Raw genomic sequence first — 57,671 nt, forward strand, 5'->3', positions numbered from 1 at the left:
CGTGTCGAACACGTGTTCGATAGTGCCCCGCCCTACCGACACGAGGCGTCACCACAATCCCGGCACCAACCGGAAGCGCACCCGCCTGACGTAGTTCTCGTATCCGGACAGTTCGTCGGTCAACATCTTCTCCTCGTCGGTGATCCTGACGCCCAGTACGAAGAACGCGGGAACCAGCAGCGCGAGGCCCCAATATGAATCCAGCGCCAGCGGAGTGCCGACCATCATGACGAGGGCGCCGAAGTACATCGGGTGACGCACCAGCCCGTAGAGGCCGGTGGAGACCAGTGGCTGGTCGGCCTCGACGGTGATGGTGGCCGCGGCATAGCCGTTCTGGATGACGACGAACTGGGCGACGAGCAGGCCGACGCCGACGAGGACCACGCCGAGCACCACCATGGTCGGCGGCACCGACGACCAGCCGAAGCGGTGATCCAGCGCGCTGACGACCAACTGCGCCACCACCGCGCCGATGGTGGCGACCATGACGACGCGTTGGATCGGACGGGTTTCGGCGGTGGGTCCGCCCCTCATGCGGCGACGCAGCGCGGCCGGATGCTTCACCGCGAGATAAAGACTGGGCAGCAACGTAGTTGCGACGAACACCGCGAGGTACACCCAGGCCTGCCGGTAGTGCAGTGTCCCCGCAGGCAGGAACAGGGCAAGGCCGAAGAACGCCGCGCTGAGGACGAACATCGCGACGAACTGCGAGACGATCTTCATGCCGTCAGGTCCCTGCGTCGAAAGGCGATGGCCCCCAAAGTGATCAAGGCGGCATCGATGCCCATGAGCCAGCACAGTGGCGTCGCGCTGAAGGTGCCTGCGCCGACGTGCGGAACGTGGGCGAACGGCTCGAGGTCGAGCATCCACTGCGGTGAATTCGACAGCGAGCCAAGCAAATACACCGCGATGAACGCCGTCAAGACCCCCCAGGCGGCCGGCGTGAACCGGGGGAGCAGGCCGAACAATGCGACCGTGATCGCCACCAGGAGCCAGACTGCGGGCAGCTGCACGGCCGCGGTACCGAGAACGGTGGGAAGCTTGCCGGCCACGTCACCTGCGGAGGCGCCGTAGGTCAGCCCGGCCACCAGTGCAGCGAGCATCATCGCCACCCCGGTTCCCGCGATCGCGAACACCAGATGACTTGCCAACCAACGAGTCCGGCTCACCGATCCCGCCAGCAGCGTCTCGGCGCGCTGGCTGGACTCCTCCTGATGCAACCGCAACGTCAACGAGATCGCGAACGCCGACGTGACCATGCCCAGCATCCCGAATCCGACGGCGATGAAGGCCTGCTCGATCTGATCGCTGCCGCCGAGACGCGCCACGACGTCGCGGGCCGACTGGCTGCCACCGATCTCGTCTCCGACGCCGTCGACCACGCTTCCAATCAGCAGGCCGTAGAGGCACAGTCCGACGGTCCACAGCGTCGTCGACGCCCGGTTGAGCCGCCATGCCAACGACGTGACCCCGCGGAGGTCCCATCCGGCCCTTGGCGCGCCGGGGCGCTCGGCGATGAGGCCCGCTCCGACGTCGCGTCTCGCCAGCAGTCGATAGGCGACCACGATCAGCACGGCGGTGACGGCGACGTGCAGCGGCAGTATCCACACCCTGTCCCCTGCGTACGGGCGCACCTGCAGTGACCATCCCAAAGGTGATAGCCACGAAAGGAATTCGGCTCGCGACCCCGCGTCGCCGACGGCTCGCAGGGTGAACGCCGTCGCCAGAACGCCAAAGGCCGCACCCCGGGCGAACCGTGCGCTTGGCGACAGCTGTGCCGTGACGGCTGCCACGGCGGTGAACACCAGGCCCGTCGCCGCGAGCGCCAGGCCGAAGGCCACCGACCCCGCCGCGGGCACGTTCACCGGGAGGAGGCCGGCGGTGCCGACGATCCCGGTGACGATCGAGCCGCCCCCCGCCACCAGTAGCGCGGCGGTCAGGCCGGCGTAGCGTCCGACGGCCGTCGAGTCGACGAGTTCGGTTCGGCCGGACTCCTCCTCGGCGCGGGTGTGCCGGACGACGGTCAGGATCACCGCCACGGCGATCAGCACGTGGAACATCCCGGCCTTCCAGATGCCGGTGGCGCCAAGGCTGTCGCCGTAGACGTTTCCGTACAGCGCGCGCTGAGCCGGGCTGGCCATGATGGACGCGGCCAGTGACGCACGATCTGCCGCCGTCGGATAGACGGCCTCGACGCCGCCGACGTACACCGTGCCGAGCGGAATCGACAGCAGCAGAACCCACGCGGGCAGGGCGATGCGGTCGCGCCGAAGGTAGAGGCGAAGCAGCCCAACGGTTCCCGAGAAGTTGGAGCCACGTGACGGCGCCTGATGGGCAGGGTGGCGGGGGCGCTCCAGGACCGTCATGCCGTCACCCGCTCGGGTTCGCCGACGTCGTAGTGGCGCAGGAACAGGTCCTCCAACGTCGGTGGTTGGCTGACCAAACTGCGCACTCCGGCATTGCCGAGCATCTTGATGACCTCACCGAGGCTGGCGCCGTCCACCTGAGCGCTGATGGTGTGGCCGTCCATCGCGACGTCCTCGACGCCGGGGATGCGGCCGATGTCGCCTGGGTCGCCGATCATCTCGGCCTTGATCGACGTCCGGGACAGGTGTCGCATCGACTCCAGCGTGCCGCTCTCGACGGTTCGGCCGGCGCGAATGATGGTGACTCGCTGGCAGAGTGCTTCGGTCTCGGCAAGGATGTGACTGGACAGCAACACCGTGGCGCCGCGCTCGCGGGCCTCGGCAACACACTGCTGAAAGACGTTCTCCATCAACGGGTCCAGACCGCTGCTTGGCTCGTCGAGTAGGAGCAGTCTGGCGTTCGACGCGAACGCGGAGACGAGTGACACCTTCTGCCGGTTGCCCTTCGAGTACGTGCGAGCCTTCTTCGACGGGTCGAGGCCAAAGCGTTCGACCAATTCGGTTCGCCTGCGCTCGTCGATGCCGCCACGCATCCGGGCCAGCAGATCGATCGTCTCACCACCGGTCAGCGAGGGCCACAGGGTCACGTCGCCTGGTACGTAGGCGATCTGACGATGGAGCGCGACCGCGTCCGTCCACGGATCCCCGCCGAGCAGACGCGCGGTGCCGGAGTCGGCGCGTGCCAGCCCGAGTAGGACCCGAATGGTCGTCGACTTGCCTGCGCCGTTGGGGCCGAGGAACCCGTGCACCTCGCCTTCGGAGACCTCGAGGTCGAGCCCGTCGAGTGCGCGCACCGCGCCGAAGTTCTTGGTCAGGCCACGGACCTGGATGGCGATGTCATTTCCGGTTGTCATCGATTACTCCTTCTCCGTCGACGCGACGAAGGCGTCGTACATCGTGGAATCGGTCATCAGGCCGTGGGTGTAGACCTCCATGGCGGGCAGCACCATGTCCTGGGCGTAGTCGTGCAGCACGGCGCGCATGTCGCCGGGGTTGTCGTGCATCTGCAGGTAGAGGAGGAAGCTGCCGCCGCCGGCCATGGCGAGGAACTTGGCCCGCGCCTTGGGGTCACGACTCGCCTTGACGGTGCCGGCGCGCACGCCTTCGTCCATGTATTGCTCGACGTTGTCGATCATGTTGCGCCACAGCATCTTTGCCAGTTCTCCGCCGGACTGCATGCTGCGGACCAGGTAGGCCATCAGGGGGGCGAAGGATTCGATGTCCGCCAACTGGGCCAGCCACGACGCGGGGTCGGTCGACTGAATGGTCTCGCTCTTGGAGGCGCGGACCGACTCGGCGACGAAGTCGTCGCACGCCTTGCGCAGGCCGTCCTTGGAGCCGAAGTGGTGGATCACCAGGGCCGCGCTGACCCCGGCGGCCTTGGCGATGACCCGCAGGCCCACGTTGAAGCCGTGCTCCCCGAACTGCTCGATCGCCGCATCGCGGATGCGGGCGGTGGCCGTCAGATCGTCGACTGAACGCATGTTTAGTACGCTAAACGTGCGTTCAGTCGAGTGTCAAGGGGGTAGCGGAGAGGGGGCGAAAAAAGGAAGGGCTAGTCGCGCGCGGCGGCGAGCAGGCCGTCCCCGAGTGGCACGAGAACGGGCGTCAGCCGCTCGTCCTCGGCGATCAGCCGGGCTGCCTCGCGAACTGCGGTGACGTCCCGGTCGCTGGCGCTGGCGTCGCCGGCCCGGCCACCGAGGGCGGCGCGATGAATGACGATCACGCCGCCGGAGCGCAGCAGTCGCACCCCCTCGACCACGAATTGAGGCTGGTCTGCAGGATCGGCGTCGATGAATACCAGGTCGTAGGACTCGTCGGCCAGCTTGGTCAGGACCTCTTGCGCACGGCCGCTGATCAGCCTGGTCCGAGAGGGGCCGATGCCGGCCTCGACGAACGCCTGCTTGGCGAGCCGCTGGTGTTCCGGCTCGACGTCGATCGTGGTCAGCACGCCGTCGTCACGCATCCCGGACAGCAGCCACAGGCCGCTGACGCCGACGCCGGTCCCGACCTCGACGACGGCCTTGGCCTTGGCGACCTTGGCCAACACGCTCAGCAACGCACCGACGGCGGGTGTCACGGCACCCGCCCCGCTGTCGTCGGCGCGTTCCCTGGCCGCAGCCGTCAACGCGTCCTCGGAGATGGAGTTCTCGGCATGGGCGACGATGGCGTCGGCCCGGCTCGGCCGCTGTTCGCCGCCTTCGGGCTGACCCGTCGAACCGTCGCTGCTGGTCATGCCCGCAGCGTAGAGCGAAGGCGGAGCGGGCGACACCCCGACACGCCCGCACGCGAACAAGGGATTGCCCGATAAATCCGTTGTTTCCGCAGTTCGCAGGGTGGATGATTGACATTCTCAGGGAAAGCTCAGTTTGCTCATATGCGGAGCTCAACGGGGTCGGGGACGGTAAGCGCATGGAAAACGGCGGAAGCTGGGGCCCCGGGAATACTGATGGCCGAAAGGCGGTTTCCGCGGGTGCAGGTCCGGGAACCACATCCGGCATCCGCACAGATGATCTGGAGGATCCGACGACCACCACGAGCACGTCCCCCGTATTCATGGCCCACTTCGAGCAGGCCGGCAACGGCGACTGGGTGCAGCCCGCCGAGGAGATGTCGGGCACCGCGGTGTTCGACGCCACCGGCGACAAGACCACCATGCCGTCGTGGGACGAACTGGTCCGGCAGCACGCCGACCGGGTCTACCGCCTGGCATATCGGTTGTCGGGCAGCCAGCACGACGCCGAGGACCTGACCCAGGAGACGTTCATCCGCGTCTTCCGCTCGGTGCAGAACTACCAGCCGGGGACGTTCGAGGGTTGGTTGCACCGCATCACCACGAACCTCTTCCTCGACATGGTCCGTCGGCGCAGCCGCATCCGCATGGAGGCGCTGCCCGAGGACTATGACCGCGTGCCCGCCGACGAGCCGAATCCCGAGGAGATCTACCACGACTCCCGGTTGGGGCCCGATCTGCAGGCGGCGCTGGACTCGCTTGCGCCGGAATTCCGTGCCGCAGTCGTCCTGTGTGACATCGAAGGTCTGTCCTACGAGGAGATCGGCGCCACCCTCGGCGTGAAGCTCGGCACCGTGCGGAGCCGCATTCACCGAGGCAGGCAGGCGCTACGCGACTATCTGGCGAGCCACCCCGACGCCTACGCAGAGGACGCCGCGCGCTCCGCCTGACCGTCGGTGCCGTCTCGTGCGTGATCAATCCGCCGCACCGCGCTACATTCGATTGTGTTGGGTTGACGTGGTTCAGAGAGGAGCAGTCAATGGTGGACCCGGGACACGTGTTCCGTCGTGCATTTTCGTGGCTGCCCACTCAGTTCGCCTCGCAGAGTGATCAGCCCGTAGGGCCCAGGAGGTTCGGGTCAACCGAGCACCTCTCGACCGAGGCCATTGCCGCGTTCGTCGACGGTGAACTCCGGATGAGCGCCCACCTCCGGGCCGCGCATCACATGTCGATGTGCCCGCAGTGCTCGGCCGAAGTCGACGCTCAGGGCCAAGCCAGGACGGCGCTGCGCGACTCCTGCCCGATCAGGATTCCGTCGTCGTTGCTTGGCGCGCTGTCGGAGATTCCCCACCACGCGCCGCTGCAGCCGCCAGTCGACGACGTCGCGGCGCAATTCGCCGCTGGCGAGACGCGGTCCCGCCGCAAGCGCCGGTAGGGTAAATGTTGGCCAAGGGTAGAGGCGTGCGCCGATGAAGGCGGACGCTCCAACGGAGAGTGAACACGGGTGACCAACCAGGACCAGTTTGGAAATCGTCCCCGTATGGAACCGAAACCGGTGTCGCGCCCGCCGGTCGACCCGGCGCAAAGCCGCGCATTCGGCCGACCCGACGGCTTCAACGGTTCGTTCCTTGCCGCGGACAAGCACCGCGACCAGGGTGACTACACGCCGCGGGATCAAGCGCCCGATCCCGTGCTCGCAGACGCCTTCGGCCGTCCCGACGGCGTGACGGACCCCCTTCAGCGCCACCCCGCCGACGCGGGTGCGCTTCAGGCCGAGCATGACCGAGACGCTCCCGACGTCCCGCCGGATCCGTGGCGTGACCCGTCGGCCACCCCGTCACTCGGGGTGCCCGCGCAACCGGCGCCCGCTCCGGCCGCGGTCGACGCGGTCCCGATGGGCAAGCTGGGCGTCCGTGACGTCTTCTTCGGCGGGCGCGTGTCCTGGGTGGCGTTGGGTGCCATCGTGATCGTTGCACTCGTCATCGGAGGCATCGGCGGGGGGATCGGCAACAAGACCGCCGAGATCGTCCCCGCCTTCACCACGTCGAAGGTGACACTGCAGACCGGCGCGACCGACGAGCAGGAGCCGACCAGCAGGTTCGCCCAGGTCGCGGCGAACGTCGCCGATTCGGTCGTCACGATCGAGGCCACCAGCAAGGGCGAGGGATCGCAGGGTTCCGGCGTCGTCGTCGACGGCCGCGGATACATCGTCACCAACAACCACGTCATCTCCGATGCGGCCAAGAATCCGGCCGAGTACAAGATTTCGGTGGTGTTCAACGACGGCCACGAAGTGCCCGCCAACCTGGTCGGCCGCGACCAGAAGACCGATCTCGCCGTCTTGAAGGTCGACAACGTCGACAACCTCGTCGTCGCCCGCTTCGGTGACTCCGAGAAGCTGCGGGTCGGCGAAGAGGTCATCGCGGCAGGCGCCCCGCTGGGACTGCGGAGCACCGTCACGCACGGCATCATCAGCGCACTGCACCGCCCCGTCCCGCTGTCGGGGGACGGCTCGGACACTGACACCGTCATCGACGGCGTGCAGACCGACGCGTCGATCAACCACGGCAACTCCGGTGGCCCGCTGATCAACATGAACTCCGAGATCATCGGCATCAACACGGCCGGAAAGTCGCTGTCGGACAGCGCGAGTGGTCTCGGCTTCGCCATCCCCGTCAACGAAGTCAAGGAAGTCGTCGAAGGCCTGATCAAGGACGGCAAGATGTCGCACCCGACCCTCGGCCTCAACGCCGTGTCGGTGAGCAACGACGTCGGATCCGGCGCGCTGGTCAAGAACGTCGTCGGAGGCGGTCCCGCGGACCGCGCCGGCATCAAGGAGAACGACGTCGTCGTCAAGGTGGGCACCCGTGCGGTCGCCGACGCCGACGAGATGGTCGTCGCGGTGCGCCAGCTCAAGATCGGTCAGGACGCGCCCATCGAGGTCCTTCGGGACGGGCGGCCCGTCACGTTGACGGTGACCCCCGGCTCAGACAACCCCGCGGCGTAAGCGTGTTCGGGAACATCGGCTGGGGCGAGATGCTGGTGCTCGTCGTGGCCGGGCTGGTAATCCTCGGGCCGGAACGGCTCCCAGGCGCCATCCGCTGGACCACCGGCGCCGTCCGTCAGGCGCGGGAGTACCTCAGCGGAGCGACCAGTCAGCTGCGGGAGGATCTTGGACCCGAGTTCGAGGACCTGCGCCAGCCGCTGAGCGAGCTGCAGAAGCTACGGGGGATGACGCCACGCGCGGCGCTGACCAAGCATCTGCTCGACGGCGACGACTCGTTCCTGACCGGAAACTTCGACAAGCCGGTCAAGCCGGTGTCGGACAATCAGCCGCAGCCTCAACCACCGGCACCTGAACCGCGGACCCCCGGCGTCACGCCGTTCGACAGCGACGCGACCTAGCGGCCAACCGGGTTCAACCCGAGCGACACACCCGCCAGGCTGCGCTTGCGCGTGGTCAGTGCGTCGGCGATGGAGCGCAACGCCTTGGCCGCCGCGGAGTCGGGCGCGCTGAGCACCAGCGGCACGCCTGCGTCGCCCGCCTCCATCAACGCCTGGTCCAGGGGCACCTGGCCGAGGAGCGGGACGTCGGCCCCGACCGACCGGGTGAGGCTTTCAGCCACCTTCTGGCCGCCGCCCTCGCCAAAGAGGTTCATTACCGTGCCGTCGGGCAGCGTCAGACCGGACATGTTCTCCACCACGCCGACGATGCGCTGGCGGGTCTGCAGCGCGATGGCGCCAGCCCGCTCGGCGACCTCGGCGGCCGCCAGCTGAGGCGTCGTCACCACCAGGATCTCCGCGCCGGGGATCAGCTGGGACACCGAGATGGCGATGTCACCGGTGCCGGGCGGAAGGTCGAGCAGCAGGACGTCGAGATCGCCCCAGTAGACGTCGGCCAGGAACTGCTGAAGGGCACGGTGCAACATCGGTCCGCGCCACACCACGGGCGTGTTGCCCTGGGTGAACATGGCGATTGAGATGACCTTCACGTCGTGGGCGATCGGCGGCAGGATCATCGAGTCGACCTGCGTTGGCCGCTCTTCGGTGCCCATCATGCGTGGCACCGAATGGCCGTAGATGTCGGCGTCGAGGACGCCAACCGACAGCCCGCGGGCCGCAAGTGCCGCCGCGAGGTTCACCGTCACGCTCGACTTGCCGACGCCGCCCTTGCCGGAGGCCACCGCGTACACCCGGGTCAGGGAGCCAGGCTGGGCGAAGGGGATCACCGGTTCCCTGGAGTCGCCCCGCAGCAGCTTGCGCAATTCGGCGCGCTGCTCGTCGTTCATCACGTCGAGCGTCACCTTGACCGCACCGGTGCCTGGCACGTCGACGACGGCCTGTTTGACGCGCTCGGTGATCTCGGTCTTCTTCGGACAGGCCGACGTCGTCAGGTAGATCTCGACGTGAACGCTGGCGTCGGTGCCGTCGACCGAGACGGCCTTGACCATGCCGACCTCGGTGATCGGCTTGCGAAGTTCGGGGTCGACGACCTTGGACAGCGCCGAACGAACGGCGGATTCCAGAGCGTCGGAGTCATGGGGCGATTGCTGGGACATCACCCGCGAGTGTATGCGCAGCCGTCAGTTGGCCGGACCGGGCATCGGCCCCGGTGGCGGCGGCGCGGGCGCAGGCGGCTGGGGCGCAGGCGGTGGGGGTCCGCCGAACGGAACGAACGCGGGCGGGGGCGGCGGTGGTGCCGCGGGCAGGGGAGCCGCTGCGGGCTGCGCCTGCGGCGTCAGGCAGAACACCTGACAGTTCTGTGGCGGTGCCGCCGGAGCCTGCGGCGTCAGGCAGAACACCTGGCAATTTTGTTGCGGCGCTGCGGGAACGCCTGCACCGGGCCCCGGCGGGATGCCGAGCTGGTTCTGACCGCCGGCGTCGACGAGGGAGATGGTGGCGAGCGGATCGTTGGCGGGCAGCCCGATTCCGGGGCCGATGCCCTCGGGGCTGGCCGCCAGATGGGCGTCACCGATCGGCGGGGCCACCCCGATGGGCGGCAGGTCGACGGGCACCACACCGGTCGCGTAGGCCGCCGCCCAGCCGAGCACGTTCTGGGCGTACGCCATCGAGTTGTTGTAGCGCAGGATCGCCGAGAGCACCTGCGAGCGGTCGCGCAGGTTCAGGTTGCCGCTGCAGAGGTACCTGGCGGCCCCCAGCGACGCATCGTACAGATTCTGGATGTCGGCCTTGCCGTCGCCGTTGGCGTCGGACGCGTACCGGGCCCACGTCCGCGGCAGGAACTGCATCGGACCCATCGCCCTGGCATAGGTCACCCGGCCGGCCTGCACGCTCTGCACGATGACCTCGTTGCCCGCAAGGGTGCCGTCGAGCGAAGGACCGAAGATGCCCTGGACCGGGTTGCCCTGGGCGTCGGTGGCGCCACCGTTGGCGTGCACCGACTCGATGCGCCCGATCCCCGCGAGCAGATTCCAGCTGACCCCGCAGCCCGGGTATGCCGAGGCCATCATGCGTTCGGCGTTGCGGTAGGCGCTCAGTGCGATGGCCGGAATGCCAAGACTGCCAGCCGATTTCACCACGATTGGGGGCGGGGGAGCCGACAGGTTCGCCATGGCGAAGCGGAACGGGGTCGGTGGTCGCGGGGCCATGACCAGTACGACGCCGGAATCGTCACCGGTGCGGGCCACCGCCGCGAGGGGCGTGATGGCGGAGTCGGCGACGGCGTGCTTGGGTGTCGGCGCCGACGCGCCGACGGCCAGCAGCAGGATCAGCGGGGCGATGACGGCGACGCCGAGGGCGGGAGTGCTCGCGACTCGGCGCGCGCGGCGTCGTACCGCTGCATATGCGGACCCGCCTCGAAGCTGCACTGGACCGTCCTTGATCCCCGGTGACCAAACGTCACGCCTGGCAAAGCCCGGCAAACGTTGTGAACGACGCCACCATACCGATCAGGTGTTGCCCGTGTTACGGCATTGACTAGACGGACTCGTCAATGTCACGGACGGTCTTCGCGGGCGCATTCTTCTTCGGTTTCTTGGCTGCCTTCAGCTCGTCCAATAGCTCGCGCACTTCCTCGAGTTCGCGGCGAAGGTAATCGCGTGTGACGACCTCGCCGACCGCGATGCGGAGCGCGGCGAGCTCACGGGCGAGGTACTCGGTGTCGGCCTTGGTCTGCTCGGCGCGGCGCCGGTCCTCCTCCAGCGACACCCGGTCGCGGTTCTCCTGTCGGTTCTGAGCCAGCAGGATCAGCGGTGCGGCATAGGCGGCCTGGGTGGAGAACGCCAGGTTCAGCAGGATGAACGGGTAGGGGTCGAATCGAAGCGACACCGCCACCAGGTTGAACGCGATCCACACGATCACCAGCACCGTCTGCATGGCGAGGTAGCGGCCCGTGCCGAGGAAACGTGCGATGGACTCGCTGATCCGGCCAACGGCCTCGATGTCCACCCGCGGGGTGAAGCGACGGCGCCGAGTGCGCGGGGTGTCGAGGCGTTGGCGTGCCGACAGATCGCTCACGACGGTCCTCCCGGCGTCGGGACGGCGGCGTCGGTCAGGTCATCCTGGCCGGGCAGCTCAGGGTCTTCTTGACGTACCCGCCAGTCGTGGGGCAGCAGATGGTCGAGGAGGTCGTCGACGGTGACGGCTCCGAGGAGGTGCTTCTCGTCGTCGACCACGGGCCCGCAGACCAAGTTGTAGGCCGCGAAGTAGCGCGTCACCGCGGCCAGGGTCGTCTCGGGGTCGAGGCTGGGCAGATCGGAGTCCATGATGCCGCTGACCAGCGAGGCCGGCGGTTCCCGAAGCAGCCGCTGCAGGTGCACGCAGCCCAGGTAGCGGCCGGTCGGGGTGGCCGTCGGCGGGCGCACGACGAAGACCAGCGACGACAGGGCCGGGGTCAGCTCGGGATCGCGGACCCGGGCCAGCGCCTCGGCCACCGTGGTGCCGGGACCGAGCACCACGGGCTCGGAGGTCATCAGACCACCGGCGGTGTCGGGAGAGTGCTGCAGCAGCCGTCGCACCGACTCCGAATCCTCGGGATCCATCCTGGCCAGCAGCGCCTCGGCGGCCGACGCACCCAACTCGCCGAGGAGGTCGGCGGCGTCGTCGGGGTCCATTGCCTCGAGCACGTCGGCGGCGCGTTCGGGCTCGAGGCGCTCCATCAGATCGGCCTGCTCGCTCTCGGGCAGCTCCTGCAGGATGTCGGCGAGGCGTTCGTCGTCGAGTGCGTTGACCACCTCGTAGCGACGCTTCGCCGGAAGGTCGCGGATCGCGTCGGCGACGACGATGGGGCGCTGTCCGGCGAACTGCGCCAGCAGATAGGCGACACCCTGACCGGGCAGCGACATCGCCGAGTGCGTCAGCCCGGTGACGTTCTGCCAGTCCACGATGTGCACGGAGGTGCGGCGGCCGAGCCTGCGGTGACTGCGGACCGCGACCCGCGTCACCACCCAGTCCCTGGTGCGGATCTGTTCGATGGCGAGGTCGACGACGACGAGGTCGACTCCGGCGAGTTCTTCGAGTTCTGGATCCTGCACGCGAACGCGGGTGTCGAGTACCTGACCGAAGACCAGGACCTCACCGGGCCGCTGTGCGAAGCGGCGCAGTGAGACGTTGGCGGTCGTCAGCGTGACCGCATTGGGTTCGATCGCGGTAACCCGGAGAAGTCCGACGAAAATCCTTCTGCGCGTAAGCAATTCGACGACAAGGCCGAGGACGCGCGGTTGTTGGCGGCCAATGCCGATGCTGATCACCACGTCGCGGACGCGGCCGATCGACTCACCGTCGGGGCCGAGTACCAGCATCCCCGCAAGTCGGGCCGCATAGACCCTGTTCACCGCCACCATGAATCAAAGAGTAGAGACTGAACTCGTGGAGAACCTCTATCGCCCCCGCAGAACGTGCCTTTCGGTCCCCGGCAGCAGCGCGAAGATGATCCAGAAGGCCAAGCAACTGCCCGCAGATCAGGTGTTCCTCGATCTCGAGGACTCGGTGGCCTCAGATGCCAAGGCGCACGCCCGTACTCAAGTTGCCGCCAGCTTGGCAGAAGGCGGTTGGGCCGGGCAGCTACGCGGCGTGCGCGTCAACGACTGGACGACGCCGTGGACGCACGCCGACGTCATCGAGGTCGTCGCGACGGCGGGCCGTGACGTCGACGTCGTGATCCTGCCGAAGGTGACCGACGTCTCCCACGTGCAGGCGCTCGATCTGTTGTTGACCCAACTCGAGGTCACCCACGGACTGCCGGTGGGGCGGATCGGCGTCGAGGCGCAGATCGAGAACGCCGAGGGACTGACCAACGCCGACGCGATCGCGGCGGGGCCGCGGGTACAGGCCCTGGTGCTCGGACCCGCGGACATGATGGCGAGTCTCAACATGCGCACCCTGGTCGTCGGTGAGCAACCCGAGGGGTACGACGTCGGCGACGCGTATCACCACGTGTTCATGCGGATCCTCGTCGCGGCCCGCGCACGGGGGATCAACGCGATCGACGGTCCGTTCCTGAAGGTGCGCGACGTGGACGCGTTCCGGCGAGTGGCGGGCCGGGCCGCAGCACTCGGCTACGACGGCAAATGGGTGCTGCACCCGGACCAGATCGCGGCGGGCAACGAGATCTTCAGTCCCCGCCAGGCCGACTACGACCATGCCGAGCTGATCCTCGAGGCCTACGAGTGGCACACGTCGCGGGTCGGCGGAGCCAGGGGGGCGGTGATGCTTGGAGACGAGATGATCGACGAGGCGAGCCGCAAGATGGCGTTGGTGGTCGCGGGCAAGGGCCGCGCCGCGGGCATGACGCGGACGACGGCCCCGTTCGAACCGCCGGCTCAGTAGCCGTAGGTCGAGGTCGAGGACGCGGCGATCACCATGAAGATGACGACGACGTAGACCAACCAGCCGACGACGGACAGTGCGCCAACGATGACGCCCGCAAGGGCCATGCCGTGGCCCTCCTGCCCGGTGCGCTTGGTCTCGCGCATCGCGATGATCCCGAGGATGAGCCCGACGATCGACGGCACCCCGCAGAAGAAGAGTCCGGACAGGGACGTCACCAGGGCCGCGATGGCCTTGCCGTTGGTGCCGACCGGCCGGGCCGGCGCGTAGGGGTCATACGGCGCGCCGTATCCGCCGTATCCGCCTTGATACTGCGGTGGGTACCCGGGCGGCGGCATTCCGGGCGGCGGGTAGCCCGCCTGCTGGTAGCCCGGCTGCGGGTAGCCCGGCGGCGGCGGGTAGCCGGGCTGTTGAAAGTCGGGCTGCTGGAAGTCGGTGGGAGGGCCGTAATTCGGCGGCGGGTTGACGGAGTCCGTCGGATAGTCCACCGGCGCATACGGATCGCCCTGCGGGGCCGAGTTCTCCAGCGGCGGGTACTCCCGGCCACGGGCCGGTTCGTCGGATCCAGTGCTCATAGCGTGCTCAGTCCCATCACGATTGCGGTCATGCTCAACAGCAGGGTGACGGCGCCGACGAGGATCCCCGCCGTCGCCAGGCCGCGACCGCCCTCGCCGGTCACCGCGATCTGGTTGAGGGCGTAGACCCCCAGGGCGATGCCGATGATCGAACCGATCCCCAACAACGTCACCACCGACGACGCCAATGACACGACGGCCGTACGGTTCGTACGTCTCGCCGTCCTGCTGGGCGATGTCATGGTCTCCAACCTAGCGTTCCCGAGGGTCGGGTCGGGACGTGAACCTACCGGACAGGGAATTAGCCAGGGTTCGTCGGCCGGACGGCACGTATCTCGGCCCTCGAACGTTGAGAATGTATGGAGCAGCTCCACGCGAACGCGACTGAACACGACAGGACAGGGACACCGACGATGACGAACCCAATTCACAATCCGGGGCGGGCTGGACAGAATCAGGGCCGTGGGGGATTCGCTTCGCTTCCGACCCCACCGAAGGGCTGGCCCATCGCCTCCTACCCGACCTACGCCGAGGCGCAGCGCGCCGTCGACCACCTGTCGGACCAAGAGTTCCCCGTGCAACAGGTGACGATCGTCGGCGTCGACCTAATGCAGGTCGAGCGCGTCACCGGCAGGCTCACGTGGCCGAAGGTGCTCGGCGGAGGTGCGCTGACGGGCGCGTGGCTGGGCCTGTTCATCGGACTGGTGCTCGGCTTCTTCGGCCCGAACGTGTGGAGTTCGCTCATCGCCGGGCTGCTCGCAGGTGTGTTCTTCGGCTTGATCACCTCGGGCCTTCAGTACGCGATGGCGCGGGGCACAAGAGATTTCAGCTCGACGATGCAATTGGTTGCCGGACGCTACGACGTGCTGTGTGATCCGCAGAGCGCCGAGCAGGGCCGGGACTTGTTGGCGCGCTTGACCATTTAAGCCCGGCCTTTCGCCCGACGCTCGCGTGCAGATTGGAACGCGCGAAGGTTGCTGCCGCATCACGATTTCGACCCATTGGTGCGGATGTGTTGCACATCGCGCGTAACTCGCTCTACGGTTTGCGCGCGGGACGTTCCCGCCCGAACCCGCCCCGGCGGTGAGATCGGGGATGCGGACGGGAGACGCTGGTGCGCGTTAGGCGGCTATGCGCTGCGGCGTTGGCTGGGCTGACGACGGCGTCACTCGCGTCGGCCTGCGGTGTTCACGACGACGGGATCGTCGTCAACTACTACACACCGGCCAACGAGATGGCCACCTTCACCGCGGTTGCCAAGCGGTGCAACGAAGAACTCGGCGGTCGCTTCACGATCAAGCAGATCAGCCTGCCCAAGGGCGCCGACGATCAACGCCTGCAACTGGCTCGCCGGCTCACCGGCAACGACAAGTCGCTCGACGTGATGGCACTCGACGTGGTGTGGACCGCCGAATTCGCCGAGGCGGGTTGGGCTCTGCCGCTCTCCGACGATCCGGCAGGCCAAGCCGAGGCCGACGCCCGGGCGAACACGCTTCCCGGCCCACTCGAAACGGCCACGTGGCACGACCGGCTCTTTGCATCGCCGATCACCACCAACACCCAATTGCTTTGGTACCGAGCCGATTTGATGCAAAGCCCACCGCAGACCTGGGACGACATGGTCAGCGAGGCAACCCGCTTGCACGACGAGGGCAAGCCGAGCTGGATCGCGTTGCAGGCCAAGCAGTACGAGGGCCTGGTCGTCTGGTTCAACACCTTGCTGACCAGTGCGGGAGGGCAGGTGCTCTCCGACGACGGCAAGACCGTCACGCTGACCGACACCCCCGAACACCGGGCGGCCACGGTGAAGGCCCTTGAAATCATCAAGGCCGTCGCCACCGCCCCCGGCGCCGATCCGTCGATCACCCAGACCGACGAGGCCACCGCGAGGTTGGCTCTCGAACAGGGCAACGCCGCGCTGGAGGTCAACTGGCCGTTCGTCCTTCCGTCGATGCTGGAGAACGCCGTCAAGGGTGGCGTGCCCTACCTGCCGCTGAACGAGCGCGACGACCTCAAGGGCAGCATCGACGACCTTGGGACGTTCAAGCCCAGCGACGAGCAGTTCGACGCGGCGTACGACGCCAGCAAGGAAGTGTTCGGCTTCGCGAACTACCCCGGGGTGGTGCCCGGCCAGCCGGCCAGGGTGACACTCGGTGGGCTCAACCTCGCGGTGGGCAAGAACACCCAACATCGGGCCGAGGCGTTCGAGGCCATCCGCTGCCTGCGCAGCGTCGAGAACCAGCGCTACACCTCCGTCGAGGGTGGCCTGCCCGCCGTTCGTACGTCGCTGTACGACGACCCGGAGTTCCAGAAGAAGTATCCGCAGTACGCGATCATCCGCGAGCAGCTCACCAACGCCGCCGTGCGGCCGGCGACGCCGGTCTACCAGTCGGTGTCGACCAGGATCTCGGCGACGCTGGCCCCGATCACCGACATCGACCCGGAGCGCACCGCGGACGAGCTCGCCGAACAGGTGCAAAAGGCCGTCGACGGCAAGGGCCTGATCCCATGACCGCGCCCACCACCGACGACAGAAAGGACGAGCGCCGGCTCGCCTTCTGGTTGATCAGCCCCGCCGTCGTGCTGATGCTGGCGGTGACGGCGTACCCGATCGTCTACGCCGTGTGGCTCAGCCTGCAGCGCTACAACCTGGCCGCACCGAACGACACCACGTTCGTCTGGTTCGACAACTACGTGACCATCCTCGGCGACCGGTACTGGTGGACGGCCTTCTTCGTCACGCTGGCGATCACCGTCGTCTCGGTGGCCATCGAGTTCGTGCTTGGCATGGCGTTGGCGTTGGTCATGCACCGGACGATCTTCGGCAAGGGCGTCGTGCGCACCGCCATCCTGATCCCGTACGGCATCGTCACCGTGGCGGCGTCCTACAGCTGGTACTACGCGTGGACACCCGGCACGGGCTATCTCGCCAACCTGTTGCCAGAAGGCGTTGCGCCACTGACGGAGCAGATCCCGTCGCTGGCGATCGTGGTGCTTGCCGAGGTGTGGAAGACGACGCCGTTCATGGCGCTGCTGTTGCTCGCCGGCCTGGCGCTGGTGCCCCAGGATCTGCTCAACGCCGCCCAGATCGACGGCGCCGGAGCGTGGAAGCGGCTGACGAAGATCATCCTGCCCCTCATCAAGCCGGCGATCCTGGTGGCGCTGCTGTTCCGCACACTGGACGCGTTCCGCATCTTCGACAACATCTACGTGCTGACCGGTGGCGCCAACGACACCGGATCGGTGTCGATTCTGGGCTACGACAACCTGTTCAAGGCCTTCAACCTCGGACTCGGTTCGGCGATCAGCGTCTTGATCTTCCTGACCGTCGCGGTGATCGCGTTCGTCTACATCAAGCTGTTCGGTGCGTCGGCCCCAGGTGCGGACCAGGAGTCCCGATGAACGAACGGGTGAGCCCAGGCCGCGCCACCGGGTGGACGGTCGTCAACGTCGTCGTCGTGCTCTACGCACTGTTCCCGGTGCTGTGGATTCTGTCGTTGTCGCTCAAACCGAGCTCAACGGTCAAGGACGGCAACCTGATTCCGACCCAGGTGACGTTCGACAACTACAAGGCGATCTTCGGCGGCAACATGTTCAGCTCGGCGCTGGTCAACTCCATCGGCATCGGGCTGATCACCACCGTGATCGCCGTCGTCGTCGGGGGCATGGCAGCCTACGCGATCGCCAGGTTGGTCTTTCCCGGCAAGCGGGTGCTGGTGGGTGTCGCGCTGCTGATCGCGATGTTCCCGCAGATCTCCTTGGTCACACCGCTTTTCAACATCGAGCGCAAGATTGGGCTGTTCGACACCTGGCCCGGGCTCGTCATTCCGTACATCACCTTCGCGCTGCCGCTGGCGATCTACACGATGTCGGCGTTCTTCAAGGAGATCCCGTGGGATCTGGAGAAGGCGGCGAAGATGGACGGGGCGACGCCCTGGCAGGCGTTCCGCAAGGTGATCGCGCCACTCGCCGCCCCCGGCATCGTGACCGCAGCCATCCTGGTGTTCATCTTCGCGTGGAACGACCTGCTGCTGGCGCTGTCGCTGACGGCGACCCAACGGGCCATCACGGCACCCGTCGCGATCGCGAACTTCACGGGCAGTTCACAATTCGAAGAGCCGACCGGATCCATCGCCGCGGGCGCGATGGTCATCACCGTGCCGATCGTCATCTTCGTTCTAATCTTCCAACGACGGATCGTCGCCGGTCTGACGTCCGGTGCGGTGAAGGGGTAGGTCATGGCCGAGATCGTGTTGGACCGCGTGGCGAAGAGTTACGCCGGAGGCGCGGCGGCGGTGAAGGACCTGTCCATCACCATCGCCGACGGCGAGTTCGTCATCCTGGTCGGCCCGTCGGGCTGCGGCAAGTCCACGACGCTGAACATGATTGCCGGCCTGGAGGACATCACCTCCGGCGAGCTGCGCATCGGCGGCGACCGCGTCAACGAGAAGGCCGCCAAGGACCGCGACATCGCCATGGTGTTTCAGTCCTATGCGCTCTACCCCCACATGACGGTGCGCCAGAACATCGCCTTTCCGCTCACGCTGGCGAAGATGAGCAAGGCCGACATCGCCACCAAGGTCGACGAGACGGCCAAGATCTTGGACCTGACCGAACTGTTGGACCGCAAGCCCGGTCAACTCTCCGGTGGCCAGCGTCAGCGGGTCGCGATGGGCCGCGCAATCATCCGCAGCCCCAAGGCATTCCTGATGGACGAGCCGTTGTCCAACCTCGACGCCAAGCTGCGGGTGCAGATGAGGTCCGAGATCGCCCGCCTGCAGAACCGGCTTGGCACCACCACCGTGTACGTGACCCACGACCAAACCGAGGCCATGACCCTCGGCGACCGCGTCGTCGTGATGCTCGCGGGGGTAGCCCAGCAGATCGGCACCCCCGACGAGCTCTACCACCGCCCGGCCAACCTGTTCGTCGCCGGCTTCATCGGGTCGCCGTCGATGAACTTCTTTCCAGCGACGCTGACCGACGTCGGAGTGCGGCTGCCGTTCGGCGAAGTCACCCTCGTGTCCGACGTGCACGACATGTTGGCGCGCCACCCCAAGCCGCGGAACGTGATCGTCGGCGTCCGGCCCGAACATCTCGAGGACGCCGCGCTGATCGACTCCTACGCGCGGATCAAGGCGCTGACCTTCGAGGTGACGGTCGACCTGGTCGAGTCGCTCGGATCCGACAAGTACGTCCACTTCCACACCGAGGGCGATGGCGCTCGGGCAGCTCAGCTCGAAGAGCTGACCACGGAGTCCGGGATCGGTGAGAACCATTACGTGGCAAGGGTTCCCGCCGAGTCGAAGGCGGTCGCCGGACAGCAGGCCGAGCTGGCCTTCGACACCTCCAAGCTGACGTTGTTCGACGCGGACACCGGCGCGAACCTGTCCATCCCGCCCGCCGAGTGACCGACGTCCTGGCCGAGGTTCGCACGCGACTTGGCGAGCATTACGACCGACTCGGCGCCGGCCCGGAGCCGGCCGTCGCCAGCATCACCTTCCTCGGTGCGGAGTCGATCGACGTGCTGCGCTTCGGACCGGACGCCGACGGCATGCTTCATCATGTGTCGCTTGGCTGTTCGCGGCACGCGATGCTCGACCCGATGGCAATGGTCGTCGACTCGTCGAGCGGTCCGCGCGCGGAAGTCGTGGTCGCACTGCGTGGTTCGACGCCGATGGGGCTGGCCCGCTCGATCGCGATCGTGGCGGCGTCACCCGCCGTCGAGGGTCTGGTGCTGGTACCCGACGCCCTCGTCGACCTGGAGACGCCACTGTGGGAGGGCGCACCGTTCACCGCGGTGTTGTTGGGGCCCAGCGACGTCGCCGCCGTCGCGCTGCCCGCGCCGTACGAGCCGGTGAACATCCTGTCGGCGACGCCGATCACCCCGACCGAGGCGGCCTGGGTGCGACTCAAGGGTGCCGAGGCGATGCGGGAGGCGTGGCGGACCGACGGGGTCGACGTTCGGGATCCCCGGCGGCGGGCCGCCCGACCGGCCTGAGCGGCGGGCCAGCTCGCCGAGCTGACGACCCCTCAACCTGAGCGCCGAACGTGGACTTTTGCCACGCCTACCCGGCCGGGAACGTGGCAAAAGTCCACGTTCGGCGGGGAGGGGACTATAGCGGGGAGGAGGCTACAGCCAGTGGTTGCGGCGGAACGTGAAGTACAACCCCGAACACACCGTCGCCATCACCAGCAGCACCATGGGGTAGCCGTAGGTCCACGCCAACTCCGGCATGTGTTCGAAGTTCATCCCGTAGATGCCGGCCAGCGCCGTCGGGACGGCCGCGATCGCCACCCACGCCGAGATCTTGCGCATGTCCATGTTCTGCTGCATCGACACCTTGCCGACGGCGGCCTGCACCAGCGAGCTGAGCACCTCGTCGTAGCTGGCGATCCGGTCGGACGCCTGGGTGTTGTGGTCGACCACGTCGCGGATGTAGCGCCGAACCTCCTTGGAGATGAGGTCGTTGTGGTCGGAGCCGAGGCGCTGCAGTGCGAGGTTGAGCGGGCCCACCGCCCTGCGCATCTCGACGACCTCCCGCTTGAGCAGGTAGATGTGCTCGATGTCGGTCTCGCTGGTGGGGGAGAAGACGTTCTCCTCCATCGCGTCGATGTCGAACTCGACGAGGTCGGTGACCTCGAGGTAGTGGTCGACGACGTGGTCGGCGATCGCATGAAGCACGGCATACGGTCCCAGCGCGCAGTTCGTCGGGTTGGAGTCCATCCGCTTGCGCACCTTGGCGAGGCCGCCGTGGTCGCCGTGCCGGACCGTCACGACGAAGTCCGGCCCGACGAAGATCATGATCTCGCCGGTCTCGACGATCTCGCGGGCCTTGGCCACCGACTCGTGCTCGACGTACATGATGGTCTTGAGCACCAGGAACAGCGTGTTGTCGTAACGCTCCAGCTTGGGTCGCTGATGGGCGTGCACGGCGTCTTCGACGGCGAGTTCGTGCAACCCGAACACGTCGGCGACGGCCTGCATCTGGCGCTCGTCGGGCTCGTGCAGACCGATCCAGACAAAGGCCCTTACGTCGGCGAGCTGGAGTTCCCTGACCTTGGCCAGCGCCGCGGCGTGGGTGTACTTGCCTGGCAGGCGCTTGCCGTCGGCGTAGACGCCGCAGTCGACCATCGCCCGGGAAACCGGCACGTGGATGGAACTTGCGTCTGGCTCGGGCAGCCTGCGGTTCGTCGGACGCAGCATCGACGGCTGCAAGGCGCGAAATGACGGCACGAACGTCCTCCCCTGAACGGGCGGAGCAGCTACGTTGAGCCCCGAATTGACCGTTGCAGATGGTACGCCCAAAGCCTGTGTGCGCTGGCCTCACAACCTGGCAACCCGCCCAAGTGAGATCCCACGGTGAAGTAGCCTGACGCGATGACTGAAGCGGTCCGCACGCCCCAAGTCGTCATCGATGACGCCGCCATCTTCGACGCGCACGAGGGGGGCAAGCTCTCGGTCGCGTTGAAGACGCCGCTGGACACCCAGCGTGCGCTGTCGATCGCCTACACGCCTGGTGTCGCGCAGGTGAGCCGCGCAATCGCCGCCGATCACACGCTGGCGGCGAAGTACACCTGGGCCAACCGGCTCGTCGCGGTGATCAGCGACGGCAGCGCCGTCCTCGGCCTCGGCGACATCGGCCCCGCGGCGTCACTGCCGGTGATGGAGGGCAAGAGCGCGCTGTTCAAGACCTTCGGCGGCCTTGACTCGATTCCGATCGTGCTCGCCACCAACGATCCCGACGAGATCGTCGAGACAGTCATCCGGCTACGCCCGACGTTCGGCGCGGTGAACCTAGAGGACATCTCGGCGCCACGCTGCTTCGACATCGAGCGCCGTCTCGTCGAGGCGCTCGACTGCCCGGTCATGCACGACGACCAACACGGGACGGCGATCGTCGTGCTCGCCGCCCTGATGGGAGCCACCAAGGCCCTCGATCGCGACATGCACACGCTTCGGGTCGTGATATCCGGGGCAGGAGCCGCCGGCGTCGCCTGCGCCAACATCCTGTTGGCTGCCGGCATTCGCGACGTCACGGTGCTGGACAGCAAGGGCATTCTGCACACCGGCCGCGAGGACCTCAACCCGTTCAAGTCAGAGCTGGCCGCGAAGTCGAATCCGGCCGGGCGCACCGGCGGCACCGCCGAGGCGATGGACGGCGCGGACGTGTTCCTCGGTCTGTCGGCGGGTTTGGTTCCCGAGGAGATCGTCGCGACGATGGCGCCGAACGGCATCGTGTTCGCGCTGTCGAACCCCGATCCCGAGATTCACCCGGACGCGGCGCGCAAGTACGCCGCCGTGGTGGCCACCGGCCGCAGCGACTTCCCCAATCAGATCAACAACGTGCTGGCGTTCCCCGGTGTCTTCCGCGGGGCGCTCGACGCCGGCGCCCGCCGAATCACCGAGGCAATGAAGGTGGCCGCCGCGGAGGCGATCTTCTCCGTCGTCGGCGACGATCTGGCCGTCGACCACATCGTGCCGAGCGCGCTGGATCCGCGGGTGGCTCCGGCGGTTGCCGCTGCGGTGGCGGCAGCGTCGACGCTCTGAACGGCTCGATGGTCCTGCGACGGTTGGCGGCGCTGCTCGTCGTTCTGGTGGTGGCCGGATGCGGCGGATCACCGCCGGCGACATCCCTCGCCGTCGGCGCGGGACCCGACCCCGCCACCACCCTGCTGGCCCACCTGTACGCGGCCGCGCTGCGGTCGTACGGCAACGCGGCGCACGTCGAGCCGAGTCAGGATCCGCTGGCCGGGCTGGACTCCGGCGACGTCGAGGTGGTGCCGGGATTCACCGGGCGACTGCTGGTCCGCTTCGATCCCGACGCGACGGCTCGCGCTCCCGAACAGGTGTACCGCTCGATGATCTCGGCGCTGCCGGAGGGCGTCGGTGCGGGCGACTACGCGCAATCCGCCGAGGACAAACCCGCCATGGCCGTCACCGAGGCGACGGCCACGAAGTGGGGGAGACGTGACGTCGCGGCGGTGATCAGCCACTGCAACGGCCTGACGGTCGGCAAGGTCGTCGGCGACCGATCGCCTTCGGCCGTTGCCACGTGCCGGCTGCCCGCGGCCACCGAGTTCCCCACCGCCGCGGCTCTGGTGGGCGCCCTTCGGTCGGGCCGGGTCGCCGCCGCGTGGACGTCGACCGCCGTGCCCGAGACTCCCGACGACGCCGTCGTCCTCAGTGACAAGACCTCGGCGATCCGGGCGGAGAACGTCGTCCCGCTCTACCGGCGCAACGAGTTGAATGAGCGACAGGTGTTGGCGCTCAACGAGATTGCGGGCGAGTTGGACACCGGATCATTGGCCGACATGCTTGGCAAGGTGGCCGCGGGCGCCGATCCCGGCGCGGTCGCCGACGACTGGCTCGCCGCGCATCCGCTCGGCCACTAAGCCCGTCAGCGGACTCCCGGCATCGCCCTGGCGATGACCGAGGAAAACAGCCGCTGGTAGCCCGATCCGGTGACGCGCACGATGACGTCGAGCACCTTGGCGTCGGCCCCGACGAGCACGCGCGCCTTGTTCTTGCGGACGGCGTCGAGGATGATCACCGCGGCCCGCTCCGGGGTGGTCTTGGCCAGCTTCTTGTCGAAGGTGTTCGCAAGCTTCTCGGCGTCGATGCCCTCGGCCGCCGCCGCGTTGCGTGCGATAGCGGTCTTGATGCCGCCGGGATGCACCGTCGTCACCTTGACCGGGCGCTTGCCGGCGACCATCTCCTGGCGCAGCGCCTCGGTGAACCCGCGCACCGCGAACTTGGCCGCGTTGTAGGCGGCCTGGCCGGGCACCGAGAAGATGCCGAACAGGCTGGAGACGTTGACGACGTGCCCGTCGCCCGACTCGATGAGGTGCGGCAGGAACGCCTTGGTGCCGTTGACGACGCCCCAGAAGTCGACGTCCATCACGCGCTCGATGTCCTTGTAGGAGCTGACCTCGACGTCGCCGGTGTACGCGATGCCTGCGTTGTTGTAGATCTGGTTGACCTTGCCGAAGTGCGCCTTCACGGCGTCGGCGTACAGCTCGAACGCCTCCCGCTCGGTGACGTCGAGGCGGTCGGCCTTGACGGGTGCCCCAATGGCCTTCAGGCGGGCCTCGGTGACGGCCAGGCCCTCGAGGTCGACGTCGCTGATCGCGAGCTTTGCCCCCGAGCGGCCCAGCTCGAGGGCCAGCGCCTGGCCGATACCCGACCCGGCTCCCGTGACGACGGCGACCTTACCGGCGAAGCCCTGCATGAACACTCCTTCTCTCGACGGCGAGCGCACGCTTGTTGCACACATCGCCCGAGAGCGGGTGCCAACATGCGTACTTTCGGCGTGAAGCCTAACCGGTACCGCTGGTCCCGCCTACATCGGTCAGATGAAAGTCGGGTCAGCCGAACGCCTCGTCGATGATCTCCTGCTGCTCGACGGCGTGCACCTTCGACGAGCCCGACGACGGAGCTGACATCGCGCGCCGCGAAATGCGCTTGATGCCGGTCAACTTGTCGGGCAGCTGCTCGGGGAGTGCGAGGCCGAACGTCGGCCACGCACCCTGATTGGCCGGCTCTTCCTGCACCCAGAAGAACTGCTCGGCGTTCGGGTACTCGTCGAGCGTGGCCCGCAGCCGTCGCTTGGCCAGTGGGTAGAGCTGCTCGATGCGGACGATGCCGATGTCCTCGCGGCCGTCCTTCGCCTTGCGGGCGGCCAGGTCGTAGTAGATCTTGCCGCTGGTCAGCAGGATCCGCTTCACCTTCGAACGGTCACCGTCACCGTCGGTGTACGTCGGCTCCTCCATCACCGAGCGGAACTTCTGCTCGGTGAAGTCGCGGATGTCGCTGACGGCTTCCTTCTTGCGCAGCATCGACTTCGGGGTGAAGACGATCAGCGGCCGGTGAATTCCGTCAAGGGCATGCCTGCGCAACAGGTGGAAGTAGTTGGCAGGCGTCGACGGCATCGCGACGGTCATCGACCCCTCGGCGCACACCTGCAGGAATCGCTCGATGCGACCCGACGTGTGGTCAGGGCCCTGGCCTTCGTGGCCGTGCGGCAGCAGCAGTACGACGTCGGACAGCTGGCCCCACTTGGCCTCACCGGAGCTGATGAACTCGTCGATGATGGACTGGGCGCCGTTGACGAAGTCGCCGAACTGCGCCTCCCACAACACCATTGCGTCGGGGTTGCCGACGGAGTAGCCGTACTCGAAGCCCACGGCGGCGTACTCCGACAGTGCCGAGTCGTAGACCATGAACCGGCCGCCGGTTGGCGCGCCCTCCTCGTCGAGCGTCAGCAGGTCGATGGGGGTGAACTCGGCACCGGTCTTGCGGTCGATGATCACCGCGTGCCGCTGGGTGAACGTGCCGCGACGGGTGTCCTGACCGGTGAGCCGGATCAGCTTGCCCTCCGACAGCAGGGATCCCAGCGCCAGCAGCTCGCCGAAGGCCCAGTCGATCTTGCCCTCGTATGCCATCTCGCGGCGCTTGTCCAGAACGGGCTTGACGCGCGGGTGCACCGTGAAGCCCTCCGGCACCGCCAGATGCGCGTCGCCGATCCTGGCGAGCAGCGACTTGTCAACGGCGGTACTGAGTTTCGCGGGCAGCTGCTGGTCGGCTTCGACCGACTCGCTGGGCTCGATGTCGTGCTTCTCGAGGTCGCGGACCTCGTTGAAGACGCGCTCGAGTTGACCCTGGTAGTCCCGCAGCGCGTCCTCGGCCTCCTTGATGGAGATGTCGCCGCGGCCGATGAGCGCTTCGGTGTAGGTCTTGCGGACGCCACGCTTGGTGTCGATGACGTCGTACATGCCCGGCTGCGTCATCGACGGGTCGTCACCCTCGTTGTGCCCGCGGCGGCGGTAGCACAGCATGTCGATGATGACGTCCTTGTTGAACTTCTGCCGGAAGTCCACCGCGAGCCGCGCCACCCAGGACGCGGCCTCGGGGTCGTCGCCGTTGACGTGGAAGATCGGCGCTCCCACCATCTTTGCGACGTCGGTGCAGTACTCCGAGGAACGGGAGTCCAACGGCGAGGTGGTGAAGCCGATCTGGTTGTTCACGATGATGTGGATGGTGCCGCCGGTGCGGTACCCACGCAGCAGCGCGAGGTTCAGCGTCTCGGCGACGACGCCCTGCCCGGCGAAGGCCGCGTCGCCGTGCAGCATCAGCGGTACGACCGAGAAGCTCTCGGTTCCCTTCTCGGCGTCAACCAGGTCCTGCTTGGCCCGGACCAGTCCCTCGAGCACCGGGTCGACGGCCTCGAGGTGCGACGGGTTGGCCACCAGCGAGACGTCGATGTCGTTGTCGCCGAACATCTGCAGGTAGTTGCCTGTCGCGCCGAGGTGGTACTTCACGTCGCCCGAGCCGTGCGCCTGGCTGGGGTTCAGGTTGCCCTCGAACTCCGAGAAGATCTGCGACGCAGGCTTGCCGACGATGTTGGCCAGCACGTTGAGCCGGCCACGGTGCGGCATGCCGATGACGACCTCGTCGAGGTTGTGTTCGGCCGCCTGGTCGAGAACGGCGTCCATCATCGGGATGACGGTCTCGGCGCCCTCCAGTGAGAAGCGCTTCTGCCCAACGTACTTCGTCTGCAGGAACGTCTCGAACGCCTCGGCGGCGTTGAGCTTGCTCAGGATGTACTTCTGCTCGGCGACGGTGAACTTGTCGTGCTTGACCTCGACGCGTTCCTGAATCCACTTCTGCTGCTCGGGTTCCAGGATGTGGGTGTACTCCACGCCGACGTGGCGGCAGTACGCGTCACGCAGCACCGACAGGACGTCACGCAGCTTCTTGTATTCCTTGCCGGCGAAGCCGTCGACCTTGAACACCCGGTCCAGGTCCCACAGCGTCAGCCCATGGGTGAGGACGTCGAGATCGGGATGGCTGCGGAAGCGCGTCTTGTCGAGTCGCAGGGGGTCGATGTCGGCCATCAGATGGCCGCGATTGCGGTATGCCGCAATCAGTTCGATGATCCGCGCGTTCTTGTCGAAGATCGAGTCCGGGTTGTCGGTGCGCCACCGGACGGGCTCGTACGGGATGCCCAACTCGCGGAAGATCTCGTCGTAGAAGTCGTCGGAGAGCAGCAGGTTGTGGATGGTGCGCAGGAAGTCGCCTGACTCGGCGCCCTGAATGATGCGGTGGTCGTAGGTCGAGGTGAGGGTGATCAGCTTGCCGAGACCCATCTCGGCGATCCGCTCCTCGCTGGCGCCCTGGAACTCGGCCGGGTACTCCATCGCGCCGGCGCCGACGATCGTGCCCTGCCCGCTCATCAGCCGCGGCACGGAGTGCACGGTGCCGATGGTGCCGGGGTTGGTCAACGAGATGGTGACGCCCGAGAAGTCCTCCGCGGTGAGCTTGCCGTCGCGCGCCCGGCGCACGATGTCCTCGTAGGCGGCGATGAACTGCCCGAAACGCATTGTCTCGCAACGCTTGATGGCGGCGACGACGAGCTGGCGACCGTTCTTGGTCTGCAGATCGATGGCGAGGCCCAGATTGGTGTGCGCGGGCGTGACCACGTTCGGCTTGCCGTCCACCTCGGCGAAGTGCCGGTTCATGTTCGGGAAGCTCTTGAGGGCTTGGACGATCGCGTAACCCAGCAGATGGGTGAAGCTGATCTTGCCGCCGCGGGTGCGCTTGAGGTGGTTGTTGATGACGACTCGGTTGTCGATCATCACCTTCGCCGGGATGGCCCGCACGCTGGTGGCGGTCGGCACGCCCAACGAGGCGTTCATGTTCTTCACGACGGCAGCGGACGCGCCGCGGAGAATCGACACTTCGTCCTCGTCGGAGGATTTTGCGGGCTCGGTCTTGGAGTCTGTCTTGGACTCGGTCTTCACGGGTTCGGCCTTCGGCTTCGGCTCGGTCTTGGTCTCGGCCTTGGGCTTCGACTCTGGCGTGGTTTCGGCCTTCGCAGGCGCGGCCTTCGCGGCGGCGGGCTCTGCCTTCAACGGCGCCTCGGCCTTGCCGTTAGCGGTCGACGGCGGCGCGCTCGCCTCGGTCGACGGCTCCGGGGAGTAGTCGACCAGAAACTCGTGCCAACTCGAATCGACCGACGAGGGATCCTCGCGAAACTTGCGATACATCTCCTCGACAAGCCATTCGTTCTGTCCAAATGGTGAAGGTGAACTGCTCACGGCAGCTACTCGCCTCGATTCCTTCTAACTCCGCGGGCGCGCCGTCTGCCGCTCGCTCTCTCGCCGCATAAAGGCTAGCGCTTCAGCAGCGACCAGTAACGGCCAACGCCCTTAGTTACCTGGAGCCGACGTCGATGGCGGCGTGCGCACGTCCCAGTGGGACGCGCGCCTTACTGTTCCAAACCGCGCAGAACGTGCAGCGTCGCAGGCCACCGCGGCGGTGGATTGCCGAACGCGCTCCGCGCATTGGAGACGATCTTCTTTCCCATGGCACGGTTTCCGACGCCGCCGACCACGGCGCCGATGCCGACCGGTAGCAGCTTGCCGAACGCGATCGCGCCACGCTTCAACGCGTACTTCTTGACGAAGAACTTGAGCAACCGGCCGTTGAGCTGCGAGACCGCGGGCAACGGCAACGACGCTGCCCCGTCGGCCAGCCAGCCACCGCCGGTGCGACCCGTTCCGATGAGGTCGGCAACGGCGCGCTTGCCGTCCTCGCCGACCAGCACCGCGAGCACCAGCGCGCGCCGACGCTCGCGATGGGCGGCAGGAATGCCGTGGACCTCCGCGACGGCGAGCACGAACACCGCCGTCGCCTCGAGGAACACCACGGTCTCACCGGCGACCGCGGACATGGCCACCAGCGTGCCGATCCCTGGGAACGCCGCCGCCGAGCCGACGGCCGCGCCGCTCGCCATCACCGCAGCGAGATAGTGGTTCTCCAGCTTGCCGATGATCTCGGCGGGGGAGGCACCGGGATTGTGCTCGCGCAGCCGGTCGACGTAGGCCTTCACGGCCGGGGCCTGGACTCGGGCGCCGCGTTCGATGATCTGGGACAGTGCCCGCGCCGCGACGCTTGGATCGTCGTCGAGCTTGGCGGGCACCTGACTCTTGGCACCGGAGCGAGCGCTCATGGTTTGGGCCTCCCCGTTTGCGGACTGGCTCGTCAAGGCTAGTCCGTCGTTCTGCCACTCCAACGTACTGCGGGGCGCCGAAGTGCCCGGCGGTGACGGCGGTCACCGTTCGCTCAGGGAAGAAAACGCTCGTAACCCTTGCTAAACAGTTTCATGGCAGCATCTGGATACGTGGACCTCGAGAACGCTGCACCCAACCAGGCTGGGGTGGCTGGTGGGACGAAGGTGCCGAGCAACGCCCGGATGATCGTCGTGCTCGGTCTTCTGGTCGCCCTCGGCCCCCTGACGATCGACATGTACCTGCCGGCGTTGCCGCAGATCGCCGACGACTATGCGGTGTCGTCGTCGGTGGTACAGCTGACGCTGACCGGCACCCTGGCCGGTCTGGCCATCGGCCAGCTGATCATCGGTCCGCTGTCCGATTCGTTGGGCCGCCGCCGTCCGCTGATGGCCGGAATCGTGCTTCACATGCTGGCGTCGCTGCTGTGCCTCGTCGCGCCGAACATCGTCGTCCTCGGCATTGCGCGGAGTCTGCAGGGCGTCGGAGCGGCGGCGACCATGGTGGTCGCACTCGCCATCGTCGGCGACCTCTTCACCGACTCCACGGCGGCAACCGTGATGTCGCGGCTGATGCTGGTGCTCGGCGTCGCCCCGGTGATCGCGCCGTCGCTTGGCGCGGCCGTTCTGCTGCGCTTCTCCTGGCACTGGGTCTTTGCGGTGCTCGTGGTGCTCGCCGGTTTGCTGCTGCTGCTCGCCGCCCTCGCGCTCCCCGAGACGTTGCAGGTGTCACATCGCAGACCGCTGCGCATCCGCGGAATCCTCGGCACCTACGGCGAACTGCTGCGAGACCGGCGTTTCGTCATCCTGGTGCTGGTGGCGGCGCTCGGGATGTCGGGCCTGTTCGCCTACATCGCCGGCGCGTCGTTCGTGCTGCAGGGCCGCCACGGCCTCGACCAGCAGGCGTTCGCGTTGGTGTTCGGTGCAGGCGCCGTCGCGTTGATCGGAGCGACGCAGTTCAACGTCGTGCTGTTGCGCCGCTTCACGCCGCAGACCATCACCGTCTGGGCCCTTGCGGCCTCGGTGGTCGCGGGGGTGGTGTTCGTCGCGCTGGCCGCAACGGGCGTCGGCGGAATCTACGCCTTCGTGCTGCCCGTGTGGGCGATCCTGGCCGCGATGGGCTTCGTCATCCCCAACGCACCTGCGGTGGCCCTTTCGCGGCATCCCGATGCGGCAGGCACCGCGGCGGCGCTGTTGGGCGCCGGTCAGTTCGGCCTCGGTGCGGCCGTCGCGCCGTTGGTCGGCGTGCTCGGCAACGACGAACTCGCCCTTGCCGCGGTCATGACGGTCGGCTCGGTCATCGCGCTGCTGGCGCTGCTCGCCGTGGGGTCGACGGCCCCTATCCAGGGCGACGCGCTGCCCGCGGGCGCCGTGCCCGACGCGGCGTGACCCCGACTTGTCGCCGGTCCTGCTGATCCGTAGCGTCGGCTCTCCAGCTTCGCAACGCTTGGTCGAGTAGATGCCGCAGACACTGACATTCACGCTGACGCCCCACGCCGTCACGGCGATCGAGGGACGGCGATGACGGCGGCGCTGCAGTTGCTTCGGCCCCGCACCGACAACCCGTGGAACGCGCTGTGGGCGCTGCTCGTCGGGTTCTTCATGATCCTGCTCGACGCCACCATCGTCTCCGTTGCCAATCCGTCGATCATGGATGCGCTGCACGCCGACTACGACGCGGTGATCTGGGTGACCAGCGCCTACCTGCTTGCCTACGCGGTGCCGCTTCTGCTCGCGGGCCGGCTCGGCGACCGGTTCGGGCCGCGCAACCTCTATCTGGCCGGGTTGGCGGTGTTCACCGCCGCGTCGCTGTGGTGTGGGTTGGCAGGCAGCATCGAGGTGCTGGTCGCCGCGCGCGTCGTGCAGGGCGTCGGTGCGGCGCTGCTGACACCGCAGACACTCTCGACGATCACCAGGGTCTTCCCGCCGGAGCGTCGGGGTGTCGCGCTCAGCGTGTGGGGCGCCACCGCGGGCGTGGCGACGCTGGTGGGGCCGCTGGCCGGAGGCGTGCTGGTCGACGGCCTCGGCTGGCAGTGGATCTTCATCGTGAACGTGCCGATCGGTGTCGTCGGTCTGGTCCTCGCGCTGATCTTCGTCCCGGTCCTGCCGACTGAGAAGCACGGGTACGACGTGATCGGCGTCCTGTTCTCCGGCGTAGGCCTGTTCCTCATCGTGTTCGCGCTGCAGGAGGGCCAGTCGCACGATTGGGCGCCGTGGATCTGGGGCACGCTGGTGGCTGGCATCGTCGCGATGGGGGCGTTCGTCTACTGGCAGGCGGTCCAGACCGGAGAGCCGCTGATACCGCTGAGGATCTTCCGGGACAACGACTTCAGCCTGTCCAACCTCGGCATCGCCGTCATCGGCTTCGCGGTCACGGCGATGATCGTGCCGGTCATGTTCTACGCCCAGGCCGTCTGTGGGCTCTCACCAACCCGGTCGGCGTTGCTCACGGCGCCGATGGCGGTCATGTCGGGTGTGCTGGCGCCCTTCGTCGGCAAACTCGTCGACCGGTCCCATCCGCGCCCCCTCATCGGTTTCGGCTTCTCCGCCGTGGCCATCGCGCTGACCTGGCTGTCGTTCGAGATGACGCCGACGACACCGATCTGGCGTCTGGTGTTGCCGCTGGTCCTCATGGGCGTCGGGATGGCGTTCATCTGGTCCCCGCTGGCGGCCACCGCGACCCGCAACCTGCCGCCCCGGCTGGCGGGCGCCGGTTCCGGTGTCTACAACACCACTCGGCAGGTGGGCAGCGTGCTGGGCAGTGCGGGCATCGCCGCGCTGATGACGTCGCAGATCAGCGCGGCGATGCCCGCGCAGTCCGATCCGGCGGTCGGGGAGACCGCCGTGACCGAGTTGCCGAGCTTCCTGCACGAGCCGTTCGCCGAGGCGCTGTCGCGGTCGCTGCTGCTGCCCGCGTTCGTCGCGCTGTTCGGCGTCATCGCGGCGCTGTTCCTCCGGGGCTTCGGGGACGGCTCGGCCCTTGAGGACCGACCGGTCACCCCCGCCCTCCCGGTCGAACCCGACTACTTTCCCGACGACGACGACTACTTCGAGTACACGGTCGACTGGTCCCCTGCAGACGACTTTTCGGCAGACGACGAAGAGTACGAGGAGTGGGACGATCCGCACCGCGCCGAGCAGTGGCGTGCCGACGAGAGCGTCACCTCGCCGCTTGCCGTCCACCCCGTCCAAGACCCCGACCCCGACACCGTGCCCGAACTGATCACCGTCGACGAGCCGTACCGAACCCCGCAGCCCATTCCCGCCCGCAACGGACATGCCCCGTGGCGCAACCTGCTCGACGACCAGCTCGACGGATCCGTCGGCGCTGATCCCGGGCCGGACCCGATTGGTCTCGCCCACAACGGGTTTCACGTACCCAGTGAAGCGGCCGTGCAGGTTCGGTCAGCCGGCAGACACTCCCGTCGGGAGGTGCCGCCGGACGACGACGCGGGAACCTACGGCAAGCACTCGATGCGGTTCCGCGACTGACTCGCACCGAAGAGCACCGCGGGATTCAGGCGACCGTCCGGGTCGAAGGCCGTCTTGAGCGCGCGCATCGCGGCCACGTCCGCGTCGGTTCGCGACATCGTCAGGTAGTCCCGCTTCTTGGTGCCGACTCCGTGTTCGCTGCTGACGTTGCCCCGGCTGTCGGCGATCAGCGTCATCATCGCCGAGTACAGGTCCCGCTCGCGGTCGGCGTCGAGAACGCAGCGCACCAGGTTCAGGTGCAGGTTGCCCTCGCCGACGTGACCGAACAGCACCGGGATCGCTTCCGGGGCGTGCTCTGAGACCAATGCCGTTGCCGCCGTGGCGAACTCACTGATCATCGAGAGGGGTAGCGAGACGTCGAACTTCAGTGGGGGACCGTAGACGCCCAGCACGTCGGCGACGGCCTCGCGGACCTGCCAGAGGCGGAACTGCGTCGCGGCGTCGACTCCGACGGCGGGCTCACCGGCCAGCTCGGCGTCGGAGAGGAGGTCGGCCAACCGCTCGGTGAGGTCGACGTCGCCCGCGAGCTCGATCAGCAGCTGCCACGCCCCGTCGACCGCGGGACCCACACCGGCGTGCTCGGCGGTCAACGCGCTGGCCCTGGCGTCGACCAGCTCCAGTGCGGCGATCCCGTCGACGTCGCGGAACTCGCGGCCGACGGCGACCAGTGCGTCCAGGTCGTCGAATCCGGCGATGGCCGTAACCCGTTGTGCGGGGGTGGGATACAGCCGCAGATCGAGGCTGGTGATCACCCCGAGGGTGCCCTCGGCGCCGATGAAGAGCGACGCCAGGTCGTACCCGGTGTTGTCGCTGCGCACCTCGCTGTGGCGGCGCACCACCGACCCGTCGACGAGCGCCACCTCGAGTCCGAGCACCTGTTCACCCATGTTGCCGTAGCGCACGGTGCGCAGACCGCCCGCGTTCGTCGACGCCATGCCGCCGACCGTCGCCGAGTCGCGGGCGGCGAGGTCGACGCCGAACACCAGGCCCGCCTCGGTCGCGGCGCGTTGGACGGCACCGAGGGTGGCGCCTGCGCCCGCGCGGACGCGGCGTTCGACGACGTCGACCTCGCCGACGGCCGAGAGCCTTTCGGTGGACAGCAGCACGTCGTCGTGCTCGGGCACTGTGCCCGCGACCAGGGACGTCCGGCCGCCCTGCACGGTGACGTACGCGCCCGCGTCCCGACACGCCAGCAGCACCGCGGCGACCTCGTCGTCGGAACCGGGCCTGACGAGGGCGGCCGCCCTGCCGCGATAGCGCCCGGTGTAGTCGACGCAGCGGCCGGCCAGCACGTCCGGATCGGTGCTGACGTACTTGGCGCCGACGATCGCCGCGAGCTGGTCGGTCAGGCTGTCACTCACCCCGTCGGTGTATCACAGGAGGTCAAGGACAGGAACGCCCCGAGTTCGATCAGACCGTCGGGAGTGGACGGCAGGTAGTCCGTCAACAGCCGGGACCGCACGACGACCGCCGCGTACTTGGCCCGGCTCACGGCCACGTTGAGCCGATTGCGGTTGAGCAGGAACGAGATTCCACGCGGCACGTCGTCGGCCGACGACGCGGTCATCGACACGAACACCACCGGCGCCTGCCGACCCTGGAACTTGTCGACCGTGCCGACCTGGACCTCGGTCAGGTTCGCGGCGTCGAGCCTGCGCCGCAGGGTGACCACCTGGGCGTTGTACGGGGTGACGACCAGCACGTGCCCCTGGTCGAGGGGGACGGTCCCGTCGCCGTCGGTCCACGGGGTGCCGAGCAGACCCTGGATCTCGGCGACGATCGCGTCGGCCTCCTCGGGGCTGTCGGTCGAGTTGCCGTCGTGGTCGACCTCGAGAAGCCGGACGCCGGGGGTCACGCCGTCGAGTCGCCGCGCCCCGCTGACGTCGTCCTTCGCGCGCAGGCGCCCGTCGTAGGACAGTCGGGAGACCGGTCCGCATACGTCGGGATGCATGCGGTAGGAGAATTCGAGGAAGTAGCCGCGCTCAGGGGGCAGCGTGTGGTGGCCGTCGACCAACCAGCCCAACGCCGAGTGGTCGACGGGCTCGGGGTGGGTGCCTTGGCTGACCTGCGGCAGTTGCTGCGGGTCACCGAGCAGCAGCAGGTTTCTGGCCGCGCTGGCCACCGCGATGGTGTTGGCCAAGCTGTATTGGCCTGCCTCCTCGACCACCAGCAGGTCGAGCGAGCCACGCGGCACCCGGCCGGCGTTGGCGAAATCCCAAGCCGTGCCGCCGATTACGCCTCCGACGGGGTCGTCGATGAACGCCGCGTAGTCCTTCTCTGCGACGTCGCGCCACGGCGCGTTCGGGCTCTTCTTCTTGCCGACCCGGTCCGGATCCACCCCCGCGTCGACGACGCATCCGAGCAGGTTCTCCACCACGGCGTGTGACTGCGCCACCACGCCGATGCGCCAGTTGTGCTCGGTGACCAGCCTGCTGATCACCTTGGCGGAGGTGAACGTCTTGCCGGTGCCCGGCGGCCCGTGCACGGCCAGGTAGGACGAGTCGAGGTCCAGCAGGGCCGCGGTGACGTCGGCGGCGACGTCACCGCGGCGGGGGAGTGCACCACCGGTCACGGTGCGCGGTGGCCGGCGAAGCAGGATGTCGGTGACCGCGTCGGCGGGCAGGTTCGGCAAGCCCGCCCCGACGAGGGCCGCGGTTGCCTCGATGGATTCCTGCAGCGGCCTGGTGTTGATCGGTGGCCCCGGGGTGAGCGCGAACGGCACCTGGGCGAAGATCTCGCCGTCCTTGGGCTGCTTCTCCACGATGAGCGCCTCCGTCGGCGCCTCCGGGTCGTCGCACCCGATGACCTCGACGCTGGCGAATCCGCGGCGGTCGGGGTCGTCGGCGAACCCCGCGGGAGCGGGCGGCTCGTAGAGGGCGTACATGCTTCTGCCCAGTTCTCCGGTGGCGATCTCACCGAAGAGTCGGATGTGCCGTTGCGGCTTGCGGGCTCGCGGCGGCTGGTGCCAGTCGGCGACGATCTCGTGGCGGTCCGCGACGAACACGTCGCCGTTGTCGGACCACTCGTCGACCGGATTGTTGACGCGGTCGAAGTGCGCCCACCAGAACGGCTTGTCCTCCCGCTTGTGATAGCCCCTGGCCGCCGCCACCATCGCGACGGCGGTCTGCTCTGGGGTGCGCGCCTCGGACCCGTCGCCGGCGAACGTCGTCAGTCGGCGCTCGAGGGCGTCGGCGACCTCGACGGCTTCGTCGGCCGCCGCGCCACGTACGCGTTGCGGCCCGCGCGGGGGGACCTCGGATTCGATGGCGCGGGCGACCAACCAGTCGCGGAGTCGGCGCGTCGACCGGCAGTCGTAGCGGTTGTAGTCCTCGATGTCCTTGAGCACGATCTGCGCGTCGTCGAGCTTGCCCTCGTCACGCAGCGAGCAGTAGCGGGCGTACTGGGTGATCGAGTCCGTCGCGGTGGTGACCTCGCCGTCGCGCAGTTCGTTGCCCATGTAGAGCGGCTCGAGGTACTTGATGGAGTAGCTCTCGGTGCCGACGCGAATGCTCTTGCGCACCAACGGATACAGGTCGACGAGCACGCCGTTGCGCAGTAGTTCGTCGACGTCGTTCTCGCCGACCCCGTACCGGCCGGCCAGCCGCAGCAGGGTGCTCTTCTCGTACGCGGCGTAGTGGTAGACGTGCATGCCCGGGTACTTCTTGAGTCGCTTGCGGACCATGGCGAGGAAGTCGACGAGGGCTTGGCACTCGCTGGGGCGGTCGTGGGCCCAATACGGGGTGAACTCCTCCTGCGCCGTCAGCACGCCCCACAGGTACTCCAGACCCCAGTCCCTGCCGTTGAGCGTCCACAGCGGGTCGCCCTCGAAGTCGAAGAACAGGTCGCCCTTGTTGGCGTCGGGAAGCACCATGAGGGGCTGGGCGTCGACCACCTCGTAGGGCGGCTTGCCGTCCACCCGATCGGCGACCTGCAGCCGCGCCTGTGCGGTGAGCGCCTTCACCGTGCGGGCGGACAGCTCGGGCACCGCTGCGTCCAGCTCGGCGAGGTCGTGCACGGTGGTGACGCCCGCGTCGATCAGGCGGGAGCGTTGACTCACCCGCATGCCGGCGACCAGCAGCAGGTCGTCGCGGGCGCGGACCTCGACGCTGCACTCCGGACACCGGAAGCAGGCGCGGACGTCGTCGTCGTTCCAACTGACCGGCCTGTCGCGCGCGAGGTGCTCGTCGAGCAGCCGCTGAAGGGCCGCGCGCCGCGGGAGGTAGACGGGAAGCAGTTCGTCGACCCGGTAGGGCGACACGGCGCCGTCGCCGAGCACCAGCTCGACCTCGTCGGCCACCGGGACGCCTCGGCGCGCGAGGGTGTCGGCGTACGCCGCGAGCTGCAGCAGGGCCTCGACCTTCACCGAGCGGGCGAGCTTGGTGTCGCGCAGCAGGTACCGGTCGCCATCTAGCACCAGGAAGTCGGCGAAACCCACGAAGCGGCCGTCGAACATCGCCGCCTGGTAGACGACCGGCGCGCGGCTCTCGACGGCGCGCATCGTCTGCTCGGCCGCGGAGCGCAGCCCCGAGGAGGTGTAGGACGGGCGGCCGATGACGGTGACGTCGCCGAACTCGGCGCGAAGGTCGTCGAGCTGACGGCGTTCGTGGTCGTCGCCGAGGGACGACGTGCGCTCGAGCAGCTCGTCGGTGACGACGATCTTCGGGCTGCGTCCTAGCTTCGCGTCGAAGGCGCGCAGCAAGGCGTACTCGCAGCGCGCGGCGGCGGCGAGATCGGATGCGCTGTAGACGACGCGGTCGTCTCCATCGGCTAGGACGAACACGAACTCGACTGTAGGTGAGCGGTCCGACGTCGCCCCGTGACGAACTAGCCCGTGTTGCCGATCAATTCGACGCCGTTGCCGTTCCATCGGAACCGCACCACGCTCTTGAGCTTGCTGGTCTCGTTGAGATACATCAACGCGATGGTGTCGCCCGTCGTGGCGGTGTCGTCGATGCCGTTGAAGCCGTAGGTGTCCGGAACGCCGGTGGGGATGACCTTGCCGAGGTGGAACAACACGGCGCGGGTGTTCGGGTTGGCGGCGTTGGTGTTCGCCTTGATGACGATCGCCGACAGCGGCGCGCATTCGTTGTAGTTGCCCGCCAACGGCTCGGGGCTCCACGGTTGTCCACTCCGAGGGTCCCTTGGCAGTTCGGACACGGCCTTGGCGATCTCCGGCGCGGCGAGGTCGACCGCACAGGGATCGGCGGGCCCCGGCGCCGGAGAAGGACCGGAGGCGACCGTAGGGGCGGGAGCGGGAGGGGCCGTCTGAGCCGGGGCGACGGTGGCCTCCGGGGTCTTGGAGACGGTCGAATCGCTCGCCCCGCAGCCGGCCAGTGTCGCCACCGCGGCAAGGACCGCGAACCACCGATGCACCCTCACTGGTCCCTTCACGCTGCGCCACCGTACCGGCTCGGAGTGTCGAAGCCGCGACGACATGAGGGAGGGAGCGGCATTTACCCGTAGACTGCCACCTCGATGAGCTCTGAAGACTCCGACGCGACGAGCGCCGACATAACCTTTGCTGACCTGCAGATTCACCCGGCGGTGCTGCGGGCCCTCGCCGACGTCGGCTACGAGTCGCCGTCGGCGATTCAGGCCGCGACGATACCGGCGATGATGGCCGGCTCCGACGTGGTCGGACTGGCGCAGACCGGCACCGGCAAGACCGCCGCGTTCGCGATCCCCATCCTGTCGCGGATCGACACCACCAGCCGCACCACGCAGGCCTTGGTGCTCGCCCCGACCCGCGAGCTTGCACTGCAGGTCGCGGAGGCTTTCAGTCGCTACGGTGCGCACCTGCCGGTCAACGTGCTTCCGGTCTACGGCGGCTCGTCCTACGGGCCGCAGCTGGCCGGCCTCAAGCGCGGCGCGCAGGTCGTCGTCGGCACTCCCGGCCGGGTGATCGACCACCTGGAGAAGGGCAGCCTGGACGTTTCGCACCTCGACTACATGGTGCTCGACGAGGCCGACGAGATGCTGCAGATGGGCTTCGCCGAGGACGTCGAGCGGATCCTCGCCGACACCCCCGAGTACAAGCAGGTGGCGCTGTTCTCGGCCACCATGCCGCCCGCGATCCGCAAGATCACCTCCAAGTACCTGCACGATCCCGTACAGGTCACCGTGAAGTCGAAGACGGCGACCGCGGAGAACATCTCGCAGCGCTACATCCAGGTGGCCGGACCGCGGAAGATGGATGCCCTCACCCGACTGCTCGAGGTCGAGCCGTTCGAGGCGATGATCGTGTTCGTCCGCACCAAGCAGGCCACCGAAGAGGTCGCCGAGAAACTTCGCGCCAGGGGCTTCTCCGCCGCGGCCATCAACGGTGACATCGCCCAGGCCGTCCGTGAGCGCACCATTTCTCAGCTCAAGGACGGGACGATCGACATCCTGATCGCCACCGACGTGGCGGCGCGTGGTCTGGACGTGGAGCGCATCTCCCACGTCCTGAACTACGACATCCCGCACGATCCCGAGTCCTACGTGCACCGCATCGGACGCACGGGCCGGGCCGGACGCTCGGGCGCGGCGGTGCTGTTCGTCACACCCCGCGAGAAGCATCTGCTCAACTCCATCGAGAGGGTGTCCCGGCAGAAGCTCGTCGAGTCTCAGCTCCCGTCGGTCGACGACGTCAACGACAAACGCGTGGAGAAGTTCCGCGAAGCGATCACCGAGGCCCTGAACGCACCAGGGATCGAGTTGTTCCGCAAGCTGATCGAGGACTACGAGCGCGACCACGACGTGCCGACGGCGGAGATCGCCGCGGCACTGGCCGTGCAGAGTCGCGGTGGTGGTGAGTTCCTGATGACGGAGCCGCCGCCGGAGAAGCGCCGCGAGCGCCCGGACCGCGACGCGGGCGGAGAGGGCGGCCCGCGCAAGCGGCGCGACAACGTCCGAGGTGACCTCGCGACCTACCGCATCGCGGTCGGCAAGCGGCACAAGGTCGGGCCGGGTTCCATCGTCGGGGCGATCGCCAACGAGGGCGGCTTGCACCGCAGCGACTTCGGCCACATCACCATCAAGATGGATCATTCGACGGTCGAGTTGCCCGCGAAGCTGTCCAGGGAAACCCTGAAGAAGCTCGAGAACACCCGGATCTCGGGTGTGCTCATCGATCTCAAACAAGATCGTCCAGGTCGAGAGGGACCGAGTCACCACCACAAGCCGAAGTGACGGGGCGCGACACTGACGTTGGCGGCCTCGAGTCGGCAAGCCGGGGCAGAGTCGCCTCCTTAACCGGCGTTCGCGCGGTCGCCGCGATACTCGTGATGTTGACCCATGCCGCCTACACGACGGGCAAGTACACCCACGGTTACGTGGGTTTGATCTACTCCCGCATGGAGATTGGCGTACCGATCTTCTTCGTGTTGTCCGGCTTCCTGCTGTTCGCGCCGTGGGTGCGGGCGGCCGCCGACGGTCGCCCGTCGCCGTCGGTCAGCCGCTACGCGTGGCATCGGGTCCGGCGCATCATGCCCGCCTACGTCGTCACGGTGCTCGCGGCGTACCTGGTGTATCACTTTCGCACCGCGGGGCCGAATCCCGGCCACACGTGGATGGGGTTGTTTCGCAACCTGACTCTGACGCAGATCTACACCGACGACTACCTGTATTCGTACTTGCACCAAGGGCTTACGCAGATGTGGAGCCTCGCGGTTGAGGCGGCGTTCTACGTCGCCCTGCCGTTCCTGGCCTATCTGCTGCTGGTGGTGGTGTGCCGCAGACAGTGGCACCCGGTGCGCCTGATCCTCGGTCTGGTGGCGTTGGCGTTCGTCAGCCCGGCCTGGTTGACGCTGGTGCACACCACCGATGTCCTACCCGACGGGGCGCCGCTGTGGCTGCCGACGTATCTGACGTGGTTCCTCGGCGGCATGCTGCTCGCGGCGCTTCTGCCCCTCGGCGTGCGCGCGTACGCGGTGATCTGCATACCGCTGGCGCTTGCCTGCTATCTCATCGCGTCGACGCCGATCGCCGGGGCGCCGACGACGTCGCCCGCCGAGCTTCGGGAGGGCTTGGTCAAGACGGTGTTCTACGCGGTCATCTCGACGCTGGTGGTGGCCCCGCTGGCGCTGCACGGGCATGACGGCGCGCGGGGGTGGTACCAGCAGTTCATGGCGAGCCGGCCGATGGTCTTCCTTGGCGAGATCTCCTACGAGATCTTCCTGATTCACCTCGTCACCATGGAACTGGTGATGGTCGAGATCCTGCGCTTCCCGATCTACACCGGCTCCATGTGGTGGTTGTTCGTGGTCACGATGATCGTCACCGTGCCGCTGGCATGGCTGCTGCACCGCGTGACCCGGGTGCGGACGTAGCCCACCGCCCACCGCCACGGTCGAGTTAGGGTTACCTAAGTCGATTGGAGGCGTCATGGCCGAAAGCAAACCATCCCGCGGATTCGCCGGTGCGCTCGTAAAACTCTGGCGCGGAGGCGATTACGCCCTGACGGTCACCGGCCGTACCGAGGTGACCCCGAACTACCTTCGCCTGCACTTTCTTGCCAAGGAGCTGCTCGCCGAGCGCCCGATCCATCCGACGATGTGGGTCCGTGGCTGGTTCCCCGACGGCAACAAGTCCCATCAGCGGGGCTACACGCTGGTCAACCCCGACCCCGAGGCCGGGACGCTGGACGTCGACTTCGCCATGCACGACGGACTGGCGACGGCCTGGGCCCGGACCGCCAAACCCGGCGACACCCTCGAGGTCACGGTGCTCGGCACTGACTTCACGCTGCCGGAACCCGCGCCCGCCGGTTACGTCGTCGTCGGTGACACGGCGTCGTTGCCGGCGATCAACTCGCTGCTCGACGCCATCGGCAACGTGCAGGCCAAGGTGTTCCTCGAGTCATCCCACGCCGACGACCGCGAACTGCCCGTCGCCGGGGGCGACGTCACGTGGATCGACCGCAAGAACGGCGGTGAGGCGTTGGTCGAGGCCGTCCGGTCGTCGGCTTTCACGGCGCTGGACCACTTCGGCTGGGTGGCCTGCGACAACCGCACCACCCGCGCGATCGCCAAGGTCCTCCGGGAGGACTACGGGATACCGCGCAGGGCCGTCAAGGCGCAGGCCTACTGGGCGGGCTGACGCCGACTCAGTCAAGATCAACTCCGGTGAGAAATGTGCCGCGGGGCGGGCGGCTGGCGCATACGCTTTGGCCCATCGCCGAAGCGCGGCGGTTCCTTCGGTGAGCGGATGGCCCAATGAGTGGTACGGAACGGGCGCAGGTTCGGCGCGACATCCTTCCCATCCCCGACGTTCCCCACGTCGGGCTGACGACATACGACGCCAAGGATCCGGACACCAGCTACCCGCCGATCCGCGACGTGCGTCCCCCTGACGGCGCCCCCAACGTGCTCGTCATCCTCGTCGACGACGTCGGATTCGGGGCCAGCAGCGCCTTCGGTGGACCCTGTCAAACACCGAATTTCGAGAAATTGGCGTCGAATGGCTTGAAATACAACCGTTTCCACACCACGGCGCTGTGTTCGCCGACTCGGCAGGCGCTGCTCACCGGTCGCAACCATCACTCGGTGGGCATGGGCAACATCACCGAAACAGCCACGGCGGCACCGGGATACACCTCGGTGCTGCCGAACACCAAGGCTCCACTGGCGTTGACGCTCAAGTTGAACGGGTATGCGACGGCGCAGTTTGGCAAGTGCCACGAAGTGCCGGTCTGGCAGACCAGTCCGGCAGGTCCGTTCACCGCGTGGCCGACGGGCGGCGGCGGTTTCGAGTACTTCTACGGCTTCATCGGCGGCGAGAACAATCAATGGGACCCGGCGCTGTATGAGGGCACGACCCCGATCGAGCCGCCCAAGACTCCTGCTGAGGGCTACCACTTGACCGAGGACCTGACCGACAAGGCGATCAACTGGGCACGTCAGCAGAAGGCGCTCCTGCCCGACAAGCCGTTCTTCATGTACTTCGCGCCGGGCGCCACGCACGCCCCGCATCACGTGCCACCGGAGTGGATCGAGAAGTATCGGGGCAAGTTCGCCCATGGCTGGGATCGTCAGCGCGAGATCACCTTCGAGCGGCAGCAGGAACTCGGGGTCATCGGACCCGATGCCGTGCTGACCCCGCGGGACGCGGAGATCCCGGCGTGGGACGACATGGACCCCGCGCTCAAGCCGGCGTTGGAACGCCAGATGGAGGTGTATGCCGCCTTCATGGAGCACACCGATCATCACGTCGGTCGGCTGCTCGATTCACTCGGCCCCGTGCTCGACGACACGCTGGTCTACCTCATCATCGGGGACAACGGGGCGTCGGCCGAGGGCACGCTACAGGGCGCCTTCAACGAGATGGCGAACTTCAACGGGATGGCCGAGATCGAGACCCCCGAGTTCTTGGCGTCGAAGATCGACGAGTTCGGCGGCGAGGGCTCATACGGCCACTACGCCGTCGGGTGGGCGTGGGCGATGGATTCGCCCTATCAGTGGACCAAGCAGGTGGCGTCGCACTGGGGCGGCACCCGCAATGGCACGATCGTGCACTGGCCCAAGGGAATTCAAGACAAGGGCGGGCACCGCAACCAGTTCAGTCACGTGATCGACCTGGCACCAACGATTCTGGAGGCGGCTGGCATTCCCGCGCCGACGATGGTCAACGGTGTGATGCAGAGTCCGTACGAGGGTACGAGCATGCTCTACAGCTTCGACGACGGCGACGCCCAGGAGCGGCACCAGACGCAGTACTTCGAGATGTTCTGCAATCGAGGCATTTACCACAAGGGCTGGAGCGCGGTGACCAAGCACCGCACCCCGTGGGCGATGGGCGGCGCGGTGATGCCCGCCTTCGACGACGACGTGTGGGAGCTCTACGACGGCAACGTGGACTGGACGCAAGCCAACGACCTGTCGAAGGAGCGCCCGGAAAAGTTGCACGAGCTGCAACGGCTGTGGTTGATCGAAGCGGTCAAGTACAACGTGCTGCCGCTCGACGACCGCCAGATCGAGCGGATCAACCCCACCTTGGCGGGCCGACCGTCGCTGATCAAGGGCAACAGTCAATTGTTGTTCGGGAACATGGGCCGGCTATCGGAGAACAGCGTCGTCGACGTCAAGAACAAATCGTTCGCCGTCACCTCCGAAGTCGACGTGCCCGCGGGCGGTGCCGACGGCGTGATCATCGCCCAGGGTGGTCGGTTCGGAGGGTGGAGTCTGTACGCCACGGGTGGTCGGGCCAAGTTCTACTACAACGTACTTGGCATCGAGTCCTACGAGATCGAGGCGACGGAGCCCGTTCCCGTTGGCACCACCCAGGTGCGGATGGAGTTCGACTACGACGGTGGTGGAATGGGCAAGGGCGGCAACGTGGTTCTCTACTACGACGGTAGGGAAGTTGGTAGCGGGCGAGTCGCTCGGACACAGGGCTTCATCTTCTCGGCCGACGAGACCACCGACGTCGGCCGCGAGACGGGCACCACCGTCAGCCCGGACTACACCGCCCACACCAGCACGTTCAGCGGAAAGGTCGACTGGGTGCGCATCGATCTGGGCGAGGACGCGAAGGATGCCGATCACTACATCGACCCCGACGAGCGCTTTCGGGTGGCGATGGCCAGGCAGTAGGTCAGTGGACCCGGCTGTCGTCACCGGCGACGACGGGAAGCACGAACTCTTCGAGCATCCGTCGTTCGTCGGCAGGGTCACGACCGGGAAACGTCAACAGGGAGATCATCACTCGCACCAGCCAGCGGGCGCGCGCCTCGACGTCGTCGACGCCCAGCGGCCCGAGGAACGACGTGGCCATGGCCTCGATCACCTCGGACCGGTCGGCCATCTCGCCGCCGATTGGTCGCTCGGTGTTGACGAACCATGCTGACAGAGAAGGGCTTTCGCGAACGCTGCTCAGCGCCGCCAAGACGGCCTCGAGCAACCGTTCACGAGGATCGGCGATCCCCGCGATGCGGCCACCCAGTTCGCGGAACACGCGGCGGGCTTCACGGTGCACGTAGGCGGTGTAGAGGGCGTCGCGGTTCTCGAAGTAGCGGTACAGCGTTGCGCGTGAACACCCTGCCGCCGTGGCGACGTCGTTCATGGCGACGTTCGCGGCGCCGTGACGGGTGAACAGTGTCTCGGCCGCGTCGAGAATCCGGTCGGCGGCGGCCTCGACGCGTCGCTCGCCAAGCCAGTCGGCCATGCTAGCTGACCCGAAATGGCATCGACAGCGGTCGGCGCACGTAACTGCCTCCAGCCCAGACGATGTGGTCCTCGTCGACCTCGAAGTCGGGGATGTGCGCCAGGAGCTCCTCCATGGCGACGCGCGACTCCATGCGGGCGGCGGCGGCACCGAGGCAGTGGTGCGCACCGTGGCTGAAGGTGAGGATGTTTCTGGGCTTGCGGGTCACGTCGAGGTCTTCGGCGTCGGGACCGTACTGGCGGTCGTCGCGGTTGCCGGAACCGTAGAGCAGCATCGCGCGCCGACCCTCCGGAATGGTGGTGTCGCCGATGGTCACGTCGCGGGTCACGGTGCGGCCTAGCAGTTGGACGGGCGAGGTCAGTCGCAAGAATTCGTCAACGGAATCGCTTATCAGCGACGGGTTCTCGACGAGAAGCCGGCGCTGGTCGGGCCGTTGACACAGCAGTTGCACCGAACCGCCGAGCATGCCGGTGGTGGTGTCGTTGCCGCCGGTGACCATCGTGAAGGCGAACGCCAGAATCGACAGCACGCCCGCGACGTCACCGTCGGCCCCGATTCCGGCCGCCACCAGGTGGGAAATGGTGTCGTCGGAGTCGTCGACGGGATCGACGCGTCGGCGTTCGATCAGCGCGGTGAAGTACTCCATCATGTCCCCGAGCGTGTCAAGCGCTCCGCCGATGCCACCGTCTGCGGTGTTGGCTGCGACGATCGCCTCGGTCCACCCGTCGAATCTGTCGCGGTCGGCCCCGGGCACCCCGAGGTAGTGGGCGACCACCATTGACGGCAGCGGCTTGAACAGTTCGGCCACGACGTCGCCGCCGCCGTTGGCTCGGATGCGCTTTACCCGCTCCCGCACGTACCGGCGCACCGTCGGTTCGACGGATTCCACCTGCCGCGGCGTGAACCCGCGGGAGACCAGCTTGCGGAACTCGGTGTGCGCGGGTGGATCCTGCATTACCATAGGCGGGTTGTCCGCCAGGCCAAGCAGTTCCAGCTCGCCGTAGTTGACCGTCAAGCCCTTGGCCGAGGAGAACGTCTGGTGGTCGCGGGCGGCAGCGAAGACGTCGGCGTGCCGGGACAGCACGTAGTAGTCGTGATTCGGCGCGTCCTCGGGGATCACGTGGTGCACCGGGTCGCGGTCCCGCAACGACCGGTACATGGGCCAGGGGTTGGGCCAGGTGGCCGCCGTGGCGAGTTCGAACCGCACCTGGGGATGAGACATGACGGTCGACATGTCTCATGGATACGACAATTTGATATTCATGTCAACCCGAGGGCGCATCGTCAGCCTGCCGGGTGCCAGCCCCTCATGGCGTCGTCCATCTGCTCGTCGTCCAAGGCGGCGACGGTAACCGGCCGTTGACCCGGGTGTGCACGCATGCCGTCGAGGAGCAGTGCCACGTACCGACGCCAGAGTTGCGGCTCGACGTGCCCGGCCCACTCGACCACCGCGCCGGCCAGCAGGCTCACGATCGGCATGTCGCTCGGTCCGACCCCGGGCCGCAGGTAGCCGTCGCGCCTGGCTCGTTCCACCAGGGCGGAGATGAGCGGGTCGAGCCGTATGCGGGCCCGTTCCACGCGATAGCCGCCGTATGCCTTGCTGTAGAGCATCTCCCGCAAGCCGCGGTCGGTGGCGGTCAGTTCGCAGGTGTGCTCGACGAAGTAGACGAGGCCGTCCCACGAATGTTCTTGCCGTGATGCGGTTTCCGCGATGCCGGCGATCTGTTCGATGCCGTCTTCGAAGATGGCCTCCAGCAGTTCCTCCTTGGTGGCGAAGCGTCGGTAGACGGTGCCAACCCCGACGTTGGCATGGTGGGCCACGTCGTTGAGGGTCGCCTCCAGGCCTCGCGCGGCGAAGAGGGCGCGCGCGCCGTCGAGTACCCGGCGCCGATTGCGCTCCGCGTCCTTGCGAAGCGGTCGGCGGGGTTGCATGCCCTCGGTCACGGTCGCGAGTCTATGTGACGGCCGCCATAAGCGGATTGACCTTATCCACTTATCCGTTTAGGTTGGCTAGCTACATGGCCGGCTTCGACTGGTCGGGGTTCCCCTGGAAAGGCTCGACTCTTGATCGCGGTGCTGAGACGGACGTGGTTGCCGCTGCTGGTCGTCGTTGCGATAGCCGTTGGCGCGGTGAGCGTCTCGTACTTCCGGTCAGTATTCGGTTCCAACGGGGCGGTGGTGACGCCCGTGGGCTCCGACACCGCCGAGTCGTTCAACCCGAAGGTCGTGACCTACGAGGTGTTCGGGTCCGGCTCAACCGCCACCATCAACTACGCCGACCTCAGCGGAGTGCCACAGCGCACCGGTGAAGTGCCCCTGCCATGGACCCTGACGCTCACGACCACGGTGCCGTCCGTCATGCCCAACCTCCTCGCTCAGAGCAACGGCCAAACCATCAGCTGCAGAGTCACCGTGGACCACGTGGTGAAGGACGAAAGGACGGCCGAGGGCGTGAACTCCGCGACGTACTGCCTGGTGAAGGCCGCATGAGCCTCTTCAAGAGGTCGGGCGGCCAGGACTCCGTCGACGAAGCGCCCACGGACGCGATCCCGATTGCGCGCCACGCCGCTCGGTCCCGGCCCTGGCTTCCGCGGTTCCTGCGGGCCTTTGCGATTCCGATCGTGCTGGGGTGGATCGCCATCGTCGCGCTGCTGAACACCGTCGTCCCCCAGCTCGAAGACGTTGGCAAGCTGCGGGCGGTGTCGATGAGCCCCCAGGATGCGCCCGCGCTGATCGCGACCAAACGCGTCGGTGAGGTGTTCGACGAATACAAGACCAACAGCTCGTTGATGGTGGTGCTCGAGGGCGAGGATCCCCTAGGCGCCGACGCGCACACGTTCTACGACTCGATGGTCCGCAAGCTGCGCGCGGACACCACGCACGTGCAGCACGTCCAGGACTTTTGGGGTGACACCCTGACCGCCGCCGGCGCCCAGAGCGTCGACGGCAAGGCGGCCTACGTGCAGGTGTACGTCTCCGGCGACCAGGGCGAGGCGCTGGCCAACGAGTCCGTGGAAGCGGTGCGGCACATCGTGAGCACCGAACCCGCACCACAGGGTGTCAAGGCGTACGTGACGGGGGCGGCCGCGACGACGACGGATCAGAATGCCGTCGGCGATGCCAGCATGAAGATGATCGAGGGCCTGACGTTCGCCGTCATCATCGTCATGCTGCTGCTCGTCTACCGCTCCGTCGTCACGGTGCTGATCACCATGTCGATGGTGGTCGTCGGCCTTCTCTCGGCGCGCGGCATCGTCGCCTTCCTCGGCTTCTACGACGTGTTCAAGCTGACGACCTTCGCGACGAACATGGTGGTGACGCTGGCCATTGCCGCGGCGACCGACTACGCGATCTTCCTGATCGGTCGCTACCAGGAGGCCAGGAGGGCCGGCGAGGACCGAGAGTCCGCCTACTACACCATGTTCCACGGCACGGCCCACGTCGTGCTGGCATCCGGAATGACCATCGCCGGGGCCACGCTATGCCTGCACTTCACCCGGTTGCCGTACTTCCAGACCATGGGCTTCCCGCTGTCGGTCGGCATGACGATCGTGGTGGCCGCGGCGCTGACCCTCGGACCGGCGGTCATCTCCCTGGTGACGCGGTTCGGAAAGGTACTGGAACCCAAGGGCAAGGCCAAGTCCCGGGGCTGGCGCCGTGTCGGAGCGGCCACCGTCCGCTGGCCCGGCGGTGTGCTGATCATCGCCGTCGTCCTGGCCCTCGTCGGCCTGCTGACGCTGCCCGGCTATCACACCACCTACAACGACCGAAACTTCCTGCCCGCGGACATCCCGGCCAACGTCGGCTACGCCGCCGCCAATCGGCACTTCTCCGAAGCCAAGATGAATCCCGAGCTGGTGATGGTGCAGGCCGATCACGACCTGCGCAACCCGGCGGACTTCCTGATCATCGACAAGATCGCCAAGGCCATGGTGCACGTGCACGGGATCGCGCAGGTTCAGACGATCACCCGGCCCGACGGCAAGCCGATCGAACACGCGTCGCTCGCCTACAACGTCAGCCAGAGTGGCAACGGTCAGCTGATGAACAACGACTATCAGCAGACCGTGCTGGCCAACACGCTCAAGCAGGCCGAAGAGATGCAGACGTCCATCGACTCGCAGCAGAAGCTCTACGACATCACGCTGCAGCTGGCCGACGTCACGCAAAAGATGGCGGCCAAGATGGCCAACACGTCGGACGACATCAAGGACGTCCGCGACCACCTCGCCGACTTCGACGACACCTTCCGGCCGATGCGCAACTACTTCTACTGGGAGCCGCACTGCTTCGACATCCCGTTGTGCTGGTCGCTGCGCTCGATATTCGACAGCCTGGACGGCATCGGCAAGATGTCCGATGACTTCCAAGACATCGTGCCGGATTTGAACCGGATGGCCGAACTGACCCCGCAGATGGCGGCGGCGATGCCTGCGATGATCCAAACCTTGAAGAACCAGAAGCAGTATCTGCTCAACCAGTACCAGGCGCAGAAGGCCCAACAGGACCAGAACATCGCCCTGCAGCAGAACTCAACCGCGATGGGTCAGGCCTTCGACGCCGCGCGCAACGACGACACCTTCTACCTGCCGCCGGAGGCGTTCCAGACCGCCGACTTCCAGCGGGGTATCAAGCTGTTTCTCTCACCCGACGGACATGCGGTGCGCTTCACCGTCTTTCACCAGGGTGACCCGTTGACGGAGGAGGGGACCTCGCACATCGAGCCGCTGCGGGTCGCCGCGGTGGACGCCATCAAGGGCACTCCGCTGGAGGGTTCGACCGTGTACGTCGGCGGTAGCGCGGCCACCTACGTGGACATGCAACAAGGCGCGGACTACGACCTTCTCATCGCGGCGGTCGCGGCACTGATCCTGATCTTCCTCATCATGGTGCTGCTCACCAGGGCAGTGGTGGCCGCAGCCGTGATCGTCGGAACCGTGCTGCTGAGTCTCGGTGCGTCCTTTGGGCTTTCGGTCCTGTTGTGGCAGCACGTGATCGGCCTCCCGCTGCACTGGATGGTGCTGCCGATGTCGGTGATCGTCCTGCTGGCCGTTGGTGCCGACTACAACCTGCTGCTGGTCTCCCGGATGAAGGAGGAGCTCCACGCCGGGCTGAATACCGGCATCATCCGGTCCATGGCAGGCACGGGATCGGTGGTCACCTCGGCGGGTCTGGTGTTCGCATTCACCATGATCGCGATGTCGGTGAGCGAGCTAAGGGTCATCGGTCAGGTCGGCACCACCATCGGCCTTGGGTTGCTCTTCGACACCCTGGTGGTGCGCTCGCTGATGACGCCGTCGCTCGCCGCGCTGCTTGGCAAGTGGTTCTGGTGGCCGCTGCACGTGCGCAAGCGTCCGTTGCCACAGCCGTGGCCTCGCCGTGATCCGGTGGAGGCTCCGGCGGGCTAGAGGGCGGCGCCAGGGTTGAGGATGTCGTCGGGGTCGAGGGCCTTCTTGATGCGACGGTTGAGCTCCATCGCCTCTGGCCCGAGGTAACCGGCCAGCCACGGGCGCTTCAACCTGCCGACGCCGTGCTCGCCGGTGATGGTGCCGCCCAGGCCGACGGCGAGATCCATGATCTCGCCGAAGGCCGTCTGTGCGCGGGCCGCCTCGTCGGCGTTGGACGGGTCGAACACGATCAGCGGATGGGTGTTGCCGTCACCGGCGTGCGCGATCACCGAGATCATCAGCTGGTGCCGCTCGGCGAGCTTCTCGACACCCGCCACCAGGTCGGCAAGCGCAGGTAGCGGCACGCCGACGTCCTCCAGCAGCAGCGACCCCTTCGCCTCGACCGCCGGGATCGCGAAGCGGCGCGCCGCGACGAAGGCGTCGCCCTCGTCGGGGTCGGACGTCGAATACACCTCTGTCGCACCGGCTTCGGTGAACACCCGCGCCATGTACTCGGCGTCCTCCGAACCGGCGGGACCGCGGTCGTCGGATGCCGCGACCATCATCGCCGCGGCGCCGCGGTTCAGCCCCATCTTGAGCTTGTCCTCGACCGCGTTGATGGCGACCTTGTCCATGAACTCCAGCATCGACGGCCGAATCTTGCCGGTGATGGTGACGACGGCGTCGGCGGCGGCGGCGACGTCGTCGAACGACGCGACGACGGTGCAGCCGCGATGCTGGGTGGGTAGCAGCTTGAGCGTCACCTCGGTGACGATGCCGAGCGTGCCCTCGCTGCCCACGAACAACTTGGTCAGGCTCAGGCCTGCGACGTCCTTGAGGCGCGGTCCGCCCAGCCGGACGGCGGTGCCGTCGGCCAGTACCACCTGCAGGCCGAGGACGTAATCGGTTGTGACGCCGTACTTTACGCAGCAGAGTCCGCCGGCGTTGGTGGCGATGTTGCCGCCGATACTGCAGATCTCGTACGACGACGGGTCTGGCGGATACCACAGTCCGTACTCGGCGACGACCTTCTTCACCTCGGCGTTGAACAGCCCCGGCTGCGTGACGGCGGTTCGCGTCACGGGGTCGACGGTGATGTCGCGCATGCGTTCGGTGGACAGCACGATGCCGCCGTCGAGGGCCGTCGCGCCTCCGGAAAGGCCGGTGCCTGCGCCGCGGGGGACCACCGGTACGCGATGAGCGGTAGCCCAACGCATTACGGCTTGCACCTCTTCGGTGCGGCGCGGCCGGACGACCGCCATTGCGGTGCCCGCGTTCGGGTCGGCGGCACGGTCTTGCCGGTAGGACGCCACGATGTCGGGGTCGACGACGACGGTGCCTTCGGGCAGTTCGGCGATCAGGTCAGCCAGCATGTCAGCGCTCACGGGTTCGATGCTACGAGTCTCACGGCACCATCCACGACAAGACGGGCGAGGCCTGCAGCGCGGACAACGCACAGAGGACGAGGAGGAAGCCGAGGCTCCAGAGGACCACCCTGCGGAAGATCTCGCCTTCCTTGCCGTTGAGCCCCACCGCCGCCGCGGCGATGGCCAGGTTTTGCGGGGAGATCATCTTGCCGAGCACGCCGCCGGAACTGTTCGAGGCGGCCATCAGAACGTCGGAGAGCCCGGCTTGGTTCGCGGCGGTGACCTGCAGGGCGCCGAACAACGAGTTCGCGGACGTGTCGGAGCCGGTCACCGCGACGCCCAGCCAGCCGAGGATCGGGGACAGCAGCGCGAACGCCGAGCCCGCCCCAGCCATCCAGGTGCCGAGGGTGATGGTCTGGCCGGACAAGTTCATCACGAAGGCCAGCGCCAGCACCATCATGACCGTGAGAATCGCCCACCGCAACTGGTGCAGCGTCGCCCCATAGGCCTTGACGGCCCTTGGCACCGAGAGTCTCAGCGCGACCATGGTCAGCACGCCGGCAACCAGCATCTGGGTGCCGGGCGTGGTGAGCAAGTTGAGGGAGAACTTGGCGAGGCTCAGTGGGTCGCCGTCGGCGTCAACCACGTCGAGGCCGGGCCAGTTGAAGGTGATCGTGGCGCGGTCCAGCAGCTTCTTCACCGCGCTGATCTGGCAGACGACGAAGACGGCGATGATGATGCCGTAGGGCGCGTACGCCTTGACGACGTCGGCCCTGGAATCGGTGACGTCGGCATCGTCAGGCAGGTCGTCAGGCCCGTCTGCCGTCCCCGAGGCGCCGACCCGCGCGGTGACGTCGGCGGTGCGGGACGGACGCCGGACCCGAACCATGGCGACCACCGCGGCCGCCGATGCAAGGGCCGCCACCACGTCGGCCAGCGGCACGGACACGAAGTTGGAGGTGGCGTACTGCGCGGCGGCGAACACGACGCCGCAGACCAGCGCGACGGGCCAGGTCTGCCGGAGGCCGCGCCGACCGTCCACGATCGCCACCAGGGCCAGCGGAACGAACAGGGCCAGCAGCGGCGTCTGGCGGCCGATCATGGCGCCGAGCGTGTCGACGGGAAGTTCGGTGACCCTGCCGAGGGTGATGATGGGGGTGGCCATCGCACCGAAGGCGACCGGCGCGGTGTTCGCCACCAGGGCGAGCACCGCGGCCTTCATCGGCTGAAAGCCCAACGCCATCAACATCACCGAGGTCACCGCGACGGGAGTGCCGAAGCCGGCGAGCGCCTCCATCAGCGCGCCGAAGGAGAAGGCGATGATGATCGCCTGAACGCGTTGGTCGTCGCTGACGCTGGCGAACGAACGTCGCAGGACGTCGAAATGACCTGTCTCGACCGTCATCTGGTACACCCAGATGGCGTTGATGACGATCCACAGAATGGGAAAGAAGCCGAACGCCGCGCCCTCGGTGCCGGCGAGCAACGCCTGACCGACGGGCATGCCGTAGACGACGATCGCGATTGCCAGCGACACCGCCAGCGAGATCAGCGACGCCACCCAGGCCGTCATCTTCAGCGCACCGAGCAGAACGAACAGCAGGAGCAGCGGGATGACTGCCACCACCGCGCTCCACGCGATTGAGTTGGCGACCGGATCGAGAACTTGCTGGTACACGGCTGACCTCGATTGTGGTGTGCGTCACATGCGAGGTTGGGGTTACCCAAACCGGTCAGCTGGAAACCGCGGGATCACCGATCTTGATCCAGGTGGCGCAGAGCGGGCAGGAAGATCGCCGCCAATCCGAGCAGCAGCATCGGCAGGGACAAGGCGAGGAACGTCGCGTGCAGGCCCGCGGTGTCGGCGAGCGGACCGGCGACGATCAGCCCGAGCGGGCCCGCCGCGTAGGCCAGCGAGCCCATCACTCCGACCACCCGGCCGCGCAGGTGCGCGGGTGCCTGGGTCTGCATCACGTAGTTGTAGATCGGGGCAATCGGCCCGTAGACGAACCCCACGACGGCGCAGAGCACCAGGATCACCGGCAGCGGCGGCAGGAAGGCGATGACGGTCATCGCCACCCCGAGCACCAGCAGTGCGACGAGCATGATCGTCCGCCGGTTGGAGTACTTCGACATCGCGGCATAGCCGAGCGCGCCGATCAACCCGCCCACGCTCAGCGCCACCAGCACCCACCCCAGGTGCGCGGGCTCGCTGCGGTCGGTGAAGTACTTGGGGAACAGCACGCTCTCCATCGGCATGTACAGCCCGGTGGCGGTGAGGTCGACGAATGCGAGCGTGCGCAACACCGGGGTGTTCCAGACGAACTTGAGACCCTCGACGACGCCCGCCCACACTTGGGGCATGTGCTCGCGATTGGGGACGCCGGCACCCTCGAGGCGCAGCACCGCGACCGCCGAGATGGACAGCACGAAGGCACCGGCCGTCACCCACATGGTGTCGACGCCACCCAGGGTGGCGATCAAGAGGCCACCGACGCCGGGTCCGACGATGTAGGCCAGGTTGAACACCGCCTCGTAGACGCCGTTGGCGTGGTCAAGCGTCCAACCCGCCCGGTGGGCTGCCTCGGGGAGCATGGTCTCGCGGGCCGTCATGCCTGCCGGGTCGAAGAACGCGCCGAGTGCGGCCAAGGCGGCCAGCACCGTCACGTTGATCGCGTCGGCGCCGAACGTCAGCGCGATCACCGGGACCGCGGCGACCGACACGGCGGACAGCGCGTCGGAGATCATCGACACCCGCCGGCGTCCCAGGTAGTCGACCGCCGCCCCCGCCATCAGGGTGGCGACCAGCAGCGGCAGCGTTCCCGCCATGGCCACGATCGAGGCGTCGACCGCAGATCCGTTGCGCTGCAATACCAACCATGGAAATGCGACGAGGGAGATTCCGTTGCCCGCCCCGGCTGTGAGTGCCGCGAAGAAGATCAGGAAGAGGGGGCGCCGGGTGGTGTTGATCATGAGTTCTCGCGGCTGAATCTAACAGCGAGTCAGCCCGATCCGCGAACACATTTTCCGCACGTGCACAGTGAGGGGGTGAGACTGGCGCATCCGCGGACCGGCGAGCTGTTCGACTCGCCGGTGCCGGCCGGGACCGGCTGGCCGGGTGATCCCGCCAGGCCCGACACCGCCGTGGCGACGACGCCGGCGCGGGTGCGCACGTTGGCCAAGGGGGCTCGGACGGTCGACGACCTCGACGCGGAGGTCAGCGTGTGCCGGGCCTGCCCACGGCTGGTCGCCTGGCGGGAGAAGGTGGCCGTCGAGAAGCGTCGGTCCTTCGCCGGCGAGCCGTACTGGGGCCGGCCGGTGCCCGGTTTCGGCTCGACTACGCCGTCGATCCTGATCGTGGGGCTCGCGCCCGCCGCCAACGGCGCCAACCGGACGGGCCGGGTGTTCACCGGCGACCGCAGCGGCGACTTCCTGTTCGCCGCGCTCTACCGCGCAGGCCTGGCGAGCTCGCCGCTGAGCGTCGACGCCGCGGACGGTTTGACGCTGATCGACACCCGGATGGTCGCGCCCGTCCGATGCGCACCACCGGACAACGCTCCGACGCCGGAGGAACGCGCGACGTGCGCCCCCTGGCTGGACGCCGAGTGGCGGCTGGTGCGGCCCGGCGTGCGCGCGGTCGTCGCACTCGGCGGGTTCGCGTGGAAGGTGGCGTTGGACATGGTGCGCGCCGGCGGTGGCACGGTGCCCCGGCCGCTACCCAAGTTCGGCCACCTGGCGGTCGCGACGTTGGGCGACGTGGCGCTGATCGGCTGCTTTCACCCTAGCCAGCAGAACACCTTCACCGGTCGGCTCACCCCGGCCATGGTCGACGACGTGTTCACCACCGCCAAGACCGTGGTTTCGGCGCGCTGATCCGCGCTCACCGCGGTTGAACGCGCCGAAATCGCCCGACGGGGAACGATCCCGGCGACCCGGCGGTTGAATGAAGCGTGCGACTTTCGGTACTAGACCTCGTCCCGGTCCGCAGCGACCAGACCACCTCCGATGCGCTGGCGGCGACGGTTCACCTCGCCAAGACCGCCGACGAGCTGGGCTACACGCGCTACTGGGTGGCCGAACACCACAACATGCCCGCGGTCGCGGCGACCAGCCCGCCCGTCGTGCTGGCCTACCTCGCGGCCCAGACCGCGCAGCTGCGGCTCGGCTCAGGCGGGGTGATGCTGCCCAATCACGCGCCGCTCGCCGTCGCCGAGCAGTTCGCGCTGCTGGAGGCCGCCGCGCCCGGCCGCATCGATCTGGGCATCGGGCGGGCTCCCGGTTCGGATCCAGTGACCTCGATGGCGCTCCGCGGCGCCGCGGGCCGTGATGACAGCGACATCGAGAACTTTCCCCAATACCTCGACGACGTCGCCGCGCTGATGAGCACCACCGGCGTCAAGGTGGCGGTGCGCAGCAGGGGCCTGCTCGACCAGAACTACGTCCTCAAGGCGACGCCCGCGGCCGCCAGCGAACCGCGGCTGTGGCTGCTCGGATCGTCTCTCTACTCGGCGCACCTGGCCGCCGCGAAGGGACTGCCGTACGTGTTCGCCCACCACTTCTCCGGGCAGGGCACCGAGGAGGCGCTCGCCACCTACCGCTCCGAGTTCCGGCCCAGTGACCTCGCCGCGGAGCCCATCACGTTCATGACGGTCAACGCGTCGGTCGCGCCCACTCGCGAGGAGGCGATGGACTTGATGCTGCCGAATCTGCACATGATGGCCTTCCTGCGCACGGGCCAACCGCTGCGCGCGCTCGACCTCGTCGAGGACGCCCGGCAAGTCGAGCTCAGCTTCCAACAGGAGGCCGTCGTCGACGCCGGTCTGGAGCGTGCTGTCGTCGGCTCTCCGACTGAGGCCGCCGCTCAGATTCGCGAGCTCGCCGCCCACTTCGGCGTCGACGAGGTGATGGTCAACCCCGTCGGCTCCGCGTTCCGCGGCGTCGACCCCCGGCTCGCACCGGCCCGCGACCAGACGCTGGAACTGCTCGCCAAGGAGCTCTTCTAGCTTGGCGTCAGCGCGATGATGGGGATCGGTCGCTTCGTGCGCTTCTGATACCCGTCGTAGCGCTGGGAGTTGTTGTCGTTGACCAGCTTCCACAGCCGGGCGTAGTCCGGGTCGTCGGCACCGATGATGCGTGCCGTGGCGGGCATCCGTTTGGGGCCGACGTTGATCTCGACCTTCGGATTCGCCTTCAGGTTGAAGTACCACCCGGGCGCCTTCGGGTCACCGCCCTTGGAGGCGACGACGTGGTAGGACCCGCCGTCGAGGGCGTAGCTCAGCGCGTTGGTGCGCGCAATGCCCGTCTTGGCGCCGACGGTGTGCAGCAGCAGGATTGGTGCCTGCCCTGGGATCTTGTGCCCGACCCAGCCGTTGGTCTTGCGATAGATCGCATCGTGGACCTTGAGAAGCGGAATGCCGAGGTAGCGCTCCCAGACGGGAATGGTGCTCATGGGCCCCAGTCTGTCATCCGAGAACCGGGTGGAGCTGTGGCCATAGCTTCCCGGGGAGTTGTGTAGCGGCTGACATTGTCGGTGCGCCGTCGTGTCGCGCATCGTGGAGCCATGACGACCGGTCCGATCGACGTTCACGCGCACTGGCTACCCGAGGAGCTGTTCGGGCTCCCGCCCGGTTCACCGCTGCCGCCGCTTCACGGCCGCGACGGTCAGATGTTCCTCGGCGAGTTGCCGCTGTACATCGAGACCGACGCCATGACCGATCCGCGTCGGGTGATCGCCGACACCGATGCCGCCGGGCTCGGCACCCGGGTGATCTCGGCGCCGCCGTTCGCCTTTCCGGTCGCCGACGACCCAGGAGTCGACGACTACGTCGGCCGGTTCAACGATGCGCTGGCCGGTGCCTGCCGCGACAGCGGCGATCGGCTTCTTGGGCTGGGGTTGGTGTCGCTGCACGACGTCGATTCGGCGCTCGCGCAGATGAATCAGATCGCGGCCAGCGGTGTGATTCGCGGGATCGCGGTACCACCACTGCTCGGTTCGACGTCGTTCGACGTGGCACCGATGCGCGACCTGTTGACCGTCGCCTCCGAACTCGACCTTGCCGTGCTGGTGCACCCGATGCAGTTGCCGCGGCCGGAGTGGTCGTCGTACTACCTCGTCAACCTGATCGGTAATCCCGTCGAAACCGCCACGGCCGCAGCGGCTCTGGTGCTCGGCGGGGTGCTCGAGGCGCTGCC

General features: G+C 67.5%; 49 protein-coding genes (1 of these 49 running past the window's edge). 24 read left to right on the forward strand and 25 right to left on the reverse strand.

Going from position 1 to position 57,671, the window contains the following annotated elements; genetic code table 11:
• Positions 1 to 48: 48 nt before the first annotated feature.
• The 5 genes from B1790_RS30340 to B1790_RS30360 form a co-directional block, all read right to left on the reverse strand.
• Positions 49 to 723, reverse strand: a complete 675-nt coding sequence (locus B1790_RS30340) for an isoprenylcysteine carboxylmethyltransferase family protein (protein WP_079926992.1) — start codon at positions 721 to 723, stop codon at positions 49 to 51.
• A complete protein-coding gene (locus tag B1790_RS30345; protein ID WP_142271583.1) occupies positions 720 to 2,366 on the reverse strand; it encodes an ABC transporter permease in 1,647 nt (548 codons plus the stop codon). The genes B1790_RS30340 and B1790_RS30345 overlap by 4 nt, the downstream gene beginning before the upstream one ends.
• Positions 2,363 to 3,280: an ABC transporter ATP-binding protein gene (locus B1790_RS30350; protein WP_079926993.1), complete on the reverse strand. Its 918-nt coding sequence runs from the start codon at positions 3,278 to 3,280 to the stop codon at positions 2,363 to 2,365. Before B1790_RS30350 ends, B1790_RS30345 begins: the two co-directional genes overlap by 4 nt.
• A 3-nt stretch (positions 3,281 to 3,283) precedes the next feature.
• Entirely contained in the window at positions 3,284 to 3,910 is a 627-nt protein-coding gene (locus tag B1790_RS30355; protein WP_079926994.1) for a TetR/AcrR family transcriptional regulator, read from the reverse strand.
• 71 nt (positions 3,911 to 3,981) lie between these two features.
• Entirely contained in the window at positions 3,982 to 4,662 is a 681-nt protein-coding gene (locus B1790_RS30360) for an O-methyltransferase (RefSeq protein WP_079926995.1), read from the reverse strand.
• Between the two features lie 176 nt (positions 4,663 to 4,838).
• Here B1790_RS30360 and sigE point away from each other — a divergent pair, with 176 nt between their 5' ends.
• From sigE to tatB, 4 genes are all read left to right on the forward strand, one after another.
• Complete coding sequence (sigE, locus tag B1790_RS30365) at positions 4,839 to 5,609, forward strand: RNA polymerase sigma factor SigE (protein WP_079926996.1); 771 nt, start codon at positions 4,839 to 4,841, stop codon at positions 5,607 to 5,609.
• Positions 5,610 to 5,698: 89 nt separating this feature from the next.
• Positions 5,699 to 6,094, forward strand: coding sequence for an anti-sigma E factor RseA (rseA, locus tag B1790_RS30370; protein WP_079927076.1), 396 nt, complete (start codon positions 5,699 to 5,701; stop codon positions 6,092 to 6,094).
• Between the two features lie 69 nt (positions 6,095 to 6,163).
• Complete coding sequence (locus tag B1790_RS30375) at positions 6,164 to 7,666, forward strand: S1C family serine protease (RefSeq protein WP_079926997.1); 1,503 nt, start codon at positions 6,164 to 6,166, stop codon at positions 7,664 to 7,666.
• 2 nt (positions 7,667 to 7,668) lie between these two features.
• Positions 7,669 to 8,064 carry a Sec-independent protein translocase protein TatB gene (tatB, locus tag B1790_RS30380; RefSeq protein WP_079926998.1) on the forward strand — a complete coding sequence of 132 codons (396 nt, stop codon included), beginning with the start codon at positions 7,669 to 7,671 and terminating at the stop codon, positions 8,062 to 8,064.
• On the opposite strand, the gene B1790_RS30385 is transcribed toward tatB, so the two are convergent.
• From B1790_RS30385 to B1790_RS30400, 4 genes are all read right to left on the reverse strand, one after another.
• Positions 8,061 to 9,218 (reverse strand): Mrp/NBP35 family ATP-binding protein, encoded by a 1,158-nt coding sequence (locus tag B1790_RS30385; protein WP_079926999.1) that lies wholly within the window; start codon positions 9,216 to 9,218, stop codon positions 8,061 to 8,063. The genes tatB and B1790_RS30385 overlap by 4 nt on opposite strands.
• 24 nt (positions 9,219 to 9,242) lie before the next feature.
• On the reverse strand, positions 9,243 to 10,487 hold the full coding sequence (locus tag B1790_RS30390) for a lytic transglycosylase domain-containing protein (RefSeq protein WP_079927000.1): 1,245 nt from the start codon (positions 10,485 to 10,487) through the stop codon (positions 9,243 to 9,245).
• Between the two features lie 109 nt (positions 10,488 to 10,596).
• Positions 10,597 to 11,136, reverse strand: a complete 540-nt coding sequence (locus tag B1790_RS30395) for a DUF1003 domain-containing protein (protein ID WP_079927001.1) — start codon at positions 11,134 to 11,136, stop codon at positions 10,597 to 10,599.
• Positions 11,133 to 12,461, reverse strand: a complete 1,329-nt coding sequence (locus B1790_RS30400) for a magnesium transporter MgtE N-terminal domain-containing protein (RefSeq protein WP_079927002.1) — start codon at positions 12,459 to 12,461, stop codon at positions 11,133 to 11,135. Before B1790_RS30400 ends, B1790_RS30395 begins: the two co-directional genes overlap by 4 nt.
• A 25-nt stretch (positions 12,462 to 12,486) precedes the next feature.
• On the opposite strand from B1790_RS30400, the gene B1790_RS30405 reads away from it, so the two are divergent.
• The gene (locus B1790_RS30405) at positions 12,487 to 13,446 is read left to right on the forward strand and encodes a CoA ester lyase (RefSeq protein WP_079927003.1); all 960 of its coding nucleotides are present in this window, start codon (positions 12,487 to 12,489) and stop codon (positions 13,444 to 13,446) included.
• On the opposite strand, the gene B1790_RS30410 is transcribed toward B1790_RS30405, so the two are convergent.
• Both B1790_RS30410 and B1790_RS30415 read right to left on the reverse strand, forming a co-directional pair.
• Positions 13,440 to 14,021 (reverse strand): DUF4190 domain-containing protein, encoded by a 582-nt coding sequence (locus B1790_RS30410; RefSeq protein WP_079927004.1) that lies wholly within the window; start codon positions 14,019 to 14,021, stop codon positions 13,440 to 13,442. The genes B1790_RS30405 and B1790_RS30410 overlap by 7 nt on opposite strands.
• On the reverse strand, positions 14,018 to 14,263 hold the full coding sequence (locus tag B1790_RS30415; protein WP_079927005.1) for a DUF4190 domain-containing protein: 246 nt from the start codon (positions 14,261 to 14,263) through the stop codon (positions 14,018 to 14,020). The genes B1790_RS30410 and B1790_RS30415 overlap by 4 nt, the downstream gene beginning before the upstream one ends.
• A gap of 171 nt (positions 14,264 to 14,434) precedes the next feature.
• Here B1790_RS30415 and B1790_RS30420 point away from each other — a divergent pair, with 171 nt between their 5' ends.
• From B1790_RS30420 to B1790_RS30445, 6 genes are all read left to right on the forward strand, one after another.
• Positions 14,435 to 14,947 carry a general stress protein gene (locus tag B1790_RS30420; protein ID WP_079927006.1) on the forward strand — a complete coding sequence of 171 codons (513 nt, stop codon included), beginning with the start codon at positions 14,435 to 14,437 and terminating at the stop codon, positions 14,945 to 14,947.
• Positions 14,948 to 15,135: 188 nt separating this feature from the next.
• Complete coding sequence (locus B1790_RS30425) at positions 15,136 to 16,533, forward strand: ABC transporter substrate-binding protein (RefSeq protein ID WP_079927007.1); 1,398 nt, start codon at positions 15,136 to 15,138, stop codon at positions 16,531 to 16,533.
• A complete protein-coding gene (locus tag B1790_RS30430) occupies positions 16,530 to 17,423 on the forward strand; it encodes a carbohydrate ABC transporter permease (protein ID WP_079927008.1) in 894 nt (297 codons plus the stop codon). Before B1790_RS30425 ends, B1790_RS30430 begins: the two co-directional genes overlap by 4 nt.
• 8 nt (positions 17,424 to 17,431) lie before the next feature.
• Positions 17,432 to 18,256, forward strand: coding sequence for a carbohydrate ABC transporter permease (locus B1790_RS30435; RefSeq protein WP_198952164.1), 825 nt, complete (start codon positions 17,432 to 17,434; stop codon positions 18,254 to 18,256).
• A 3-nt stretch (positions 18,257 to 18,259) separates the two neighbouring features.
• Positions 18,260 to 19,432, forward strand: a complete 1,173-nt coding sequence (locus B1790_RS30440) for an ABC transporter ATP-binding protein (protein ID WP_079927010.1) — start codon at positions 18,260 to 18,262, stop codon at positions 19,430 to 19,432.
• Complete coding sequence (locus tag B1790_RS30445; protein WP_079927011.1) at positions 19,429 to 20,022, forward strand: suppressor of fused domain protein; 594 nt, start codon at positions 19,429 to 19,431, stop codon at positions 20,020 to 20,022. Before B1790_RS30440 ends, B1790_RS30445 begins: the two co-directional genes overlap by 4 nt.
• Before the next feature lie 132 nt (positions 20,023 to 20,154).
• On the opposite strand, the gene corA is transcribed toward B1790_RS30445, so the two are convergent.
• Positions 20,155 to 21,228 carry a magnesium/cobalt transporter CorA gene (gene corA / locus B1790_RS30450; RefSeq protein ID WP_142271586.1) on the reverse strand — a complete coding sequence of 358 codons (1,074 nt, stop codon included), beginning with the start codon at positions 21,226 to 21,228 and terminating at the stop codon, positions 20,155 to 20,157.
• Positions 21,229 to 21,402: 174 nt separating this feature from the next.
• Between corA and B1790_RS30455 the strand changes: the two genes are divergently transcribed.
• Together B1790_RS30455 and B1790_RS30460 are read left to right on the forward strand one after the other, a co-directional pair.
• Positions 21,403 to 22,572: an NADP-dependent malic enzyme gene (locus B1790_RS30455; RefSeq protein ID WP_079927013.1), complete on the forward strand. Its 1,170-nt coding sequence runs from the start codon at positions 21,403 to 21,405 to the stop codon at positions 22,570 to 22,572.
• Positions 22,573 to 22,580: 8 nt separating this feature from the next.
• The gene (locus tag B1790_RS30460) at positions 22,581 to 23,417 is read left to right on the forward strand and encodes a glycine betaine ABC transporter substrate-binding protein (RefSeq protein ID WP_079927014.1); all 837 of its coding nucleotides are present in this window, start codon (positions 22,581 to 22,583) and stop codon (positions 23,415 to 23,417) included.
• 5 nt (positions 23,418 to 23,422) lie between these two features.
• Here the strand turns inward: B1790_RS30460 and B1790_RS30465 are convergent, their stop codons facing one another.
• The 3 genes from B1790_RS30465 to B1790_RS30475 all read right to left on the reverse strand — a co-directional run bounded on the left by B1790_RS30465 (position 23,423) and on the right by B1790_RS30475 (position 29,035).
• A complete protein-coding gene (locus tag B1790_RS30465; protein WP_079927077.1) occupies positions 23,423 to 24,253 on the reverse strand; it encodes an SDR family oxidoreductase in 831 nt (276 codons plus the stop codon).
• A 136-nt stretch (positions 24,254 to 24,389) separates the two neighbouring features.
• The gene (locus B1790_RS30470; protein ID WP_079927015.1) at positions 24,390 to 28,121 is read right to left on the reverse strand and encodes a multifunctional oxoglutarate decarboxylase/oxoglutarate dehydrogenase thiamine pyrophosphate-binding subunit/dihydrolipoyllysine-residue succinyltransferase subunit; all 3,732 of its coding nucleotides are present in this window, start codon (positions 28,119 to 28,121) and stop codon (positions 24,390 to 24,392) included.
• Between the two features lie 170 nt (positions 28,122 to 28,291).
• A complete protein-coding gene (locus B1790_RS30475) occupies positions 28,292 to 29,035 on the reverse strand; it encodes a hypothetical protein (protein ID WP_079927016.1) in 744 nt (247 codons plus the stop codon).
• 153 nt (positions 29,036 to 29,188) lie between these two features.
• Here B1790_RS30475 and B1790_RS30480 point away from each other — a divergent pair, with 153 nt between their 5' ends.
• Positions 29,189 to 30,481: a multidrug effflux MFS transporter gene (locus tag B1790_RS30480; protein WP_079927017.1), complete on the forward strand. Its 1,293-nt coding sequence runs from the start codon at positions 29,189 to 29,191 to the stop codon at positions 30,479 to 30,481.
• Positions 30,482 to 30,613: 132 nt separating this feature from the next.
• On the forward strand, positions 30,614 to 32,584 hold the full coding sequence (locus B1790_RS30485; protein ID WP_079927018.1) for an MFS transporter: 1,971 nt from the start codon (positions 30,614 to 30,616) through the stop codon (positions 32,582 to 32,584).
• On the opposite strand, the gene B1790_RS30490 is transcribed toward B1790_RS30485, so the two are convergent.
• The 3 genes from B1790_RS30490 to B1790_RS30500 are packed head-to-tail and all read right to left on the reverse strand — an operon-like array spanning position 32,551 to position 37,975.
• Entirely contained in the window at positions 32,551 to 33,945 is a 1,395-nt protein-coding gene (locus tag B1790_RS30490; protein WP_079927019.1) for an FAD-binding oxidoreductase, read from the reverse strand. The two genes, B1790_RS30485 and B1790_RS30490, sit on opposite strands and share 34 nt — an antisense overlap.
• Positions 33,942 to 37,364: a TM0106 family RecB-like putative nuclease gene (locus B1790_RS30495; protein ID WP_079927020.1), complete on the reverse strand. Its 3,423-nt coding sequence runs from the start codon at positions 37,362 to 37,364 to the stop codon at positions 33,942 to 33,944. Before B1790_RS30495 ends, B1790_RS30490 begins: the two co-directional genes overlap by 4 nt.
• A 44-nt stretch (positions 37,365 to 37,408) precedes the next feature.
• Positions 37,409 to 37,975: an LppP/LprE family lipoprotein gene (locus B1790_RS30500; RefSeq protein WP_233165387.1), complete on the reverse strand. Its 567-nt coding sequence runs from the start codon at positions 37,973 to 37,975 to the stop codon at positions 37,409 to 37,411.
• Between the two features lie 84 nt (positions 37,976 to 38,059).
• On the opposite strand from B1790_RS30500, the gene B1790_RS30505 reads away from it, so the two are divergent.
• The 4 genes from B1790_RS30505 to B1790_RS30520 all read left to right on the forward strand — a co-directional run bounded on the left by B1790_RS30505 (position 38,060) and on the right by B1790_RS30520 (position 44,154).
• A complete protein-coding gene (locus B1790_RS30505) occupies positions 38,060 to 39,754 on the forward strand; it encodes a DEAD/DEAH box helicase (protein ID WP_079927022.1) in 1,695 nt (564 codons plus the stop codon).
• Positions 39,751 to 40,893, forward strand: coding sequence for an acyltransferase (locus B1790_RS30510; protein ID WP_079927023.1), 1,143 nt, complete (start codon positions 39,751 to 39,753; stop codon positions 40,891 to 40,893). The genes B1790_RS30505 and B1790_RS30510 overlap by 4 nt, the downstream gene beginning before the upstream one ends.
• A gap of 55 nt (positions 40,894 to 40,948) precedes the next feature.
• A complete protein-coding gene (locus tag B1790_RS30515; RefSeq protein WP_079927024.1) occupies positions 40,949 to 41,662 on the forward strand; it encodes a siderophore-interacting protein in 714 nt (237 codons plus the stop codon).
• Positions 41,663 to 41,778: 116 nt separating this feature from the next.
• Positions 41,779 to 44,154 (forward strand): arylsulfatase, encoded by a 2,376-nt coding sequence (locus B1790_RS30520; protein WP_079927025.1) that lies wholly within the window; start codon positions 41,779 to 41,781, stop codon positions 44,152 to 44,154.
• A 1-nt stretch (position 44,155) separates the two neighbouring features.
• Here B1790_RS30520 and B1790_RS30525 read toward each other — a convergent pair whose 3' ends face one another.
• From B1790_RS30525 to B1790_RS30535, 3 genes are read right to left on the reverse strand one after another with little or no spacing between them, the layout of a single operon-like run.
• Positions 44,156 to 44,725 (reverse strand): TetR/AcrR family transcriptional regulator, encoded by a 570-nt coding sequence (locus B1790_RS30525; RefSeq protein ID WP_079927026.1) that lies wholly within the window; start codon positions 44,723 to 44,725, stop codon positions 44,156 to 44,158.
• A 1-nt stretch (position 44,726) separates the two neighbouring features.
• Complete coding sequence (locus B1790_RS30530; RefSeq protein ID WP_079927027.1) at positions 44,727 to 45,959, reverse strand: cytochrome P450; 1,233 nt, start codon at positions 45,957 to 45,959, stop codon at positions 44,727 to 44,729.
• Positions 45,960 to 46,009: 50 nt separating this feature from the next.
• Positions 46,010 to 46,657, reverse strand: coding sequence for a TetR/AcrR family transcriptional regulator (locus B1790_RS30535; RefSeq protein ID WP_079927078.1), 648 nt, complete (start codon positions 46,655 to 46,657; stop codon positions 46,010 to 46,012).
• A gap of 132 nt (positions 46,658 to 46,789) precedes the next feature.
• Between B1790_RS30535 and B1790_RS30540 the strand changes: the two genes are divergently transcribed.
• Together B1790_RS30540 and B1790_RS30545 are read left to right on the forward strand one after the other, a co-directional pair.
• Entirely contained in the window at positions 46,790 to 47,215 is a 426-nt protein-coding gene (locus tag B1790_RS30540; RefSeq protein WP_079927028.1) for an MmpS family transport accessory protein, read from the forward strand.
• Complete coding sequence (locus B1790_RS30545) at positions 47,212 to 50,133, forward strand: RND family transporter (RefSeq protein ID WP_079927029.1); 2,922 nt, start codon at positions 47,212 to 47,214, stop codon at positions 50,131 to 50,133. The genes B1790_RS30540 and B1790_RS30545 overlap by 4 nt, the downstream gene beginning before the upstream one ends.
• On the opposite strand, the gene B1790_RS30550 is transcribed toward B1790_RS30545, so the two are convergent.
• From B1790_RS30550 to B1790_RS30560, 3 genes are all read right to left on the reverse strand, one after another.
• On the reverse strand, positions 50,130 to 51,497 hold the full coding sequence (locus B1790_RS30550; protein WP_142271584.1) for an FAD-binding oxidoreductase: 1,368 nt from the start codon (positions 51,495 to 51,497) through the stop codon (positions 50,130 to 50,132). The two genes, B1790_RS30545 and B1790_RS30550, sit on opposite strands and share 4 nt — an antisense overlap.
• Positions 51,498 to 51,516: 19 nt before the next feature.
• Positions 51,517 to 53,157, reverse strand: coding sequence for an L-lactate permease (locus B1790_RS30555; RefSeq protein WP_079927031.1), 1,641 nt, complete (start codon positions 53,155 to 53,157; stop codon positions 51,517 to 51,519).
• Between the two features lie 74 nt (positions 53,158 to 53,231).
• Positions 53,232 to 54,452, reverse strand: a complete 1,221-nt coding sequence (locus tag B1790_RS30560) for an MFS transporter (RefSeq protein ID WP_079927032.1) — start codon at positions 54,450 to 54,452, stop codon at positions 53,232 to 53,234.
• 75 nt (positions 54,453 to 54,527) lie between these two features.
• Between B1790_RS30560 and B1790_RS30565 the strand changes: the two genes are divergently transcribed.
• A complete protein-coding gene (locus B1790_RS30565) occupies positions 54,528 to 55,352 on the forward strand; it encodes a uracil-DNA glycosylase (protein WP_304528842.1) in 825 nt (274 codons plus the stop codon).
• Positions 55,353 to 55,429: 77 nt separating this feature from the next.
• Positions 55,430 to 56,482, forward strand: a complete 1,053-nt coding sequence (locus tag B1790_RS30570) for an LLM class flavin-dependent oxidoreductase (RefSeq protein ID WP_079927034.1) — start codon at positions 55,430 to 55,432, stop codon at positions 56,480 to 56,482.
• Here the strand turns inward: B1790_RS30570 and B1790_RS30575 are convergent.
• Positions 56,479 to 56,928 (reverse strand): nitroreductase family deazaflavin-dependent oxidoreductase, encoded by a 450-nt coding sequence (locus tag B1790_RS30575; protein WP_079927035.1) that lies wholly within the window; start codon positions 56,926 to 56,928, stop codon positions 56,479 to 56,481. The genes B1790_RS30570 and B1790_RS30575 overlap by 4 nt on opposite strands.
• A 111-nt stretch (positions 56,929 to 57,039) precedes the next feature.
• Between B1790_RS30575 and B1790_RS30580 the strand changes: the two genes are divergently transcribed.
• Positions 57,040 to 57,671: the 5' portion of an amidohydrolase family protein gene (locus tag B1790_RS30580; protein WP_079927036.1), read on the forward strand. 328 nt of this gene lie beyond the right edge of the window; 632 of the gene's 960 nt are visible here — the first part of the coding sequence; its start codon is at positions 57,040 to 57,042; its stop codon lies beyond the right edge, outside the window.

Source organism: Mycobacterium sp. AT1 (genome assembly GCF_002043095.1).
Classification (GTDB): Bacteria; Actinomycetota; Actinomycetes; order Mycobacteriales; family Mycobacteriaceae; genus Mycobacterium.

Coding starts and splice junctions, on each gene's coding strand:
- B1790_RS30480 (WP_079927017.1), top strand. CDS start 29,189: ATGGCAGCATCTGGATACGTGGACCTCGAGAACGCTGCACCCAACCAG.
- B1790_RS30545 (WP_079927029.1), top strand. CDS start 47,212: ATGAGCCTCTTCAAGAGGTCGGGCGGCCAGGACTCCGTCGACGAAGCG.
- B1790_RS30410 (WP_079927004.1), bottom strand. CDS start 14,021: ATGAGCACTGGATCCGACGAACCGGCCCGTGGCCGGGAGTACCCGCCG.
- B1790_RS30460 (WP_079927014.1), top strand. CDS start 22,581: ATGGTCCTGCGACGGTTGGCGGCGCTGCTCGTCGTTCTGGTGGTGGCC.
- B1790_RS30525 (WP_079927026.1), bottom strand. CDS start 44,725: ATGGCCGACTGGCTTGGCGAGCGACGCGTCGAGGCCGCCGCCGACCGG.
- B1790_RS30385 (WP_079926999.1), bottom strand. CDS start 9,218: ATGTCCCAGCAATCGCCCCATGACTCCGACGCTCTGGAATCCGCCGTT.
- B1790_RS30420 (WP_079927006.1), top strand. CDS start 14,435: ATGACGAACCCAATTCACAATCCGGGGCGGGCTGGACAGAATCAGGGC.
- B1790_RS30430 (WP_079927008.1), top strand. CDS start 16,530: ATGACCGCGCCCACCACCGACGACAGAAAGGACGAGCGCCGGCTCGCC.
- B1790_RS30345 (WP_142271583.1), bottom strand. CDS start 2,366: ATGACGGTCCTGGAGCGCCCCCGCCACCCTGCCCATCAGGCGCCGTCA.
- B1790_RS30440 (WP_079927010.1), top strand. CDS start 18,260: ATGGCCGAGATCGTGTTGGACCGCGTGGCGAAGAGTTACGCCGGAGGC.
- B1790_RS30400 (WP_079927002.1), bottom strand. CDS start 12,461: ATGGTGGCGGTGAACAGGGTCTATGCGGCCCGACTTGCGGGGATGCTG.
- B1790_RS30415 (WP_079927005.1), bottom strand. CDS start 14,263: ATGACATCGCCCAGCAGGACGGCGAGACGTACGAACCGTACGGCCGTC.
- B1790_RS30560 (WP_079927032.1), bottom strand. CDS start 54,452: ATGATCAACACCACCCGGCGCCCCCTCTTCCTGATCTTCTTCGCGGCA.
- B1790_RS30350 (WP_079926993.1), bottom strand. CDS start 3,280: ATGACAACCGGAAATGACATCGCCATCCAGGTCCGTGGCCTGACCAAG.
- B1790_RS30515 (WP_079927024.1), top strand. CDS start 40,949: ATGGCCGAAAGCAAACCATCCCGCGGATTCGCCGGTGCGCTCGTAAAA.
- B1790_RS30475 (WP_079927016.1), bottom strand. CDS start 29,035: ATGAGCGCTCGCTCCGGTGCCAAGAGTCAGGTGCCCGCCAAGCTCGAC.
- B1790_RS30520 (WP_079927025.1), top strand. CDS start 41,779: ATGAGTGGTACGGAACGGGCGCAGGTTCGGCGCGACATCCTTCCCATC.
- corA (WP_142271586.1), bottom strand. CDS start 21,228: ATGCTGCGTCCGACGAACCGCAGGCTGCCCGAGCCAGACGCAAGTTCC.
- B1790_RS30360 (WP_079926995.1), bottom strand. CDS start 4,662: ATGACCAGCAGCGACGGTTCGACGGGTCAGCCCGAAGGCGGCGAACAG.
- rseA (WP_079927076.1), top strand. CDS start 5,699: ATGGTGGACCCGGGACACGTGTTCCGTCGTGCATTTTCGTGGCTGCCC.
- B1790_RS30465 (WP_079927077.1), bottom strand. CDS start 24,253: ATGCAGGGCTTCGCCGGTAAGGTCGCCGTCGTCACGGGAGCCGGGTCG.
- B1790_RS30455 (WP_079927013.1), top strand. CDS start 21,403: ATGACTGAAGCGGTCCGCACGCCCCAAGTCGTCATCGATGACGCCGCC.
- B1790_RS30530 (WP_079927027.1), bottom strand. CDS start 45,959: ATGTCGACCGTCATGTCTCATCCCCAGGTGCGGTTCGAACTCGCCACG.
- B1790_RS30505 (WP_079927022.1), top strand. CDS start 38,060: ATGAGCTCTGAAGACTCCGACGCGACGAGCGCCGACATAACCTTTGCT.
- B1790_RS30575 (WP_079927035.1), bottom strand. CDS start 56,928: ATGAGCACCATTCCCGTCTGGGAGCGCTACCTCGGCATTCCGCTTCTC.
- B1790_RS30355 (WP_079926994.1), bottom strand. CDS start 3,910: ATGCGTTCAGTCGACGATCTGACGGCCACCGCCCGCATCCGCGATGCG.
- B1790_RS30485 (WP_079927018.1), top strand. CDS start 30,614: ATGACGGCGGCGCTGCAGTTGCTTCGGCCCCGCACCGACAACCCGTGG.
- B1790_RS30535 (WP_079927078.1), bottom strand. CDS start 46,657: ATGCAACCCCGCCGACCGCTTCGCAAGGACGCGGAGCGCAATCGGCGC.
- sigE (WP_079926996.1), top strand. CDS start 4,839: ATGGAAAACGGCGGAAGCTGGGGCCCCGGGAATACTGATGGCCGAAAG.
- B1790_RS30340 (WP_079926992.1), bottom strand. CDS start 723: ATGAAGATCGTCTCGCAGTTCGTCGCGATGTTCGTCCTCAGCGCGGCG.